The sequence below is a fragment of the Aliihoeflea sp. 40Bstr573 genome (assembly GCF_024105655.1).
Taxonomy (GTDB): domain Bacteria; phylum Pseudomonadota; class Alphaproteobacteria; order Rhizobiales; family Rhizobiaceae; genus Aliihoeflea.
Genome location: NZ_JAAAMH010000006.1, coordinates 1 through 56346, shown reverse-complemented (window position 1 = coordinate 56346; position 56346 = coordinate 1). Strand labels below are relative to the sequence as shown.

At 64.5% G+C, this 56346-nt stretch carries 53 protein-coding genes, 1 tRNA gene and 2 pseudogenes (1 of these 56 only partly in view); 37 read left to right on the top strand and 19 right to left on the bottom strand.

The window, feature by feature from the left end; all coding sequences use genetic code 11:
- The 17 genes from GTK01_RS09675 to GTK01_RS09595 all read left to right on the top strand — a co-directional run.
- Nucleotides 1-692 carry the 3' end of a bifunctional salicylyl-CoA 5-hydroxylase/oxidoreductase gene (locus tag GTK01_RS09675; protein WP_252925675.1) on the top strand. The gene continues 1597 nt to the left of window position 1, outside the view, so 692 of the gene's 2289 nt are visible here — the last part of the coding sequence; its start codon lies off the left edge, out of view; its stop codon occupies nucleotides 690-692.
- Entirely contained in the window at nucleotides 692-1441 is a 750-nt protein-coding gene (locus GTK01_RS09670) for an SDR family NAD(P)-dependent oxidoreductase (protein ID WP_252925674.1), read from the top strand. Before GTK01_RS09675 ends, GTK01_RS09670 begins: the two co-directional genes overlap by 1 nt.
- Nucleotides 1435-1911 carry a MarR family winged helix-turn-helix transcriptional regulator gene (locus GTK01_RS09665; protein ID WP_252925673.1) on the top strand — a complete coding sequence of 159 codons (477 nt, stop codon included), beginning with the start codon at nucleotides 1435-1437 and terminating at the stop codon, nucleotides 1909-1911. Before GTK01_RS09670 ends, GTK01_RS09665 begins: the two co-directional genes overlap by 7 nt.
- 5 nt (nucleotides 1912-1916) lie before the next feature.
- On the top strand, nucleotides 1917-2735 hold the full coding sequence (locus GTK01_RS09660; protein ID WP_371924314.1) for an enoyl-CoA hydratase family protein: 819 nt from the start codon (nucleotides 1917-1919) through the stop codon (nucleotides 2733-2735).
- Complete coding sequence (locus GTK01_RS09655) at nucleotides 2735-3880, top strand: acyl-CoA dehydrogenase family protein (RefSeq protein ID WP_252925672.1); 1146 nt, start codon at nucleotides 2735-2737, stop codon at nucleotides 3878-3880. Before GTK01_RS09660 ends, GTK01_RS09655 begins: the two co-directional genes overlap by 1 nt.
- A gap of 193 nt (nucleotides 3881-4073) precedes the next feature.
- A complete protein-coding gene (locus tag GTK01_RS09650; protein WP_252925671.1) occupies nucleotides 4074-5696 on the top strand; it encodes an AMP-binding protein in 1623 nt (540 codons plus the stop codon).
- Complete coding sequence (gene kynU / locus GTK01_RS09645) at nucleotides 5696-6892, top strand: kynureninase (protein WP_252925670.1); 1197 nt, start codon at nucleotides 5696-5698, stop codon at nucleotides 6890-6892. Before GTK01_RS09650 ends, kynU begins: the two co-directional genes overlap by 1 nt.
- The gene (gene kynA, locus GTK01_RS09640; protein WP_252925669.1) at nucleotides 6889-7725 is read left to right on the top strand and encodes a tryptophan 2,3-dioxygenase; all 837 of its coding nucleotides are present in this window, start codon (nucleotides 6889-6891) and stop codon (nucleotides 7723-7725) included. The genes kynU and kynA overlap by 4 nt, the downstream gene beginning before the upstream one ends.
- A gap of 79 nt (nucleotides 7726-7804) precedes the next feature.
- Entirely contained in the window at nucleotides 7805-8941 is a 1137-nt protein-coding gene (locus GTK01_RS09635; protein ID WP_252925668.1) for an ABC transporter substrate-binding protein, read from the top strand.
- A gap of 85 nt (nucleotides 8942-9026) precedes the next feature.
- On the top strand, nucleotides 9027-9944 hold the full coding sequence (locus tag GTK01_RS09630; protein ID WP_252925667.1) for a branched-chain amino acid ABC transporter permease: 918 nt from the start codon (nucleotides 9027-9029) through the stop codon (nucleotides 9942-9944).
- A 2-nt stretch (nucleotides 9945-9946) separates the two neighbouring features.
- Complete coding sequence (locus GTK01_RS09625; protein WP_252925666.1) at nucleotides 9947-10927, top strand: branched-chain amino acid ABC transporter permease; 981 nt, start codon at nucleotides 9947-9949, stop codon at nucleotides 10925-10927.
- The gene (locus GTK01_RS09620; RefSeq protein ID WP_252925665.1) at nucleotides 10920-11666 is read left to right on the top strand and encodes an ABC transporter ATP-binding protein; all 747 of its coding nucleotides are present in this window, start codon (nucleotides 10920-10922) and stop codon (nucleotides 11664-11666) included. Before GTK01_RS09625 ends, GTK01_RS09620 begins: the two co-directional genes overlap by 8 nt.
- A complete protein-coding gene (locus GTK01_RS09615) occupies nucleotides 11666-12352 on the top strand; it encodes an ABC transporter ATP-binding protein (RefSeq protein WP_252925664.1) in 687 nt (228 codons plus the stop codon). Before GTK01_RS09620 ends, GTK01_RS09615 begins: the two co-directional genes overlap by 1 nt.
- 91 nt (nucleotides 12353-12443) lie before the next feature.
- Entirely contained in the window at nucleotides 12444-12851 is a 408-nt protein-coding gene (locus GTK01_RS09610) for a RidA family protein (RefSeq protein WP_252925663.1), read from the top strand.
- Nucleotides 12852-12927: 76 nt separating this feature from the next.
- On the top strand, nucleotides 12928-15396 hold the full coding sequence (locus tag GTK01_RS09605; RefSeq protein ID WP_252925662.1) for a vitamin K epoxide reductase family protein: 2469 nt from the start codon (nucleotides 12928-12930) through the stop codon (nucleotides 15394-15396).
- Nucleotides 15397-15460: 64 nt separating this feature from the next.
- On the top strand, nucleotides 15461-16207 hold the full coding sequence (locus GTK01_RS09600) for a cytochrome c oxidase assembly protein (RefSeq protein WP_252925661.1): 747 nt from the start codon (nucleotides 15461-15463) through the stop codon (nucleotides 16205-16207).
- Nucleotides 16207-16707, top strand: a complete 501-nt coding sequence (locus GTK01_RS09595) for a CopD family protein (protein ID WP_252925660.1) — start codon at nucleotides 16207-16209, stop codon at nucleotides 16705-16707. Before GTK01_RS09600 ends, GTK01_RS09595 begins: the two co-directional genes overlap by 1 nt.
- On the opposite strand, the gene GTK01_RS09590 is transcribed toward GTK01_RS09595, so the two are convergent.
- Nucleotides 16685-17185 carry a DUF2231 domain-containing protein gene (locus tag GTK01_RS09590; protein ID WP_252925659.1) on the bottom strand — a complete coding sequence of 167 codons (501 nt, stop codon included), beginning with the start codon at nucleotides 17183-17185 and terminating at the stop codon, nucleotides 16685-16687. The two genes, GTK01_RS09595 and GTK01_RS09590, sit on opposite strands and share 23 nt — an antisense overlap.
- Nucleotides 17186-17218: 33 nt before the next feature.
- Here GTK01_RS09590 and coxB point away from each other — a divergent pair, with 33 nt between their 5' ends.
- From coxB to GTK01_RS09570, 4 genes are all read left to right on the top strand, one after another.
- On the top strand, nucleotides 17219-17938 hold the full coding sequence (gene coxB, locus GTK01_RS09585) for a cytochrome c oxidase subunit II (RefSeq protein WP_371924313.1): 720 nt from the start codon (nucleotides 17219-17221) through the stop codon (nucleotides 17936-17938).
- Nucleotides 17935-20457, top strand: a complete 2523-nt coding sequence (gene ctaD / locus GTK01_RS09580; RefSeq protein WP_252925658.1) for a cytochrome c oxidase subunit I — start codon at nucleotides 17935-17937, stop codon at nucleotides 20455-20457. Before coxB ends, ctaD begins: the two co-directional genes overlap by 4 nt.
- Nucleotides 20454-20822 (top strand): hypothetical protein, encoded by a 369-nt coding sequence (locus GTK01_RS09575; protein ID WP_252925657.1) that lies wholly within the window; start codon nucleotides 20454-20456, stop codon nucleotides 20820-20822. The genes ctaD and GTK01_RS09575 overlap by 4 nt, the downstream gene beginning before the upstream one ends.
- Before the next feature lie 102 nt (nucleotides 20823-20924).
- Nucleotides 20925-22604 (top strand): alpha-glucosidase, encoded by a 1680-nt coding sequence (locus tag GTK01_RS09570; RefSeq protein WP_252925656.1) that lies wholly within the window; start codon nucleotides 20925-20927, stop codon nucleotides 22602-22604.
- Nucleotides 22605-22618: 14 nt separating this feature from the next.
- Here GTK01_RS09570 and GTK01_RS09565 read toward each other — a convergent pair whose 3' ends face one another.
- Genes GTK01_RS09565 through GTK01_RS09550 form a run of 4 tightly spaced genes read right to left on the bottom strand, consistent with a single transcriptional unit; the run spans nucleotide 22619 to nucleotide 26086 of the window.
- The gene (locus GTK01_RS09565) at nucleotides 22619-23458 is read right to left on the bottom strand and encodes a metal ABC transporter permease (RefSeq protein ID WP_252925655.1); all 840 of its coding nucleotides are present in this window, start codon (nucleotides 23456-23458) and stop codon (nucleotides 22619-22621) included.
- On the bottom strand, nucleotides 23455-24315 hold the full coding sequence (locus GTK01_RS09560; RefSeq protein ID WP_252925654.1) for a metal ABC transporter permease: 861 nt from the start codon (nucleotides 24313-24315) through the stop codon (nucleotides 23455-23457). The genes GTK01_RS09565 and GTK01_RS09560 overlap by 4 nt, the downstream gene beginning before the upstream one ends.
- Nucleotides 24312-25199, bottom strand: coding sequence for a manganese/iron ABC transporter ATP-binding protein (locus GTK01_RS09555; RefSeq protein ID WP_252925653.1), 888 nt, complete (start codon nucleotides 25197-25199; stop codon nucleotides 24312-24314). The genes GTK01_RS09560 and GTK01_RS09555 overlap by 4 nt, the downstream gene beginning before the upstream one ends.
- Nucleotides 25196-26086, bottom strand: coding sequence for a metal ABC transporter substrate-binding protein (locus GTK01_RS09550; protein ID WP_252925652.1), 891 nt, complete (start codon nucleotides 26084-26086; stop codon nucleotides 25196-25198). Before GTK01_RS09550 ends, GTK01_RS09555 begins: the two co-directional genes overlap by 4 nt.
- A gap of 145 nt (nucleotides 26087-26231) precedes the next feature.
- Between GTK01_RS09550 and GTK01_RS09545 the strand changes: the two genes are divergently transcribed.
- Entirely contained in the window at nucleotides 26232-26678 is a 447-nt protein-coding gene (locus GTK01_RS09545) for a Fur family transcriptional regulator (protein ID WP_252925651.1), read from the top strand.
- Nucleotides 26679-26683: 5 nt separating this feature from the next.
- Here the strand turns inward: GTK01_RS09545 and GTK01_RS09540 are convergent, their stop codons facing one another.
- Genes GTK01_RS09540 through GTK01_RS09530 form a run of 3 tightly spaced genes read right to left on the bottom strand, consistent with a single transcriptional unit; the run spans nucleotide 26684 to nucleotide 28729 of the window.
- The gene (locus GTK01_RS09540) at nucleotides 26684-27076 is read right to left on the bottom strand and encodes a Fur family transcriptional regulator (protein ID WP_252925650.1); all 393 of its coding nucleotides are present in this window, start codon (nucleotides 27074-27076) and stop codon (nucleotides 26684-26686) included.
- Complete coding sequence (gene znuB / locus GTK01_RS09535; RefSeq protein ID WP_252925649.1) at nucleotides 27073-27879, bottom strand: zinc ABC transporter permease subunit ZnuB; 807 nt, start codon at nucleotides 27877-27879, stop codon at nucleotides 27073-27075. Before znuB ends, GTK01_RS09540 begins: the two co-directional genes overlap by 4 nt.
- Nucleotides 27872-28729, bottom strand: coding sequence for a metal ABC transporter ATP-binding protein (locus GTK01_RS09530; protein ID WP_252925648.1), 858 nt, complete (start codon nucleotides 28727-28729; stop codon nucleotides 27872-27874). The genes znuB and GTK01_RS09530 overlap by 8 nt, the downstream gene beginning before the upstream one ends.
- Before the next feature lie 99 nt (nucleotides 28730-28828).
- Here GTK01_RS09530 and GTK01_RS09525 point away from each other — a divergent pair, with 99 nt between their 5' ends.
- The 3 genes and pseudogenes from GTK01_RS09525 (at nucleotide 28829) to GTK01_RS09515 (ending at nucleotide 32203) form a co-directional block, all read left to right on the top strand.
- Nucleotides 28829-29905, top strand: coding sequence for a zinc ABC transporter substrate-binding protein (locus GTK01_RS09525; RefSeq protein WP_252925647.1), 1077 nt, complete (start codon nucleotides 28829-28831; stop codon nucleotides 29903-29905).
- An 82-nt stretch (nucleotides 29906-29987) separates the two neighbouring features.
- Nucleotides 29988-31200, top strand: a pseudogene (gene zigA / locus GTK01_RS09520) (zinc metallochaperone GTPase ZigA).
- A 46-nt stretch (nucleotides 31201-31246) separates the two neighbouring features.
- Entirely contained in the window at nucleotides 31247-32203 is a 957-nt protein-coding gene (locus tag GTK01_RS09515; RefSeq protein ID WP_252925646.1) for a hypothetical protein, read from the top strand.
- Between the two features lie 200 nt (nucleotides 32204-32403).
- Here GTK01_RS09515 and GTK01_RS09510 read toward each other — a convergent pair whose 3' ends face one another.
- The 5 genes from GTK01_RS09510 to aroA form a co-directional block, all read right to left on the bottom strand.
- Entirely contained in the window at nucleotides 32404-33435 is a 1032-nt protein-coding gene (locus GTK01_RS09510) for a histone deacetylase family protein (RefSeq protein WP_252925645.1), read from the bottom strand.
- Nucleotides 33436-33589: 154 nt separating this feature from the next.
- Nucleotides 33590-33787, bottom strand: coding sequence for a CsbD family protein (locus tag GTK01_RS09505; RefSeq protein WP_252925644.1), 198 nt, complete (start codon nucleotides 33785-33787; stop codon nucleotides 33590-33592).
- Between the two features lie 159 nt (nucleotides 33788-33946).
- Complete coding sequence (rpsA, locus tag GTK01_RS09500) at nucleotides 33947-35650, bottom strand: 30S ribosomal protein S1 (RefSeq protein ID WP_252925643.1); 1704 nt, start codon at nucleotides 35648-35650, stop codon at nucleotides 33947-33949.
- 194 nt (nucleotides 35651-35844) lie between these two features.
- A complete protein-coding gene (gene cmk, locus GTK01_RS09495; RefSeq protein ID WP_252925642.1) occupies nucleotides 35845-36486 on the bottom strand; it encodes a (d)CMP kinase in 642 nt (213 codons plus the stop codon).
- Nucleotides 36483-37823 carry a 3-phosphoshikimate 1-carboxyvinyltransferase gene (aroA, locus tag GTK01_RS09490; RefSeq protein ID WP_252925641.1) on the bottom strand — a complete coding sequence of 447 codons (1341 nt, stop codon included), beginning with the start codon at nucleotides 37821-37823 and terminating at the stop codon, nucleotides 36483-36485. The genes cmk and aroA overlap by 4 nt, the downstream gene beginning before the upstream one ends.
- A gap of 269 nt (nucleotides 37824-38092) precedes the next feature.
- Between aroA and GTK01_RS09485 the strand changes: the two genes are divergently transcribed.
- From GTK01_RS09485 to GTK01_RS09470, 4 genes are all read left to right on the top strand, one after another.
- Nucleotides 38093-38482: a TIGR02300 family protein gene (locus tag GTK01_RS09485; protein ID WP_252925640.1), complete on the top strand. Its 390-nt coding sequence runs from the start codon at nucleotides 38093-38095 to the stop codon at nucleotides 38480-38482.
- A gap of 103 nt (nucleotides 38483-38585) precedes the next feature.
- Nucleotides 38586-38661, top strand: a tRNA-Ala gene (locus GTK01_RS09480).
- A 202-nt stretch (nucleotides 38662-38863) separates the two neighbouring features.
- Entirely contained in the window at nucleotides 38864-40171 is a 1308-nt protein-coding gene (locus GTK01_RS21070; protein ID WP_252925639.1) for a phosphatase PAP2 family protein, read from the top strand.
- Nucleotide 40172: 1 nt separating this feature from the next.
- The gene (locus tag GTK01_RS09470; RefSeq protein WP_252925638.1) at nucleotides 40173-41762 is read left to right on the top strand and encodes a CRTAC1 family protein; all 1590 of its coding nucleotides are present in this window, start codon (nucleotides 40173-40175) and stop codon (nucleotides 41760-41762) included.
- Here GTK01_RS09470 and GTK01_RS09465 read toward each other — a convergent pair.
- The gene (locus GTK01_RS09465) at nucleotides 41749-42465 is read right to left on the bottom strand and encodes a ribonuclease activity regulator RraA (protein ID WP_252925637.1); all 717 of its coding nucleotides are present in this window, start codon (nucleotides 42463-42465) and stop codon (nucleotides 41749-41751) included. The two genes, GTK01_RS09470 and GTK01_RS09465, sit on opposite strands and share 14 nt — an antisense overlap.
- 10 nt (nucleotides 42466-42475) lie before the next feature.
- Nucleotides 42476-44209 carry an L-arabinonate dehydratase gene (araD, locus tag GTK01_RS09460; RefSeq protein ID WP_252925636.1) on the bottom strand — a complete coding sequence of 578 codons (1734 nt, stop codon included), beginning with the start codon at nucleotides 44207-44209 and terminating at the stop codon, nucleotides 42476-42478.
- A gap of 174 nt (nucleotides 44210-44383) precedes the next feature.
- Between araD and GTK01_RS09455 the strand changes: the two genes are divergently transcribed.
- The 3 genes from GTK01_RS09455 (at nucleotide 44384) to GTK01_RS09445 (ending at nucleotide 48514) form a co-directional block, all read left to right on the top strand.
- A complete protein-coding gene (locus GTK01_RS09455) occupies nucleotides 44384-45457 on the top strand; it encodes an Ldh family oxidoreductase (protein ID WP_252925635.1) in 1074 nt (357 codons plus the stop codon).
- A gap of 57 nt (nucleotides 45458-45514) precedes the next feature.
- Nucleotides 45515-46459, top strand: a complete 945-nt coding sequence (locus tag GTK01_RS09450) for a TAXI family TRAP transporter solute-binding subunit (protein WP_252925634.1) — start codon at nucleotides 45515-45517, stop codon at nucleotides 46457-46459.
- An 87-nt stretch (nucleotides 46460-46546) separates the two neighbouring features.
- Complete coding sequence (locus GTK01_RS09445; RefSeq protein WP_252925633.1) at nucleotides 46547-48514, top strand: TRAP transporter permease; 1968 nt, start codon at nucleotides 46547-46549, stop codon at nucleotides 48512-48514.
- Between the two features lie 27 nt (nucleotides 48515-48541).
- On the opposite strand, the gene GTK01_RS09440 is transcribed toward GTK01_RS09445, so the two are convergent.
- From GTK01_RS09440 to GTK01_RS09430, 3 genes are all read right to left on the bottom strand, one after another.
- Nucleotides 48542-49243, bottom strand: coding sequence for a FadR/GntR family transcriptional regulator (locus GTK01_RS09440; protein WP_252925632.1), 702 nt, complete (start codon nucleotides 49241-49243; stop codon nucleotides 48542-48544).
- 79 nt (nucleotides 49244-49322) lie between these two features.
- Nucleotides 49323-49958 carry a glutathione S-transferase family protein gene (locus GTK01_RS09435; RefSeq protein ID WP_252925631.1) on the bottom strand — a complete coding sequence of 212 codons (636 nt, stop codon included), beginning with the start codon at nucleotides 49956-49958 and terminating at the stop codon, nucleotides 49323-49325.
- Between the two features lie 31 nt (nucleotides 49959-49989).
- Nucleotides 49990-50745, bottom strand: a complete 756-nt coding sequence (locus GTK01_RS09430) for an HpcH/HpaI aldolase/citrate lyase family protein (RefSeq protein WP_252925812.1) — start codon at nucleotides 50743-50745, stop codon at nucleotides 49990-49992.
- A gap of 105 nt (nucleotides 50746-50850) precedes the next feature.
- Between GTK01_RS09430 and GTK01_RS09425 the strand changes: the two genes are divergently transcribed.
- The 5 genes and pseudogenes from GTK01_RS09425 to GTK01_RS09400 form a co-directional block, all read left to right on the top strand.
- Nucleotides 50851-51609, top strand: coding sequence for an SDR family oxidoreductase (locus GTK01_RS09425; RefSeq protein WP_252925630.1), 759 nt, complete (start codon nucleotides 50851-50853; stop codon nucleotides 51607-51609).
- 2 nt (nucleotides 51610-51611) lie between these two features.
- Complete coding sequence (locus GTK01_RS09420; RefSeq protein ID WP_252925629.1) at nucleotides 51612-53006, top strand: M20 family metallopeptidase; 1395 nt, start codon at nucleotides 51612-51614, stop codon at nucleotides 53004-53006.
- A 151-nt stretch (nucleotides 53007-53157) separates the two neighbouring features.
- Complete coding sequence (locus GTK01_RS09415; protein ID WP_252925628.1) at nucleotides 53158-53517, top strand: septal ring lytic transglycosylase RlpA family protein; 360 nt, start codon at nucleotides 53158-53160, stop codon at nucleotides 53515-53517.
- Nucleotides 53518-53922: 405 nt separating this feature from the next.
- Nucleotides 53923-54864, top strand: a complete 942-nt coding sequence (gene gshB / locus GTK01_RS09405) for a glutathione synthase (protein WP_252925627.1) — start codon at nucleotides 53923-53925, stop codon at nucleotides 54862-54864.
- A gap of 117 nt (nucleotides 54865-54981) precedes the next feature.
- Nucleotides 54982-55668 (top strand): annotated as a pseudogene (locus GTK01_RS09400) (magnesium chelatase domain-containing protein); the annotation flags it as partial.
- On the opposite strand, the gene GTK01_RS09395 reads toward GTK01_RS09400, so the two are convergent.
- Complete coding sequence (locus tag GTK01_RS09395) at nucleotides 55652-55891, bottom strand: hypothetical protein (protein ID WP_252925625.1); 240 nt, start codon at nucleotides 55889-55891, stop codon at nucleotides 55652-55654. The pseudogene GTK01_RS09400 and the gene GTK01_RS09395 sit on opposite strands and share 17 nt — an antisense overlap.
- Nucleotides 55892-56346: the final 455 nt, after the last annotated feature.

Below are 56346 nucleotides of genomic sequence, written 5' to 3'. Positions count from 1 at the left end.
AGGCGATGGACCGCGCCGACATGGACAAGGTGCGCGATGAGTTCGTCGCATCGGCGCAGATGGCGGAACGCTGCGGTTTCGACATGCTGGAGCTGCATTTCGCCCATGGCTATCTGCTTTCCTCCTTCATCTCGCCGCTCACCAACAGGCGCACCGACAACTATGGCGGCAGCCTGAAAAACCGGATGCGCTATCCGCTCGAGGTCTTCCACGCGGTTCGCGCCGTCTGGCCGGACGACAAGCCGATCTCGGTGCGCATTTCGGCCAATGACTGGGTCGGCGACGAGGGCGTGACGCCGGAAGAGGCAGTGAAGATCGCGAAGATTCTGCAGGAAGCCGGCGTGGACATCTGCGACGTGTCGGCGGGGCAGACGTCGAAGCGCGCGAAGCCCGTCTATGGCCGCATGTTCCAGACGCCGTTCTCCGACCGCATCCGCAACGAGACCGGCATGGCAACGATGGCGGTGGGCAATATCTTCGAGCCGGACCATGTGAACTCGATCCTGATGGCGGGCCGCGCCGACCTCGTCTGCCTTGCCCGGCCGCATCTGGCGGACCCGTACTGGACGCTGCACGCGGCTGCATCCCTGGGTGACCGGCACGTGAAATGGCCCGATCCCTACCTGCCGGGACGGGACCAGCTCTACCGTCTGGCGGAGCGCGCGCAGGAACAGATGACGGGGAAGGTGTGATGACGCACGCACTCGTCACAGGCGGGGGAACGGGTGTCGGCAAGGCGATTGCGCTTGCCTTGGCTGAGGCCGGGCATGAGGTGACGATCTGCGGCCGGCGCGCGGATGTGCTCGAAGAGGTGGCGGCACTGCATCCCGCTCTCCATGCCGAAACCGCCGACGTGACGGACGAAGCGTCGGTCGCCGCGCTCTACGAGAAGGCGCAGCGCGCGCGGGGAGCGTTCGGCATCGTCGTCGCCAATGCGGGCGCGGGCGAGAGCGCGCCGGCGCACAAGACGTCGCTCGGTCTGTGGCAGCGCACGGTCGACGTGAACCTGACGGGATCATTCCTGACCGTAAAGCCGGCGATCGAGCCGATGAAGCGCGCCAGGTCCGGCCGCATCGTCTTCATCGCGTCGATCGCAGGGCTGAAGGGGGCGCCATACGTCGCCGCCTATGTCGCGGCCAAGCATGGCGTCGTCGGGCTGACCCGGGCGCTGGCGGCGGAACTCGCCAAATCGGGCGTGACGGTGAATGCCGTCTGCCCCAGCTATGTCGAGACGCCCATGCTGGAGCGCACGCTCGCCAACATCATGGAAAAGACCGGCCGCTCCGAGGCCGAGGCGCGGGCGGAGCTTGCAGGCGACAATCCGCAGGGGCGGATCATCGAGGCCGAGGAGGTCGCGGCGGCCGTGCTCTATCTCGTCGGTGACGGCGCGCGCTCGGTCAACGGGCAGGCGCTGGCGATCTGCGGGGGCGAGACATGGTGAGCGCGCCGCTCGACACGATCGAACGCCCGAGCGCGGCGAAGGAGCGGCTGCGCCTGTGGATCCGGCTTTTGCGCGCCTCGCGGCTGATCGAGGGCGAGTTGCGCGAAAGGCTGAAGCGTGACTTCGATTCGACCCTGCCGCGCTTCGACGTGCTCGCAGCGCTCTATCGCCAGCCGGACGGTATGCTGATGAGCGACCTGTCGCGCTTCCTGCTCGTTTCCAACGGGAACGTGACCGGTATCATCGAACGGCTGGTCAAGGACGGCCTGGTTTCACGCGCAGCGCGCGAGGGCGACCGGCGCGCCTCGATCGTCAAACTGACGGCGACGGGCGAGCGGCGCTTCACCGAAATGGCCGCGGCGCATGAGACATGGATCGAGGAATTTCTGGGCGAGGTCTCGCTTGCCGATGCCGAAAGGCTGTCGGCCACGCTGAAGACGTTCCGGAGCAATTGGGAGGACGGGCATTGACGGGAATGGTTGGGACCAAGATGGCGGAGCTGAAGCCGCAGCATTTCCTGTGGCGGATGGAGGGGCGCGTCGCGGTCATCCAGCTCGACCGTCCAGAGCGTAAAAATCCACTTACGTTCGAGTCCTATGCCGAACTGCGCGACACGTTTCGCGACCTCGTCTATGCCGACGATGTCGATGTCGTCGTGTTCGTGCCCAATGGCGGCAATTTCTGCTCGGGCGGCGATGTCCACGACATCATCGGCCCGCTGGTCGAGATGGACATGAAGGGCCTTCTTGCGTTCACGCGCATGACCGGCGACTTCGTCAAGGCGATGCTGAACTGCGGCAAGCCGATCATCTCCGCTGTCGACGGCGTGGCGGTGGGCGCGGGCGCGATCATCACCATGGCGTCCGACATACGCCTTGCGACGCCGCAGGCGAAGACGGCGTTCCTGTTCACGCGCGTCGGCCTTGCCGGCTGCGACATGGGCGCATGCGCGATGCTGCCGCGGATCATCGGACAGGGCCGCGCGGCCGAACTGCTCTATACCGGCCGCTCGATGAGCGCCGAGGAAGGCGAGCGCTGGGGGTATTTCAACCGACTGATCCCCGCGGAAACGCTGGAGGCCGAGGCGCTGAAGCTGGCGCAGCAGATCGCATCCGGCCCCACTTTCGCGCATGGGATTACCAAGACGCAGCTCAACCAGGAATGGTCGATGGGGCTGGACCAGGCGATCGAGGCGGAAGCGCAGGCGCAGGCGATCTGCATGCAGACGCAGGACTTTTCGCGGGCCTATCATGCGTTCGTGGGCAAGCAGCGGCCCGTATTCGAGGGGAATTGATGGCTGACCGCTCCTTCCTCTCCTGGCCGTTCTTCGAAGGCCGCCACCGCGAACATGCGGAGCGGCTGGAGGCATGGTGCGCGCAGAATTTGCCGGTCGACCACGACGATGTCGACGCGGCATGCAAGTCGCTCGTCGCCAAGCTCGGCGAGGCCGGCTTCCTGAAGGCATCCGCCATCGATCCCGCCAACCCCGCGCCGCTCGACGTGCGAACGCTGTGCATCACCCGCGAAACGCTGGCGCGCCATGACGGGCTGGCCGACTTCGCCTTCGCCATGCAAGGGCTCGGCACCGGCGCAATCAGCCTGTTCGGCACGCCGGACCAGCAGAAATGGTTGGAGAAGACCCGCGCGGGCAAGGCGCTGTCGGCCTTTGCGCTGTCCGAACCGCGTTCGGGCTCCGACGTCGCCAATATGGAGATGACGGCCACGCGCGAGGGCGACCACTATGTGCTCAGCGGCGAAAAGACGTGGATTTCGAATGGCAGCATCGCCGACGTCTATGTCGTCTTCGCGCGGACCGGCGAGGCGCCGGGCGCCAGGGGAATCTCGGCTTTCGTGGTGCCAGCCGATACGCCGGGCTTGAACGTTGCGGATCGGCTGGAAGTGATCGCGCCTCATCCGCTGGCGCGGCTGGCGTTCAACCAGGTTCGCGTGCCCGCATCCGCTCTCATCGGCAAGCCGGGCGAAGGCTTCAAGATCGCGATGTCGGTGCTCGACGTGTTCCGCTCGACGGTCGGCGCCGCGGCGCTCGGCTTTGCGCGCCGCGCGCTCGACGAGACGGTTTCGCGGGCCGGGTCGCGCCAGCTCTTCGGGGCGCCGCTCTTCGACCTGCAGATGGTGCAGGGGCACATCGCCGACATGGCGCTCGATGTCGACGCGGCGGCGCTTTTGATCTACCGCGCCGCCTGGACCAAGGATTCAGGCGCGCCGCGCGTGACGCGCGAGGCCGCGATGGCCAAGCTCTTTGCGACCGACAAGGCGCAGGAGGTCATCGACAAGGCAGTGCAGATTCATGGTGGCGACGGTGTGAAAAAGGGACACATCGTCGAAAGCCTCTATCGGGAAATCCGGGCGTTGCGGATCTATGAGGGCGCGTCAGACGTCCAGAAGATCGTGATCGCGCGGCAGGTAATGGGAGCGTGACGATGTCCGCAAAATGTCTGGGCGAATTGACCCCCACCCTTTATCCCTCCCCGCAAGGGGGAGGGAGGGCATCGGCGTCGAGTTCCATCCTCCAAGCTGGGTGGTGCATTGGCAGGTCCGCCGGGACGCTGGCGACCTCCCTCCCCCTTGTGGGGAGGTATGAAGGGTGGGGGTATCTGGCTGGAGCATCCCGATGAGCCTCGGCCCGACCGCCCACTCCGACACGTTCGCCCGCGACAATCTCCCGCCTGCCGACCAGTGGCCGGATTTCCTGCTCGACGGGTTCGATTATCCGGATTTCATCAATGCCGGCGTCGAACTCACCGACCGGATCGTCGAAATGGGCATGGGGGACCGCACGGCGCTGATCGGCAATGGACGCCGTCGGACCTACAAGGAGCTTTCCGACTGGACGAACCGGCTGGCACGAGCGCTGGTGGAGAACTACGGCGTGAAGCCCGGAAACCGGGTTCTGATCCGCTCGGCCAACAACCCGGCGATGGTCGCATGCTGGCTCGCCGCCACCAAGGCGGGCGCAGTCGTCGTCAACACGATGCCGATGCTGCGGGCCGGGGAACTTTCCAAGATCGTCGATAAGGCGCAGATCACGGTTGCGCTCTGCGACACGCGGCTGATGGACGAGATGGTGGCCTGCGCCAAGGACAGCCGGTTCCTGACCAAAGTGATCGGTTTCGACGGCACGGCGAACCATGACGCCGAACTCGACCGCGGCGCGCTCGACAAGCCCGTCACCTTCGAGGCGGTGAAGACCGGCCGCGACGACGTGGCGCTGCTCGGCTTCACCTCCGGCACGACGGGCGTGCCGAAGGCGACGATGCATTTTCACCGCGACATTCTGATCATCGCCGACGCCTATGCCAAGGAAGTTCTGAACGTGACGCCCGACGACGTTTTCGTCGGTTCGCCGCCGCTCGCCTTCACCTTCGGGCTCGGCGGGCTGGCCGTCTTTCCGCTCCGCTTCGGCGCGGCCGCGACGCTGCTCGAAAGTGCGACGCCGCCGAACATGATCGAGATCATCGAGAAGTACAAAGCGACGATCTCGTTTACCGCGCCGACCGCCTATCGCGCCATGATGAAGGCGATGGACGAGGGCGCGGACCTCTCGTCGCTGCGCATTGCGGTTTCGGCCGGCGAAACGCTGCCGGGGCCGGTGTTCGAGGAATGGACGAAAAAGACCGGCAAGCCGATCCTCGATGGTATCGGCGCGACGGAAATGCTGCATATCTTCATCTCGAACCGGCTGGAGGACATGGCTCCGGCGACCACGGGGCGCCCGGTCGGCGGCTACGAGGCGAAGATCGTCGACAGCGATATGGACGAGTTGCCGCGCGGCGAGGTCGGGCGGCTGGCGGTGCGCGGGCCGACCGGCTGCCGGTATCTGGCCGACGATCGACAGGGCGAATATGTGAAGGGCGGCTGGAACCTGACGGGCGACAGTTTCGTGCAGGACGAGGCGGGCTTCTTCCACTTCGCCGCGCGGTCCGACGACATGATCGTCTCGGCCGGCTACAACATCGCCGGGCCGGAAGTGGAGGCCGCGCTGCTGGCGCACGACCAGGTTCTCGAATGCGCGGTGATCGGCGTTGCCGACGAAGCACGCGGGCAGATCGTCGAGGCGCATGTGGTGCTGATGGAGGGGGCTGTCGGCGATGCGCTGATGGTGAAGCTCCTGCAGGACCACGTGAAGTCTGCGATCGCGCCTTACAAATACCCGCGTTCGGTGAAGTTCGTGACGACGCTGCCGAAGACGCAGACCGGCAAGATCCAGCGGTTTCGGCTGAAGGAAGGGGCCTGATGACCGACCTCTTCGCCCGCACGCGTCAGATGTTCCACATCCCAGAAGGAGTGATCTATCTCGACGGCAATTCGCTCGGGCCGCTGCCAAAGGCGGCTTGCGCGCGCGTTGCACAAACGATCGAGGCCGAGTGGGGCGAAATGCTGATCAAGGGGTGGAACCTTGCCGGCTGGATGGACTGGCCGACGCGCATCGGCGACCGGATCGGCCGGCTGATCGGAGCGGCGCCGGGTTCCGTCGTGATGGGCGATACGCTGTCGATCAAGGTCTACCAGGCGCTCGCCTCGGCGCTGGAACTGAACCCGGATCGCCGGGTCGTTCTTTCCGACAACGGCAATTTTCCCACCGACCTCTACATGGCACAGGGACTTCTGGCCTCGCTCGGCAAGGGATATGAGCTGAAGGTCGTCGATCCGGAAGCTGTCGAGGCGAATATCGACGACACCGTCGCCGCAATCATGATCACCGAGGTCGGCTACCGCACCGGGCGGCTGCACGACATGAAGCGGCTGACGCAAAAGGCGCATGAGGCCGGCGCGATCGCGATCTGGGATCTGGCGCATTCGGCGGGCGCGATCCCGGTCGATCTGGCGGGGGCGCAAGCCGATTTCGCGGTCGGCTGCACCTACAAATATCTGAATGGCGGGCCGGGCGCGCCAGCCTTCATCTACGTTGCGCCGAAACATGCCGACATGGTGCGACCTGCGCTTTCAGGCTGGATCGGCCACGAGAGCCCGTTCGCCTTCGATCTCGACTACAGGCCGGCGAAGGGGGTGGAGCGGATGCGGGTCGGCACGCCGCCGATCGTCGCGCTGGCGGCACTCGACGCGGCGCTCGACGCCTGGGACGGCGTGACGATGGAGGCGGTGCGCGAGCGGTCGATCGCACTGTCCGAGCGGTTCATCAGCGAAGTGGAGGCGCGGTGCCCGGAACTGGACCTCGCCTCGCCGCGCGATCCGCAGGCCCGAGGCAGCCAGGTCTCGTTCCGCTTCCACGAAGGCTATGCGGGAATGCAGGCATTGATCTCCAAGGGTGTCATCGGCGATTTCCGCGCGCCGGACATCATGCGTTTCGGCTTCACGCCGCTTTACCTGTCCGAAGACGAGGTGGTGCGCGCGGCCGCGATTCTCGAGGAGATCATGCGGGACCGGCTGTGGGACACGCCCGAGCACAAGACGCGGAACAAGGTGACATGAGCGCCGCGCATGACGAGACGCCGGATGGCGCCGAGACCGATTTCGCCAGGCGCATGGCCTATGGCGACTATCTGCGGCTCGACACGATCCTTTCCGCGCAGGAGCCGCTTTCGAAATCGCCCGACGAGATGCTGTTCATCATCCAGCACCAGACGTCGGAGCTGTGGATGAAGCTTGCCATCCACGAGATGCGGGCGGCGATGGACGCGATTTCGCGGGACGATCTTCAGCCGGCTTTCAAGATGCTGACGCGGGTGGCGCGGATCTTCGAGCAATTGAACAGCGCGTGGGACGTGCTGCGCACGATGACGCCATCGGAATATACGCGGTTTCGCGACGATCTGGGACAGTCCTCGGGCTTCCAGTCCTGGCAGTATCGCGCGGTGGAGTATCTGGCCGGCAACCGCAACCTGGCGATGCTGAAGCCGCATGCCCACGCCGAAAAGCGTGTCGGGCCGCTGGAAGAGATTCTGGCGAAGCCCAGCCTCTACGACGAGGCAATCCGGCTGCTTGCGCGCAACGGCTTCGATGTCGGCCCCGAAGTCGAACGCACCGACTGGCGAGCCGCGCGCGCCGAGAGCGCCAAGGTGATGGAAGCCTGGAAGGCGGTCTATCGCGACCCGGAACGCTGGTGGCTGCTTTACGAACTTGCGGAAAAGCTTGTCGATTTCGAAGATTATTTTCGCCGCTGGCGGTTCAATCATGTCACGACTGTCGAGCGCATCATCGGGCTCAAGCGCGGAACAGGCGGCACCGCTGGGGTCAGCTACCTGCGCAAGATGCTCGAGGTCGAGCTCTTCCCGGAACTGTGGAAGGTTCGGACCGAGCTTTGAGAAATACGTTGGCCGAAACGGGTGCGAAAAGCCCACCCGCACGTGGGAACTGAAACAAGAAGCAATGGGAGTTTGCGAAATGAAGAAAATCGTTGCAGCGGGGCTGTTCGGGCTCAGCCTTTCGGCGTCGGGCCTCGCCTTGGCCGAGCCGGTCAAGATCGGCATGATCACCACGCTTTCGGGCGGCGGCGCGGGCCTTGGCATCGACACGCGGGACGGCTTCATGCTCGCCATCGAGCAGGCCGGAAACGACGAGATCGAGGTCGTGATTGAGGATGACGGCCAGAAACCGGAACTCGCCGTGCAGATCGCCGACAAGATGATCCAGTCCGACCAGGTCGACATCCTGACGGGCATCGTGTGGTCGAACCTTGCCATGGCCGTGGTGCCGTCGGCGACCGCGCAGGGCAAGTTCTACGTCTCGACCAATGCCGCGCCCGCGGCACTCGCCGGCGCGAACTGCCACCCGCATTATTTCAACGCTGCGTACCAGAACGACAATCTTCATGAGGCCGCCGGCGAATACGCGAACGGCCAGTACGAGAAGATGTTCATCATGGCGCCGAACTACCCGGCCGGCCAGGATTCGCTCACCGGCTTCAAGCGCTATTTCAAGGGCGAGGTGACCAACGAAGTCTATACTCAGCTCGGCCAGACCGACTACGCAGCCGAGATCGCGCAGATTCGCGATTCGGGCGCAGATTCCGTTTTCATGTTCCTGCCGGGCGGCATGGGCATCGCCTTCATGAAGCAGTATGCGCAGTCGGGCGTCGAGATTCCGGTCATCGGTCCCGGCTTCTCGTTCTCCCAGGACGTGCTGCCGGCAATCGGCGACGCGGCGCTCGGCGTCAAGAACTCGGGCCAGTGGGCGCCCGACTTCGACAACGAAGCCTCGAAGGCGTTCCTCGCCGCGTTCCAGGAAAAGTACGACCGCCTTCCCTCGATTTACGCCGTTCAGGCCTATGACGCGGCGCAGCTCATCGTTTCGGCAGCTTCGAAGGCCGACGTGAAAGATGCGGACGCCTTTGCTGCGGCGATGATGGAAGCCGACATCCAATCCCCGCGCGGCGACTTCTCGTTCAACACCAATCGCCACCCGATCCAGGACATCTACATGATGGAAGTGGTGAAGGACGGCGACGTCTTGACCAATGCCACGGTCGAGAAGGTGTTCGACGACCATGGCGACGCCTATGCGGAGCAGTGCACGCAGTAAGTCGAGACTGCCCTCTTCGCAAAAAAGCCTGCGGAGAGGGCATCACCTCCCATACCTCAATGTCCCAATCGCAAGCGGCACCATCTTGTCCAGCGCACTTTTCATCGAACAGTTGCTCAACGGGCTGCAGCTCGGCGTGATGCTGTTTCTCATGGCGGCCGGTCTGACGCTGATCTTCGGCGTCATGGGGCTGATCAACCTCGCCCATGGCTCGCTCTACATGGTCGGGGCTTTCGCATGCGCCTGGGTGGCCGCGCAGACCGGATCGTTCTGGATCGGCCTCGCCGCCAGCCTGGCGGCCGCGGCGGCGATGGGGGCGATCGTCGAGATTGCGATCATTCGCCGGCTCTACAGCCGCGACCATCTCGACCAGGTGCTGGCGACCTTCGCGCTGATCCTGATCTTCTCGGAAGGCACGCGCTGGGTGTTCGGCTCGGTGCCGCTCTATCTCAACGTGCCCGAACAGCTCGCCGGCTTCGTCACGCTGCCCGGCGGCTCACGCTACCAGCTCTACCGGCTCGCCATCATCGGTGTCGGGGTCGCGGTGGCCGTCGGGCTTTATCTTCTCATTTCCATGACGCGGCTTGGAATGCGCATTCGGGCAGGCGAGAGCGACCGCGAGATGATCGGCGCGCTGGGCGTCGACATCCGCACGCTCTACACGATCGTCTTCGCGCTCGGCGCGGCGCTTGCCGGCTTTGCCGGCGCGATGGTCGGTGCGCTGCAGTCCGTGCAGGTCGGCATGGGCGAGCCGGTTCTCATCCTCGCTTTCGTCGTCATCGTCATCGGCGGCATCGGTTCGATCAAGGGCGCGTTGGTGGGCGCTATCCTCGTCGGCCTGATCGACACGATGGGGCGCTTCCTGATGCCGCAGGTCTTCTCGGTGTTCATGGGCACGTCTCAGGCCGCAACCGCCGGCGCGGCCGTTGCCTCCATGCTGATCTACATCGTCATGGCCATCATCCTCGCGGTGCGCCCGCAAGGCCTGTTTGCGAAAGGATGAGCATGACGCGCGAAACCATCATCAACATCGCGCTGGCGCTCGTGCTGCTCGCGATCCCGTTCGTGGCGACGCAGATGGGCTCGCCGTTCTACGTGACGCTGGCCACGCGCATGGCGATCCTCGCACTGGCCGCCGTCGGGCTGAACCTGGCGCTGGGATTGGGCGGTCTGGTCTCCTTCGGCCATGCGGCGTTTTTCGGCGTCGGCGGCTATGCTGCGGGTATCCTCGCCAGCCACGCCTTTTCGATGCAGCCGCTCGATCTCGGTTTCGCCGAGTTCGCCGGCACCAACTCGATGCTGGTGATCTGGCTTGTGGCGATCGCGGCGGCCGGGCTCGTGGCGCTCTTCATCGGCGCGGTGAGCCTTCGCACGTCCGGCGTCTATTTCATCATGATCACGCTCGCCTTCGCGCAGATGACCTACTACTTCGCGATCTCCTGGCCGGCCTATGGCGGCGAGGACGGGCTGTCGATCTTCGTGCGCAACACCTTCCCCGGCATCAACACGATGGTGCCGATGAGCTTCTTTCTCCTGTGCTACGCGGTGCTGATCGCGGTGCTCGTCCTTTTCTGGCTGGTCGGCAATTCACGCTTCGGCGCGGCTTTGCAGGCCGCGCGGCAGAACGACGTGCGCGTCGCGTCGGTCGGCATCGCGCCGTTCCGCATCCGCCTCGCCGCCTTCGTCATCTCGGGCATGATCACGGGGCTCGCCGGCGCGCTCTATGCCGATCTCAACCGCTTCGTCAGCCCGTCCATGATGTCCTGGCACATGTCGGGCGAGTTCATCGTGCTCATCATCCTCGGCGGCGTCGGGCGGCTCTTCGGGCCTGTTGCGGGGGCGATGATGTTCGTCATGGTCGAGTATCTTCTCGGCGGCATGACCGACCGCTGGCAGTTCTTCCTCGGCCTTGCGCTGCTGGCCGTCGTTCTGTTCGCGCGTGGCGGGCTGATCGGCTCTCTCGCCGGAAAGGTGCGTCATGGCTGAGCCGATCCTGTCAATCCGCCACCTTTACAAGAGCTTCGGTGCGCTGAAGGCAACAGAGGACGTCTCGATCGATCTGCGGCCCGGGGAAATCCATGCGCTGATCGGCCCGAACGGGGCCGGCAAATCGACGCTGATCCACCAGATCGCCGGCACGCTGAAATCCGATTCCGGCGAGATCGTCTTTCTCGGCGACCGGCTGAACGACCTCTCCGTGGCCGAACGCGCGCGGCGCGGGCTCGGTCGCTCGTTCCAGGTGTCGTCGCTGGCGACGGAATTCTCCGCGCTGCGCAACGTCATGCTGGCGGTGCAGTCGGTGCAGGGATCGAGCTTCCGCTTCTTCAAGCCGGTGATGAGCGACCCGTCGCTGACCGGGCCGGCGCGGGAAGCCTTGGCACGGGTGGGGCTCCAGGACCGCGCGAGCGTGCCGGCGGCGGAGCTGTCGCATGGCGAGCGCCGGCAGCTCGAGATCGCAATCGCCCTGGCGCTCGGATCCAAAGCCTTTCTACTCGACGAGCCGATGGCGGGCATGGGACCGGAAGGGTCGAAGGCGCTGACGGAGTTTCTGTCCGACTTGCGAAATGAAGCGCCGATACTCTTGATCGAGCACGACATGGATGCGGTGTTTGCGCTGGCCGACCGGATTTCGGTGCTGGTCTATGGCCGTGTGATCGCGACCGGGACGGTGGACGAGATCCGCGCCAATCCGGAAGTGCGCCGGGCCTATCTGGGGGACGAGTGATGACGCTTCTCGAAGTCTCCGGAGTCGAAACCTTCTACGGTGCGAGCCAGGCACTGTTCGGCGTCGATCTCGACGTCGCGGAGGGCGAGGTCGTGGCGCTGATGGGCCGCAATGGCATGGGCAAGACGACGACGATCCGTTCCATCATGGGGCTGACGCCGGCGCGGTCGGGCTCGGTGCGGTTCAAGGGCAATGCGATCGAGAAGCGCTTGCCGCACCGCATCGCGCGGCTGGGACTTGGGCTGGTGCCGGAGGGACGACGCTGCTTTCCGAACCTGACGGTGGAAGAAAATCTCGTCGCCGCCGCGCGGAAGGGACGCTGGACGCTCAAATCCGTCAATGAACTCTTTCCGCGGCTCGCCGAGCGCCGCGACCAGATGGCCCGAACGCTCTCGGGCGGCGAGCAACAGATGCTTGCGATCGGCCGCGCGCTGATGACGGACCCCGATCTGCTGATCCTCGACGAGGCGACGGAAGGGCTGGCGCCCGTCATTCGTCAGGACATCTGGGCAGTGATCCGCAAACTGAAGGACGAAGGACAGTCCATCCTCGTCGTCGACAAGACGCTGGCCGAGCTTTTGCCGTCCGCCGACCGCTGCGTGGTGCTGGAAAAGGGCGCGACGGTGTGGCGCGGGCGTCCGGACGAACTGACGGCGGACATCCAGGACAGATATCTGGGTGTCTAGGCATCAAACCTGGACGTAAAAACCGGTTGTCGGAAGAATCCGATGTCCGGAAAAATAAAAGCCGGCTTCAGACCGGCGAGAGGAAACGACCATGAGCGCATACGTGCACGAGATTTTGCATCCGGCAAACTGGAAGAAGGCTTCCGGCTATGCGAACGGTATCGCCGCCTCCGGGCGCACGGTGTGGGTCGGCGGCCAGATCGGCTGGAACGGCGACCAGCTATTCGAAGCGAAGGACCTCGTCGGCCAGACGCGGCAGGCGCTGCAGAACATCGTCGACGTTCTCCGCGAGGCCGGCGCGGGACCGGAGCATCTGGTGCGGATGACCTGGTACATCACCGACAAGCGGGCCTATCTCGACAATCTGAAGGAAATCGGCGCCGCCTATCGCGATGTGATCGGGCGAAACTTTCCGGCGATGGCGATGGTGCAGGTGGTCGCCTTGATCGAGGACGAGGCGAAGGTCGAGATCGAGGCCACTGCGGTGGTGCCGGATTGATATTTCAGTAAATTCGCAGGGAACATGAAGCGCGGGCTGGCGTTCACGAACTGAACGGCCTGGGGAATGCGCATTCATGGCAGACGAGACAAAGCCGGTCGTCCTGATCACCGGCGCGGCGGGGAATCTTGGCGGGGCGCTGACCCGGGAACTGGCAGGCTCGTACCAGGTGGTCGGGCTCGACGTCGAAGGCAAGAAAGCCGACTGCCCGCTGTTTGCGGTCGACCTGACCTCTGAAGACTCGACCCGCAGTGCAATCGAGAAGGTGACCGCTGAGTTTGGCGACCGGATCGCCGCGGTGGTCCATCTGGCCGCCTATTTCGACTTTTCCGGCGAAGAACATGCGCTCTACCAGAAGGTGAATGTCGACGGGACGCGGCATTTGATGCGCGCGCTGCGAGACGTTTCCGTCGAGCGTTTCATCTATTCAGGCACGATGCTGGTGCACGAGGCCGGCGAGCCGGGCGAGACGATCGACGAGGAAACGCCGATCGCTCCCAAATGGGCCTATCCGAAATCCAAGGCGAAGGCGGAAGAGGTGATCCGGCAGGAGCGCGGCTCGATGCCGGTCCTGCTTCTGCATCTGGCAGGGCTCTATGACGAGGAAAGCTCGGTCCCCACGCTCGCCCACCAGATCGCGCGCATCTACGAGCGCGACATGAAGGCGCATCTTTACTCGGGCGACGTGAAGGCGGGGCAGTCCTTCATCCATCGCGACGACATGATGGCGCTGTTCAAGCTGGCCGTGGAGAAGCGAAACGAGTTGCCCGACGAGTGCGTAATCCTCGCTGGCGAAGCCGATGCCGTGCCCTATGCGGATTTGCAGACGCTGATCGGGCGGCTGATCCATGGCGAGGAGGAGTGGGAGACCTTTTCGGTGCCGAAGCCGATCGCCAAGATCGGCGCCTTCGCCGAGGTCAAGGCGGAGCCGGTCATTCCCGACGATATCGACAAGGGCGAAAAGCCGTTCATCCGCCCGTTCATGATCGACATGGCCGAAGACCATTACGCGCTCGACATTTCGCGCGCGGACAAATTTCTCGGCTGGCAACCGCGCCATTCGATCCGCACGTCGCTGTCGACCATCGTCGCCAAGTTGAAGAACGATCCGGCGGGGTGGTACGAGAAGAACGGGCTGACGCCGCCGGACTGGCTGAAGACGGCCGACGAGCGCGGCGAGAACCCCGAGGACATCCGTTCGCGCCATGAGGAAATGGTGCGCGACGAACATGCGCGCTTCATCTGGGCGCATTTCGCCAATGCGGCCCTCGGCACCTGGATGATCTTCTCGCCCGCAACGATGGGCTATGCCGACAGCTGGCTCGGCTGGAGCGACATGGCCTCGGGGATCGTGCTTTTCGCGCTGGGCCTCCTTTCGCTTTCATGGCGGTTTGCTCTGGTGCGCTACGCGGCAGCGGCGGTGGGGCTCTGGATCCTGTTCGCGCCGCTCGTGTTCTGGACGCCGTCCGCGGCTGGCTATCTCAACGGAACGCTGGTCGGCACGCTCGTCATGGCGATGGCGCTGTGCGTCAGGCCCGAGCCGGGGGTGAGCCCGATTGCGCAGATGACCGGACCGGACGTTCCGCCGGGATGGAGCTACAATCCGTCGAGCTGGCTGCAACGCCTGCCGATCATCATTCTCGCCTTCGTCGGGCTCTATTTCTCGCGCTACCTCGCCGCCTACCAGCTCGGCCATATCGAGGCGGCATGGGACCCGTTCTTCGGCGGCACGCGCGAGGGGCTCAACGGAACGGAGGACATCGTCACCTCCACCGTCTCCGAAGCCTTTCCGATTCCCGACGCCGGGATGGGCGCGGCGGTCTACCTGATCGAGATCGTGATCGGCCTCGTCGGCTCCCAAAGGCGCTGGCGGACGATGCCATGGGTGACGGTCGCCTTCGGCATGTTGATCGTTCCGCTCGGCATCGTCTCGATCGGATTCATCATCATCCAGCCGATCGTCATCGGGACGTTCTGCACGTTGTGCCTACTGGGCGCGGCGGCGATGCTGCTGCAGATTCCCTATTCGCTCGACGAACTGGTCGCGACATCGGAGTTTCTGTACCGCAAATGGAAGAATGGCGAACCGGTCATCCGCATCTTCTTCACCGGCGACACGGACGAAGGCGAAGCGAAGTACTTGAAGCGCCGCCCCTTCGAACTGGCATCGACGGAGATCGTCGGTTCCCTCTTCGGCGGCGGCATGGGGCTGCCGTGGAATCTCGCACTCACCATGCTGGTGGCGCTGTGGCTGATGTTCACGCCGCTGACGCTCGGCTCCGACGGCGGCATGGCGAATGTGAATCACGTGGTCGGCTCTCTGGCGCTGACCTTTGCGGTGATCGCACTGGCAGAAACAGGCCGTCCGGCACGTTACGTCAATGTCGCGCTGGGGGCGCTTCTGATCTGCTCGCTTCTCTTCGTCGAGGCGAGCGGGCCGGAGATCGCCTCGGCGCTCGCAGCCGGCGTGGCACTCATCGTGCTGGCGCTGCCGCGAGGGAAAATTAGGCGGCGCTGGGGCCTTTACCAGAAGCTGATCGTGTGAGAGCGGCTGTCGCGGCCGCCCAAATTCGGTAAAGTGAAGCGACGGACCGACCGGGGAGACGAGATTGCAAACGACGCAGACAGCCTATTGCGGGCCGGCGCCGCTGCCGGCCGATCTCTGGTCGAGCTGGAATTTCGACCCGCTGCTGATCGCCATCTTCGCGGTAGTCGGCGCGGGCGCGCTCGCCATGTCGAGCGTCGGCATGCGCGAGGCTGCACGCTCGCCTTTTGGCGTTGCGGCGGTGGTCCTATTCGTCGCGTTCGTCTCGCCCATCTGCGCGCTGTCCTCGGCGTTGTTTTCTGCCAGGATCGTGCATCATCTGCTGCTCGTCGCGGCTGCCGCGCCGCTTCTGGCGCTGGCGATGCCGACCCGCTTTTCCAAGCTTCCGCTATCCGCCGCGTTCCTTGCCCATACGCTCTTGATGTGGGTCTGGCACGCGCCGATACCTTATGACTGGGCGCTGGCTTCGGTGCCGGTCTACTGGCTGATGGAGCTGTCGCTGTTCCTGTCGGCCTTCGCGATGTGGCAGGGCATCTTCGCGGCGCGGGCGGGACCGGCCCTGTCCGCCCTCCTCGGCTCGATCGTGCAAATGGGCATGCTGGGTGCGCTCTTGACCTTCGCCGCGCGGCCGCTCTACGAGGCGCATGCGACGACCACCCTGCCCTATGGGCTGACACCGCTCGGTGACCAGCAACTCGCAGGCCTGCTGATGTGGGTGCCGGCGGCGCTGCCGTATCTGGCGGTGGCGCTCGTGACCGCCTGGCGCCAGTTCGGCCAGGCGGACCCGTTCACTTCGCCGCGGGTCCGCTGATGGTCTGGCTGAAATTCGTCCATCTCGCGGCGATCTCGATCTGGTGCGGGGGGCTGATCTGCCTGCCGGGGCTCTATGCGCAGCGTCATGCGGTCGAGAGCGACGACGCACTCTACCGCTTGCAGGGACTGGTGCGCTTTGCGTATGTGTCGCTGATCTCGCCGGCCGCCTTCGTGGCGATCGGATCGGGCGTCGGGCTGATCTTCCTGCAATCGACCTTCGTCGAGTGGTTTTCGCTGAAGCTGGCCTTCGTCGGCGTGCTGGTGTTCATTCACATCCTGACCGGGCTCGTCATCATCCGCCTGTTCGAGAAGGGCGAGATGTACCCGGCATGGCGGTTCGTCGCGGTCACCATCGTGACGACGCTGGTCGTCTTCGCGATCCTTGCCGTGGTGCTGGCCAAGCCGCCGCTCGATTTCGACTGGGTGCCGGCCGACGTGATGCGACCGGGCGCGCTGCGCGACATCGTCGGCAACTTCATTCCTTGGCTGTCACGATGAGGCCGACACCGTGATCGAATACCAGTTTTCCGCCATGCCAGCCGGCAAGTCCCGTAAAGATGGAGGCCAGCACCGAAAGCAGGATGCCGTGCGGCAGGACGATGCTGTCGTCCATGACGCGCAGGCCCCAATTGGTGCCGGCGATGGCGATAAGCGTCATTGCGGCGACGGCATGGGTCCAGCTTGCCACGCGCATGCGGATGCCCGCGACCAGCAAAAGCTCGAGCGTACCGGCAATGCCCGCGGCAAGGCCGGTGAAGAAGGCAAATCCCGCCGCCCAGATGCCGACGCGGACCCAGAACGGATCGCCCGTCCACCAGTAGAATACGTCGCAGCCGAGGACGCCGAAGACGAGCGCGATGGGAAAGTGGACGCTCATCGCATGGATCGGATGGCCGGCGATGGCGACCGTGGAGGAGATTTCCTCCTCGATCACTTCCTCGATGACGGGATTGCCCCTGTCGCGCGTCTCGTTCATGCCCAGTCCTCGGTTTCATCCCCAACGGAGACGATCCTGCCCCGTTCCACCCGAGACGATTCTAGCGCGCGCCGGACCCGTGTCGAGTGGCTGTTTGCGCCCGCGCTTCTTCTCGCGGGCTGCTCCGGTCCGCTCTCGACGCTCGACCCGGCCGGGCCGGCGGCCAGCGCGGTGGCGACACTCTGGTGGATCATGTTCTGGGGCGCGGCCCTCCTTTTCGCAATGGTCGGCGCGCTCTACGCGCTCGCCTGGTGGCGGCCGGCCATGATGGCGCGGCTCTCGGTCGGCCAATGGCTCGTCGGCGGCGGGCTCGTGATGCCGATCGTCGTCCTCACCGGCCTCGTCACCGCCGCTTTCGTGCTTGGAGAACGCCTGATCGCGCGCCCGCTCGAAGACCCGCCGCTCAGGGTCTATGCCCAGGCGCATCAATGGGACTGGCGCTTTGGCTATGACGACAGCGGGTCAACGACGCGCGAACTGCACATTCCCGCCGGGCAGCCGGTCGACGTCGTCGTGACGACGGCGGACGTCATCCACTCTTTCTGGGTGCCGCGCCTTGCCGGCAAGATCGACGCCGTACCCGGCCACGAGAACGTCGTGCGGATCGAGGCCGATCGGCCCGGGAGCTATCGCGGCGTCTGCGCCGAGTTCTGCGGAAATGGTCACACGACCATGCGCTTCACCGTCGTCGCCCATGCGCCGGAAGACTATGACAATGCGCGCGAGACCGCGTTCGCGGAGGCCAGCCGATGAGCGAGACGCGCAACACCGACGCCGTGCGCCTGCATCGCGAACTCGACGAGATCTGGCACACGCCACGCGGGCTGCAGCGGCTCGCCGCCGTCAACCACACCATTTTGGGGCGCCGCTTCATCATCGCCGCCTTCGTGTTCTTTTCGATCGGCGGCATTCTGTCGATGCTGATCCGGGCGCAGCTGGCAACGCCGAACACGGCCTTCGTCGGGCCGGAGGTCTACAACCAGATCTTCACCATGCACGGCACGGTGATGATGTTCCTGTTCGCCATCCCGATGTTCGAGGGGTTTGCGATCTATCTCCTGCCCAAGCTGCTCGGCGCGCGCGACCTCGCCTTTCCGCGGCTGACCGCGCTCGGCTTCTACTGCTACATTTTCGGCGGGTCGATCCTGATCGTTGCCATGCTTGCGGGCGTGGCGCCCGACTCGGGCTGGTTCATGTATACGCCGCTCTCGTCGTCGGCCTATACGCCGGGCATCAATGCCGATGTCTGGCTTCTCGGTATCACCTTCGTCGAGATTTCAGCCATCTCGGCGGCGATCGAGATCACCGTCACGATCCTGAAGATGCGCGCGCCGGGCATGTCGCTCGACCGGATGCCGATCTTTGCCTGGTACCTGCTGGTGACCGCCGGGATGATGCTGATCGGCTTTCCGCCGCTGATCCTCGGCTCAATCCTGCTCGAACTCGAACGCGCCTTCGACCTGCCCTTCTTCGACCCGACGCGCGGCGGCGATTCGCTCCTGTGGCAGCATCTCTTCTGGCTGTTCGGGCATCCGGAGGTCTACATCATCTTCCTGCCGGCGGCGGGGGCAGTGTCGACTATCATCCCCGTTTTCGCACAGCGCGAACTGATGGGCTATCGGGCCGTGATCGTCGCCATCATCGCCGTGGCTTTCCTGTCCTTCGGGCTGTGGGTCCACCACATGTTCACGGTGGGCATCCCGCATCTGGCGCTGGCCTTCTTCTCGGCGGCCAGCGCGCTGGTCGCCATTCCGACAGCGGTTCAGATTTTCGCATGGCTGGCGACGCTGGCGCACGGCAGGCCGCGCTTCGACGTGCCGATGCTCTACATTTTCGGCTTCCTGTTCGTGTTCGTCCTTGGCGGGTTGACCGGCGTGATGCTCGCCATGGTGCCGTTCAACTGGCAGGTTCACGACAGCTATTTCGTCGTTGCGCACCTGCACTACGTTCTCGTCGGCGGGTTCGTCTTTCCGATGCTGGCGGCCGCCTATTACTGGCTGCCGCACGTCACCGGCCGGCTGACGATGCACAAGATTTCCGTGCCGGCATTCTGGCTGATCTTCGTCGGCTTCAACATGACATTCTTCATGATGCACCTGACGGGGCTGCGCGGCATGCCGCGGCGCGTCCACACCTATCCGTCCGGCGTCGGCTGGGACTGGCTGAACCTCGTCTCCTCGATCGGCGGCTTCATCCTGACGATGGGTTTTGCCTTGATCCTCATCGACGTGATCCTGCAGTTCCGCTTCGGCAAGCCTTACCGACGAAATCCCTGGGGGGCGCGGACGCTGGAATGGGCGCAACCGAACCCGCCGCCATCCTACAATTTCGCCTCGCTGCCGCTGGTCGACCGACGAGGCGACATGCTCGACCCGCATGAAATCGGCAATGAGCTTGCTGCCGGCAACGGCTATCTCGGCTTTACCCGCAACGGATGGCAGGAGACGCTGGGCGTCGATATGACGACCGGGCGGCCGGACCAGACGATCGTGCTGCCGAACCGAACCTTCCTGCCGCTCTATACGGCGATCGCCATCGGCACCTTCGTCTTGTGCCTCCTGTTCAAGTTCTACTGGCTGTCGCTGCTGCCGCTCGCGATCACGCTGGTTCTTTGCCTTGCCTGGACGAAGGTGACGGGGCTGCGTCACGACCACGGCGAACTCGACATCGGCAACGGCATGCACGCCCCGCCGCATTACGAGGCGGACGGCCCGCCCTCCTGGTGGGGGATGGTGTTCCTGCTCGCCTGCAACGGCACGCTCTATGCCTCGCTGATCTTCGCGGTCTTCTTCCTCTGGCTCGTCGCGCCCGGCTGGCCGCCGGCCGAGCTGGTCAAGACCGGACTGGTGCTGCCGCTGATGACAGCCATCGCGGTCATCGGCGCCGCGCTCCTGTCGCGCATGGCGGTGGCGGCGAATGCACGAGGCGGCGGGGCGCTGCCGCTTCTGCTTGCGTCGGCCGGGGCGCATGTCGTCACTGTCGGGCTGCTGGTCTATCTTATCGCAACCGCCCTGCCCGAACCGACCAGCCATGCCTATGCGGCGACGGCCTTCGTGACGCTCGCCTACACGGCGCTGCATTGCGCGCTCGGCATCGTCTTCGCACTCTTCGGCGCGTGGCGGGCCATGACAGGCTTCGTCTCCGCGCGACGCAGCCTCGACCTGCGCATCGGCAAGCTGTGGCACGACTATACGGCGCTGACCGGCGTCGTCGGCATCGCGCTCATTCTCGTCATGCCATTGGTCGTCGCGATACAGGGAGCCGGGCAATGATCGTTTCCGACAATGTACCTGCCAGCCGGATGATGTGGCTGCTCGCCGGATTCATCGTCTGGTCGGTGGCCTTCGTCGCGCTTTACTCGGTGCTCTCGATCGGCTGTGCCTTCGGGTGGGACGATATGGCGCTTGCCGGTGCGCTTTCCGTGCAGCGGACGGTGCTGGTGGGATTGCTTCTCGTTTCGCTTGCCGCCGGTTGGTGGGTGGTGCGCGTTGCCGCCAAACGGCGGCGCGCGGCGGGTGGAACGGGTCTACACCTGCGCCCCTTCATGGAGACCGCCGCGTGGATGGCGGCATGGGCGGCGCTCGGCTCGACGCTGTTTTCGCTCGGGCCGGTCCTGTTCCTGACGGCATGCAACTGAAAGCCATTTGAGGCCTTGCTATCAAAACTACACATTTGTTAGCTCTGCTATGCACACGCGCCCAATCGGGCAGTCGTCCTGTCCCAACCAACGGAACCCGAGATGGATGATGTGAGAGCGAGCCTCGCTCACCCTTCGCCCGCGCAGGCCTTGGAGTTCGACACCGACTGGTGGCGCGGCGCGGTGATCTACCAGATCTATCCAAGATCCTTCCAGGATTCGAACGGCGACGGAATCGGCGACCTTGCCGGTATCGTGCGCCGCCTGCCCTATGTCGCCTCGCTCGGCATCGACGCGATCTGGATCTCGCCCTTCTTCAAGTCGCCAATGCGCGATTTCGGCTACGACATCTCAGACTATCGGGACGTCGACCCCATGTTCGGCACGCTGGAGGATTTCGACGCGCTGATATCCGAGGCGCACCGGCTCGGCATGAAGGTGATGATCGACCTCGTCATGTCGCACACGGCGCTCGAACATCCCTGGTTTCTGGAAAGCCGGGTCAACAAGACCAATCCCAAAGCGGACTGGTTCGTCTGGGCCGACCCGAAGCCGGACGGAACGCCGCCCAACAACTGGCTGTCGATGTTCGGCGGTTCGGCGTGGCAATTCGATTCGGCGCGGCGGCAGTACTACCTCCACAATTTCCTCGCCGAGCAGCCGGACCTGAACTTCCACAATCCTGAAGTTCAGGAGGAACTGCTCGACATCGTGCGATTCTGGCTGGCGCGCGGTGTCGACGGCTTTCGGCTCGACGTCATCAACTTCTATTTCCACTCCAAGGGGCTGGAGGACAATCCGCCGCTCCAAGAGGACCACCGCAACGATTCCATCGCGCCTTCGGTCAATCCCTACAACTACCAGGACCATCTCTACGACAAGAGCCAGCCGGAGAATCTGGAGTTCCTGAGACGCTTGCGCGCGCTGCTCGACGAATATCCGGGTACGACGGCGGTGGGCGAAGTGGGCGATGCCCAGCGCGGGCTCGACATCGTCGCGGCCTATACGGCCGGCAACGAGCGCGTGCACATGTGCTACGCGTTCGACTTCCTGCAGCCGATGAAGATATCCGCGCCGAACGTACGGCGCGTCCTGGAAGAATTCGAGACGGTGGCGCGCACCGGCTGGTCGTGCTGGGCGTTTTCCAACCACGACGTGACACGGCACGCCTCGCGCTGGGGAGAAGGCGAAGCCGATCCGGTCGCCTATAGCAAGATCGTCTCGGCGCTCCTGCTTTCACTGCGCGGCTCGGTCTGCCTCTACCAGGGCGAGGAACTGGGCCTGCCGGAATCCGAACTCGCCTTCGAGGACCTGCGCGATCCCTATGGCATCCGCTTCTGGCCGGAATATCGCGGCCGCGACGGATGCCGCACCCCGATGGTCTGGGAAGAAGGCGACCATGCGTCCGGTTTCTCCGAGGCCGTGCCATGGCTCCCCGTCTCGCCGACGCACGGTCCGCTTTCGGTCAGCGCGCAGGTCGGGCGGCCGGATTCGATGCTGGAGCACTATCGCCGCCTCCTCGCCTTTCGGCGCCAGCACAAGGCGCTGGTGAAAGGGTCGATCACCTTCCTCGTGGCCGAGGGGGATGCGCTGGTGTTCGAGCGGCGGGACGCGGAGGAGCGGATGCTATGCGCGTTTAATCTCGGGTCGGGCTGGGTGTCGCTGGCGGTCGAGGATCTGAAGCTTTCCGTGCTCGACGAGCATGGGTTGGCTGGAACTTACGAGACGGGCGAGATCAGACTTGGGCCTTATGGGGCATTTTTTGCGTTGATCGAGTCTTAGGAAGGGGCCCGCCCTCAACCCATAGACGAGTTCCGCCGCCCGGCATCGCGGACCTGCGACCATGCGAACGCGATGACGAAGACCGTCGACATGACGAGCACGATCGTCGGAGCAGGCGCGGAATCGATGAAGAAGGACAGGTAGATTCCGGTCGCGGCGGAAATGACCGCGATGACGGCGCTGGCGACAACCATCGATCGAAAGGTGCGCGTGAGGAGAAACGCGGTTGCGCCAGGGGCGATAAGAAATGCGATGGCGAGGATGATGCCGACCGCCTGCAGACCGCCGACAATGGTCAGCGAGAGCATCGTCAGGAGACCGTAGTGCAACAGGCGGACCTTGAGGCCGACCGTTCGCGCATGGCCCGGATCGAAGGAGAACAGCATCAAGTCGCGGCCGTAGACCACCAGCGCGACGACCGTCGCCGCCGCGATGGCGCCGGTTTCGCCGATGTCGCGCCATGTGGTGCCCAGCACGTCGCCGAAGAGGATGTGGGTCAGGTGAATGCTGGTCTCCACCGCAACGAACATGACGAGGCCGAGGCCGAACATGCCGGAAAAGACGACACCCATGGCGGTGTCTTCCTTGATGCGCGAATTATCCTTCAGAAAGCCGGTCGCGATGGCGCAGAACAGGCCTGCAGCAAAGGCGCCGAGCGCCAGAGGCAGGCCGGCAACATAGGCGATGACGATGCCCGGCAGCACCGCATGGCTGATCGCGTCGCCCATCAGCGACCAGCCCTTGAGCACCAGATATGGCGAAAGCAGTCCCATGGGAAGCGCGACGAGTACCGCGATCACGATCGCCTGGACCATGAACGGGAACTGGAACGGCATCAGGAGCGTGTCGATCATCGCACCGCCTCGCGTTCGAGACGCGCGGCGCGGCGACCGGCGACGAGGCCGTGTTTGGGCGCAAACAGGAAGGCGGCGACGAAGACCAGCATCTGCAGGACGACGATGACGCCGCCCGTCGCGCCGTCTAGATAGAAGCTCGCATAGGCGCCGATGAAGCTCGTCAGCGAACCGATGGCGACGGCGATGACGATCAGGCGCGGGAAACGGTCGGTCAGCAGATAGGCGGTCGCACCCGGTGTCACCACCATGGCGATGACGAGGAACGCGCCGACCGTCTGCAGCGCGGCGACCGTGGACGCGGCCAGCAGCGTGAAGAAGACGGTCTTGAGCACGTTCGGGCGAAGCCCGATCGAGCGGGCGTGGTTCTCGTCGAAGAAGACGACCATCAGGTCGCGCCATTTGGCGAGGAGGATTGCGAGCGAGATGCCGGAAATGAGGACAAGCTGGAGCGTGTCGGCCGGCGTGATGGCGAGAATGTTGCCGAGCACGATGGTCTGGATGTTCACCGATGCCGGCGAAAGCGAGATCATGAACAGGCCAAGACCGAAGAAGGAGGTGAAGATCAGGCCGATCACCGCGTCCTGCCTGAGTTTCGTCTGGGCGGAGAGAAACAGCATGGCCCCGGCCGCAAGCCCGCCCGACAGGAACGCGCCAGCGGCAAAGGGCAGGCCGAGCATATAGGCGCCGGCGACGCCGGGCACGATGGCGTGGGAGAGCGCATCGCCGATGAGCGACCACCCCTTGAGCATGAGATAGGCGGACAGAAAGGCGCAGGTGCCGCCAACCAGCGCGCTCACCCACATCGCGTTGAAGATGTAGGAATAGGTGAATGGCTCGAAGATGGCCTCGATCATTCTTCGTGCCCGCGACTCTTCTTCGCCTCGTCTCCGTAAAGCACGAAGGGGCGCTCGTCGTCGGTGAGGACGGTCACGCTGCGGGCGTCAGCGTCGTCGTGGAGGTCCGAGCCGCCGAGGGTGAAATGGCGAAGGACGCCGCCGAAGGCCTTTTGCAGGTTCTCGTGGGTGAAGACCTCTTCGGTCGGCCCGGCGGCCAGCACCGTCTTGTTCAGCAGCACCGCGCGGTCGCAAAATTCGGGGACCGAGCCGAGATTGTGGGTCGAGACCAGCATGATGCGGCCTTCGGCGCGCAGTTCCTGCAGCAGCCCGATGATCGCCTCCTCGGTGGTGACGTCGACGCCGGTGAAGGGTTCGTCGAGCAGGATCACCTGGCCTTCCTGCGCCAGGGCGCGGGCAAGGAAGACGCGCTTCTTCTGGCCGCCGGAGAGTTCGCCGATCTGGCGCTTGCGATAGGACGTCATGCCGACGCGCTCGAGCGCGGTGTCGACCATGCTTCGATCTTGCGCGGACGCGATGCGCAGGAAGCCCATATGGCCGTAGCGGCCCATCATCACGACGTCCTCGACGAGGACGGGGAAGTTCCAGTCGACCTCCTCGGCCTGCGGGACATAGGCGACGATATTGCGCTTCAGCGCGCGGCCGGCGGGTTCGCCCATGATGGTGACGCTGCCGGACCCTGACGGGACGAAGCCCATGATCGCCTTGAAGAGCGTTGACTTGCCGGAGCCGTTGACGCCCACCAGGGCAGTGATGGTGCCGCGCGGGATAGAGAAAGATGCATCGCGCAAAGCCGTCTGGCCATTGCGGTAGGTCACGGTCACGCCCGAAACGGTCAGTCCGTCCGGCGCGGCGGCGACAGGTTTTCGGCCTTCGACGTTCATTCCGACAGGCCTTCGACGATGGTTTGCGTGGTCACGCGCAGGAGGTCCAGATAGGTGGGCACCGGGCCACCTTCCTCGGACAGCGAATCGACGTAGAGGACGCCGCCATAGGCCGCGCCGGTTTCGCGCGCGACCTGCTCGGCCGGGGCGGACGAGACCGTGCTTTCGGAGAATATGGCGGGGATGGAGTTCTCGCGCATCGCGTCGATAACGCGGCGAATCTGCTGCGGCGTGCCTTGGGCGTCAGCATTGATCGGCCAGAGGTAGAGCTCCTTCAGGCCAAGATCGCGGGCAAGATAGGAGAACGCGCCTTCGCTGGTGACGAGCCAGCGACGCTCCGCGGGTATTTCAGCCAAGGCGTCGCGCATGGGAGCGACCATGGCCTCGATCTTGGCCTTGTAGGCTTCGGCATTTGCCGCGTAGGTCTCGGCATTGTCCGGATCGTGCTCGGAAAGGGCGGCGGCGATGTTGTCGATATAGACCAGCGCGGAGTCGTGCGACATCCAGGCATGCGGGTTGGGCTGGCCCTCATAGGGCCCCTCGCCGATACCCATCGGCTCGATTCCGTCCGTCACCACCGCGCTAGGCACGTCGGACAGATTGGCGAAGAAACGCTCGAACCAGAGCTCGAGATTGAGGCCGTTCCAGAGGATCAGGTCGGCGTCCTGCGCACGGACGAGGTCACGGGGCGTCGGCTGATACTCGTGGATTTCTGCACCGGGGCGCGTGATCGATTCCACCACGGCAGCATCGCCGGCCACGTTGCGCGCCATGTCAGCGATGACCGTGAAGGTGGTCACGACCTTGAACTGGGCGTCCTGCGCGTAAACCGGGGATGCGGCGGCGATGAGGCCGGCGGCAAGGACAAGGCGGTGCAGGAATTTCATGAAGGGCTCCGGACGGTGTCATCGGGTAATACGTAGCGTCAGGCGAGGCAAACGTCAATGCAATTGCAAATCGTTTGCAACTAAATATGTCAGTTGCGAAAGGCGATCTTTGCATCGCATTCCCAACTGTAGCATAATCGGCGCCATGAACGAGACGCTACCCATCCGACCCGACTATGAAGGCGAACTGCGCAAGGCAGGCGTCCGGATCACGCGGCCGCGCAAGGTGATCCTGTCGATCCTCGCGGACGCAGGCGACCACCCCGACGCACTGGAAATCTTCAAGCGCGCGGTGGAGATCGATTCGGGGATATCGCTGTCGACCGTCTACCGGACGATGAAACTGCTGGAAGGGGTCGGCGCGATCCACCGCCACGCCTTCGAAGGGGGACCGTCACGCTTCGAGCCGGCGGGGGTGGAGCACCACGACCATCTGATCGACCTCGACACGGGCGACGTGATCGAGTTCCACTCGCAGCGGATCGAGGAATTGCAGCAGGAGATCGCGCGCGAGCTCGGCTACGACATCGTGCATCACCGGCTGGAGCTTTACGGTCGCAAGCGGCGCGCGAAGGCTTCGCGCGGCGGATAGGTTACCTATGCAAGGCAGGTCGCGCAGGTGCCGCGGATTTCGATCGCGGTCTTGGACGGCTTGAAGCCGTGCTCGCGCGACCAGTCGCCAAGGCGGGACTGGACCGTGGCGTCGGAGAATTCCTCGACCTGACCGCATTTCTCGCAGATCGCAAAAGCGATGCTGCCGTGGCCATGGCAATGCGGATGGGCGCAGGCGACGAAGGCGTTGATGGATTCTAGCCTGTGGACGAGACCGTAGTCGAGGAGCTTGTCGAGCGCGCGATAGACCTGGAGCGGCGCGCGGAAGCCGCGATCGCGCAGCCGGTCAAGGATCGTATAGGCCGAAAGCGGTCCATCGGCCGCCGACAGAGCGCCGAGCACCATTTCCTGGTTCTTGGTCAGATCGCGTGCGGTCATTGCAGGGCTCCCGCCGGACGCCGGGTGAAGGAGAAGAGGCTTAACAGGAAAAGGACAAGCGCGGCCACAACGATCGACGGGCCGGAGGGGGTGTCGAAGTGGAGCGAGCCGTAAAGCCCGCCGAGGACCGCGACCACGCCGATGAGCGAGGCGAGCACAGCCATCTGCTCGGGCGTCGTCGAGAAGCGCCGCGCGGTGGCTGCGGGGATGATCAAAAGCGAGGTGATCAGCAGGATGCCGACGATCTTCATCGCGATGGCGATGACGAGCGCCATCAGAAGCATGAAGACGAAGCGCGAGCGCTCCGGCGCCATGCCTTCGGCCTCGGCCAGTTCCTCGTTGACGGTAGCGGCCAGGAGCGGCTTCCACAGCCAGGCCATCAGGCCCAGAATGATCGCGCCGCCGCCATAGACGAGCGCGATGTCGGTGCGCGAGACGGCGAGGATGTCTCCGAACAGGAAGCCCATCAGGTCGACACGGACCCAGCTCATGAAGGCGACCATGACAAGGCCGAGCGCGAGGGTGGAATGCGACAGGATGCCGAGAAGAGCGTCGGTCGACAATGCACCGCGCCTCTGGAGCAGCAGGAGCGCGACGGAGACCAGCGAGGCGACGAGAAAGACGCCCGCCATCAGATTGATCTGGAACAGGAAGGCAAGCGCGACGCCGAGCAGCGCCGAATGGGCCATCGTATCGCCGAAATAGGCCATGCGCCGCCATACGATGAAGCAGCCGAGCGGGCCGACCGTTAGCGCCAGGCCGATGCCGGCGACAAGGGCGCGGGAGAAAAAGCCGTCAAGCATTGGTGTGTCCGTGCGAATGGTCATGGCCGTGATCATGCGCGCGGTCGTGGTGGCCGTCGGCAGGGTGGCAATTGTCGGTGACCGATCCGTCCTGGTGGAGAACGCGGCCGTCGGCCAGATGGGTGTGATCGTGGCGATGGCGGTAGATCGCCAGCGTCTCCGCCGCGCGGGCGCCGAAGAGCTTCAAATATTCCGGGCTCGCGACGACGTTCTGCGGGGTCCCACGGCAGCAGACATGACCATTGAGGCAGATGACCGTGTCGGTGTCGGCCATGACGACGTGCAGGTCGTGCGAGATCAGGAGGATGCCGCAGCCCGTGCGGTCGCGGATGCGGCGGATGAGTTCGTAAAGCGCGACCTCGCCGGAGAAATCGACGCCCTGCACGGGTTCGTCGAGCACGAGAAGATCGGGCTTGCGAACCATCGCACGGGCGAGAAGCGCGCGTTGAAACTCGCCGCCTGAAAGTGCCTGCACCTCGGCCTTGGCAAGATGGGCGACGCCGGTCGCCTCCAATGCCTCGGCGATCTCGGAGGCGGATGGCGTTCCGGTGAGCTTCATCAGACGCTCGACGGTCAGGGGCAGCGTCCAGTCGATGGAGAGCTTTTGGGGCACGTAGCCGATCTGGAGGCCGGACCGGCGCAGCACGGTGCCTTCCTGTGGCTTCAGGATGCCGATCGCGGTCTTGGCCGTCGTGCTCTTGCCAGAACCGTTGGGGCCGATCAGCGTGACGATCTCGCGCGGGCGGATTTCCATGTCGACGCCGCGCACCAGCCAGCGGCCGGTGCGCTGGACGCCGACGCCCGAAAGCCGCACGAGCGGTTCGCCTGCCCTGTCGATGGTCTTCAGCATGAGTCTGGCAATTCTGTTCGAAACGGGTTGCCAGGATCATATAACGGACGTTATAGCGTTACGCAACGAATGTAATATCATTACACGCAGGAGAGATCGATGAGGAAATTCGGCAGCGCGCTGTTGGCGGGGACAGTTCTTGCGGTTGGAGCAACGAGCCCGGCAGCGGCTCTCGAGGGCGTCGTAGCCTCGATCAAACCGATCCATTCGCTGGTCGCCGCGGTGATGGGCGATGTCGGTAAATCGTCGCTGCTCGTCTCCGGCGCGGGCTCGCCGCACACCTATTCGATGCGGCCTTCCGAGGCGCAGATACTGGAAAGCGCATCGGTGGTGTTCTGGGTCGGGCACGACCTCGAAATGTTCCTCGCCGGGCCGCTCGACACGCTGGCAGGCGGAGCGAAGGTCGTAGAACTGGGCGATTCCGAGGGGCTGACGAAGCTTGCCTATCGTGAGGGTGGACCGTTTGAAGGCCATGCGCACGCGGCCGAGGCAGAAGACCATGCGCATGAGTCCGAAGAAGGGCACGACCATGCGCACGAGCATGAGGAGGCGGACGGCCACGGGCATGAGGATGATGCCGAGGAAGCCACCGAAGCAGCCCATGATCACGACCACGCTCATGAAAGCGAGGACGGACATGACGATCACGCGCACGGCGGCCACGACATGCATTTCTGGCTTGATCCGGAAAATGCGCGCGCCATGGTTGGAGCGATCGAGACTGCGCTGAGCGAAGCCGACCCCGACAATGCGCAGGCCTATGCGGCCAATGCGGCTGCAACCGTCGAAAAGATCGACGCACTTGCCGCGGAGACGCAGGCTGCCGTCGACGGCCTAGAGAATCGCGGCTTCGTCGTCTTCCACGACGCCTACCAGTATTACGAGAAGCGCTTCGGCATCGAGGCGGCGGGGTCGATCACCGTCAGCCCGGACGTGATGCCCGGCGCACAGCGCCTCTCCGAAATCCAGGCACGCGTGCAGGAACTCGGCGCGGCCTGCGTCTTCTCTGAACCGCAGTTCGAGTCACGGCTCGTCACGGTGATCACCGAGGGAACGGACGCCAAGGGCGGGGTGCTCGACCCGCTCGGCGCTGATCTCGAGGACGGACCGGAACTCTATTTCGAGCTGATCCGCAACCTCACGACTTCGCTTACGACCTGCTTGTCCGACGGCTAGGCAAACCTTCTCACAAAGGGGCGGTGCCTGCGCCGCCCCTTTGTTTGCACATCCAATGTAATAGTATAACGCGGAGATATCGATGCGTGCCGATTCACGCCTGCCCGTCACCGTGCTTTCCGGCTTTCTGGGTGCTGGCAAGACGACGCTCCTGAACCACGTCCTCAACAATCGCGAGGGCCGGCGCGTCGCGGTCATCGTCAACGACATGAGCGAGGTGAACATCGATGCCGCGCTGGTGCGGGAAGGCGGGGCAAAACTTTCGCGTACGGACGAGAAGCTGGTCGAGATGACCAATGGCTGCATCTGCTGCACGCTGCGCGACGATCTTCTGGCAGAAGTGCGCCGCCTTGCCGCCGAAGGTCGGTTCGACCACCTGCTGATCGAATCGACCGGAAATATCAAAACCGCTTCCGGTCGCCGCCACCTTCGAGTTCCGCGACGAGGCGGGCCAGAGCCTTTCCGACATCGCACGGCTCGACACGATGGTAACGGTGGTCGATGCAACCAATCTCCTGAAGGACTATTCCTCCTCCGATTTCCTGCGCGATCGAGGCGAGACTGCGGGCGAAGGCGACGATCGGGCGCTGGTCGACCTCCTCGTCGAGCAGATCGAATTCGCCGACACGATCGTGCTCAACAAGATCGGCAGCGCCGAAACGGGCAAACTGGACATGGCGCGCAGCATCATCCGGGCACTCAACCCGGACGCGCATGTGATCGAGACGGATTTCGGCCGCGTCGACCTGGGCGACATTCTCGGCACCGGCCGGTTCGATTTCGCCAAGGCCGAGACGCATCCGCTGTGGTTCAAGGAACTGAACGGCTTTGCCGACCACGTGCCGGAGACTGAGAAATATGGCGTGCGCTCCTTCGTCTATCGCGCCAGACGCCCGTTCCAGCCGGCGAAGCTGAAGGAATTCGTCAACCGCGCATGGCCGGGCGTGATCCGTGCAAAGGGCTTTTTCTGGCCGGCGACGCGGCCGGACTTCGTTGGCGAGATTAGCCAGGCCGGCGCGCTCGTGCGGACGCAAAAGCGCGGCTGGTGGTGGGCCGCGGTGCCGAAGGCGCGTTGGCCGAACGACCCCGAATGGCACGCGGCGATGGCGGACTATCTCGATCCGGTCTGGGGCGATCGGCGACAGGAGATCGTCTTCATCGGCACGCATCCAATGAACGAGGTGCGCATCAAGGCCGAACTCGATGCGTGCCTCGTCGACGCGCCGATCTTCATGCCGGATCTGTGGAAGGGATTGCCCGATCCGTTCCCGAGCTGGTCCCCACCGGCCGCGTGAAGGCCCGCAATTCAATATCCCCGCACGTATCGACTGGAGCATTTTCATGAGAAAAACCTATTCCAATTGCGCGGCAAGGACGGCGGCTATCGCCACAATCCTTGCTGCAATGTCGGCGGCGAGCGCCGCCGACATCGCCGACAGCCAACCTGCGCCGATCGCATATCCATATATCGAGGGCTCCGGCGAACTTGCGATCGGCAGTGACTTCGTCGTCTCGTCCGACGATCCCGCAGGCGAGGTGAACGACCTCTTCTTCGAGGGCGAGCTCGGACTGAAGGTGTTCCTGACACCGCTTGCGGCGATCAATGCCGGGATCACCGCCGAATCCGTTTTGGACCCTATGCCCTTCGATGATCGGGCGTTCGGCGACATCGGGCTTTATGTCGATACGCTCAATCTGGAGCTTTCGAACGGTGCGACCACGTTTCTGGCAGGCAAGTTCGGGCCTGGCTTCGGGAGAGCCTGGGATATCACGCCGGGCGTCTATGGAACGGAGCTCGTCGAAGACTACGAACTTTCGGAGCAAGTCGGCTTCGCCCTGTCGCACGCCTTCGCCACTGCCTATGATACTCACACGCTTGGCGCCAACATCTTCACCGCCGATACGTCGGTGCTGTCGGAATCGGCTTTCACGAACCGCGGGCGCCTGTCCCGCTTTGACGGCGGTGCCGGGAACACAGGACGGCTGGACAATTTCTCCGTAACGCTGGACGGTGCGGAATTGCCTGGGCTCGACGGCATTTCCTATCATCTGGGCTATCGCCACCTGAGCGCAGGGTTTGGCGACGACTACGACGAGAACGGCTTCGTGGCGGGTCTTACCCGCGAATCCGAATTGGCGAACGGCTCGACATTGGCCATTTCCGGCGAGGCGGCCTATCTCGCTAATGCGTTCGGATCGCCAGACGACGCACTTTACCTAACGGCTGGCATGTTCGCTGGAGAACGGCCCGTGGCATGGCGAGCTCGCCGGCACGATCCGCCGCCTCGATCTGCGTGATGGAGGCGACCAATCCGATCTGCTCGCTCAGGTCTCGGCCGGATATGCCTTCGACAACGGCTTCGACGTCAGTGTAGGCTACGCCTATGTGCATGCCGAAGACCTCGATGCATGTGGTCGGACTGCGACTGACGAAGGCATTCGAGTTCACGACGCGATAAAGCATGGCTGGAGGGAGACGGGATGCCGTCTCCCTCGCTTCAGGCTCCTTCGAACCCCTGCAGCACGCCGACCGCATTGACGGCGATTTCGGCGACGGCGTAGCCGCCTTCCATGACGAAGAGCGTCGGCAGACCGAGCGCTGCGATGCGGCGACCGATCTTCGGGTAGTCGCCGGTCGTCAGCTTGAACTTCGAAATGGGGTCCTTCTCGTATGTGTCCACGCCAAGCGAAACGATGACGATTTCGGGCGCGTAGGCGGTGAGACGGCGGCAACCTTCTTCCAGCGCTTCGGCCCATTGGTCGTAAGTCGTGCCGAAGGACATCGGGAAGTTGTGATTGAAGCCTTCGCCGGCGCCCGCTCCCGTCTCATCGGCATGGCCGAGGAAGAACGGGTATTCGACCATGGGATCGGCGTGGAGGTTGATGACCTGCACGTCGGGGCGCGCATAGAAGATTTCCTGCGTGCCGTTGCCGTGGTGATAGTCGACGTCGAGGATCGAAACGCGTCTGGCTCCCTGGTCGAGGAACCATTGCGCGGCGACCGCGGCGTTGTTGATGAAGCAGTAGCCGCCCATGAAACTTGAACCGGCGTGGTGGCCGGGCGGCCGACAAAGGGCGAAGGCGGCGCGTTCGCCGACCTGGACCAGCCCGGCTGCCGTCAGCGCCGCGTCATGCGAAGACTTGATCGCGTCCCACGTTCCCTTGACGAAGGTCGCGCCGCCGTCGAAGGAATAGAAGCCGAGGCGGGCGTCGATCGTCTTCGGCTCGACATCGCCGCGCAGCCCGCGCGTCGGCCAGGTGAAGGGCATGGCGGTTCCGCTGCGCCCTGTCTTCTCCCATTCAGGATAGACCTGCGGCAGGAAATCGATGAAGCCCGGCCTGTGGACCTTCTTCGCCGTTTCCAGATCGTGCGCGGCGGGTTCCAGGACAGGACCGAGGCCGACCTCCTCGATTCGCGCCCTGATGAATTCGGCCCGGGACGGCATCTCGAAGGCTGGGACGATGTCGCCATCGATGAGTTCGAGATTGCCGGAATGGCCAGCGTGGCGGGGAGAGAATATCGTCTTCATCGAGGACTCGCATTGTTCGGTCGGGGCGGAACGTAGCGGCAGCGGCTTTCGCCTGCCAGTGGCGAGCGCCAAAGAAAAAGGCCCCGCTCGAAAGCGGGGCCTTCTGCCGGACCGGGACCGCTCGCGGTGAAGCGAGCGGCCAGTCGTCATCGGATCAGTGACGGGCCGACCAATCGTCGATCTCGCGCTCGGCCTCCTCCTCGCTCTTGCCGTAGTGAGCCTGAATCTTGCCGGCGAGCTCCTTGCGGTTGCCCTTGATCACGTCGAGATCGTCATTTGTGAGCTTGCCCCATTGCTGCTGAGCCTTGCCCTTGAACTGTTCCCAGTTGCCTTCGATCTGATTCCAATTCATCGCGTTTCCTTCCACGTTCTGCACCTTGGTGACGGGTTGTTGCCGTCCTGTAAAATGGAACGTGGAGGGCCGTAAGAAGTTCCGCTGAGGCGAAATGCAAAAGCCCCGCCGGAGCGATCCGGCGGGGCTTTCCTGTCCGTTCAACGAAGCCGCGAAGGCTTAGTTGTCGGTGTTCTGCTTCTTCAGCGCGGCGCCGAGAATATCGCCAAGCGAAGCACCCGAATCGGTCGAACCGTACTGGGCAACCGCTTCCTTCTCCTCGGCGATTTCGAGCGCCTTGATGGAGACGGACAGACGGCGGGTCTTCTTGTCGAACTGCGTGACGCGGGCGTCGACCTTCTGGCCGACCGAGAAGCGCTCGGGGCGCTGCTCGTCGCGGTCGCGCGACAGGTCCGAGCGCTTCACGAAGCTCTCGATGTCGTGGTCGACGAGGTTGACCTCGATGCCGCCGTCCTTGATGGCGGTGACTTCACAGGTGACGATCGCGCCCTTGCGCAGTTCGCCGGAAGCGGCGGCATCGCCGATCGCATCCTTGCCGAGCTGCTTGATGCCGAGCGAGATACGCTCCTTCTCGATGTCGACGTCGAGAACCTGCGCCTGAACCATGTCGCCGCGGTTGTACTCCTCGATGACCTGCTCGCCCGGACGCGTCCAGTCGAGGTCGGAGAGGTGAACCATGCCGTCGACATCGCCCTCGAGACCAATGAACAGGCCGAATTCGGTCTTGTTCTTGACCTCGCCCTCGACGATCGAGCCGGACGGATAGGTGCGGGCGAACACTTCCCAAGGATTCTCGAGCGTCTGCTTGAGACCGAGCGAAATGCGGCGCTTCTGCGGGTCCACTTCGAGCACGACCACGTCGACTTCCTGAGTCGTCGACAGGATCTTGCCGGGGTGGACGTTCTTCTTGGTCCAGGACATCTCGGAGACGTGGATGAGGCCTTCGATGCCCGGCTCCAGCTCGACGAACGCACCGTAGTCGGTGATGTTCGTGACCTTGCCGGTGACGCGCTTGCCGATCGGGTAACGCGTGCCGATGCCTTCCCACGGATCCGCCTCGAGCTGCTTCATGCCGAGCGAGATGCGGTGGGTTTCCTGGTTGATGCGGATGATCTGGACCTTGACGGTCTGGCCGATCGACAGGATTTCCGTCGGATGGTTGACGCGGCGCCAGGCCATGTCCGTGACGTGCAACAGGCCGTCGATGCCACCCAGATCCACGAACGCGCCGTAGTCGGTGATGTTCTTGACCACGCCCTCGACGACCTGACCCTCTTCGAGGTTCTGGACGATCTCGGAACGCTGCTCTGCACGGCTCTCTTCGAGGACGGTGCGACGCGAAACGACGATGTTGCCGCGGCGCTTGTCCATCTTCAGGATTTCGAAGGGCTGCGGGTTGTGCATTAGCGGGGTGACGTCGCGGATCGGGCGAATGTCGACCTGCGAACGCGGCAGGAAGGCCACGGCACCGTCGAGATCGACCGTGAAGCCGCCCTTGACCTGATTGAAGATGATGCCTTCGACGCGCTCGCCGGCCTCGAACTTGGCTTCAAGCTTGACCCAGCTTTCCTCGCGGCGTGCCTTGTCGCGCGACAGCATGGCTTCGCCCAGCGCGTTCTCGATGCGCTCGACATAGACTTCGACTTCGTCGCCGACGTTCAGCTGGCCGTCCTTGGCCTTGGCGCCGAACTCCTTCAGCGGCACACGGCCTTCGACCTTCAGGCCGACGTCGATGATGGCCATGTCTTTTTCGATGGCCGTAACAATACCCTTGACGACCGAGCCTTCTGCGGAATGGTTCTCGGAGAACGACTCCTCGAGCAGGCTGGCGAAATCGTCACGGGTGGGGTTTGCGTTTGACATTTAAGCTCCTGGAAGCTCGGGCATGGCCTCGAGCGGCGCCGGGGTTGGTGTTGATCTGGGCCCGTGTCGCATCGATCCCTGAGGATCGAAAAGTCGGCGCTGGATGCGACGGGGCCGATTTCGTTTCGAAAAGCTGAATGCCCGCGATCGCAACCGTTTTTGGGGCGCGAGGCAGGCCGTCCGCTCTTCAGGACTTAGGTCCGGGTGGCGAGCCGATCGTCGATCAGGGATTTCGCCGCCTGGAAGGCCGCTTCTATATCCATTTCCGTCGTGTCGAGCAAGTGCGCGTCGTCGGCCGGCTTCAGCGGCGAGTCCGTGCGCCCCATGTCGCGCGCGTCGCGGCGGGCGATATCGGCCAGAACGTCATCGTAGGAGACCTCCGGCGCATCCTGGTGGCGACGCAGCGCGCGCGCCTCTGGCGATGCGGTCACGTAAAGCTTCACGTCGGCCTCGGGGCAGACGACCGTGCCGATGTCGCGCCCGTCAAGGACGGCGCCGGGGGGCGTCGAGGCGAAGGTGCGCTGCTTTTCGACGAGCACGCGGCGCACCGCCGGCATGACCGCAACACGAGAGGCGGCCTCGCCGACGCCGTATTCGGACAGGCGGTCGCGGTCGAGCGCGCCGAGGTCGAGCGCCTCTGCAACCTGCTCGGCAAGGCGCTCATCGTCGAGCGACAGATCCTCGATGAGAAGCGCGTGGGCGACCGCACGGTAGGTCAGCCCGGTATCGAGATGCGGCAGGCCGTAATGATCGGCGAGGCGGCGCGCGAGCGTGCCCTTGCCCGAGGCGGCAGGGCCGTCGATGGCGATGACCAGCATGTCACCGGCCCCGATCATTCGATTTCCGCGCCCAGCGACGCCATCAGGTCCATGAATTCGGGGAAGCTCGTCGCGATCATCGCACGGTCGTCGACGGTCACGGGCTTTTCGGCCGCGAGCCCCATGACGAGGAAGGCCATGGCGATGCGGTGGTCGAGATGGGTGCTGACGATGCCGCCGCCGAGGCCCTTGCCGCCCGGTCGCCCCGTGACGCGCAGGAATTCGTGGCCCTCCACGCAGGTCACGCCATTGACCTTCAGCCCGTCGGCAGTCGCGGTCAGCCGGTCGCTTTCCTTGACGCGCAGTTCCTCCACGCCCTCCATCACCGTCTCGCCTTCGGCAAAGGACGCAGCCACGGCGAGAACGGGGTATTCGTCGATCATGAAGGGGGCGCGCGACGGCGGGACGGTTACGCCCTTCAACTCGGAATGACGTACGCGCAGGTCCGCGACGTCCTCGCCGCCGGCATCGCGGCGGTTAAGGAGCTCGATCGAGGCGCCCATTTCGAGCAGCGTTTCGATCAGCCCGGTGCGCGTCGGGTTGATCAGGACGTTCTCGATGGTGATGTCGGAACCCGGCACGATCAGCGCCGCCACCAGCGGGAAGGCTGCGGAGGACGGATCGCCCGGCACCGCGATCGTGCGACCGGTGAGCTTGCCCTCGCCGACGAGGCGGATGTGGCGGACGCCCGTCGCATCGGTCTCGACCTCGAGTTCGGCGCCGAAACCCTTCAGCATCTTCTCGGTGTGGTCACGGGTCATGATCGGCTCGACGACCGTGGTGATGCCCGGCGTATTGAGGCCGGCGAGAAGCACGGCGGATTTGACCTGCGCAGACGCCATCGGGACGCGATAGGTGATCGGCGCTGCGCGCCGGGGCCCGCGAAGCGTCAGCGGCATGCGGTCGCCCTCGGCCGAGGATAGGATTTGCGTGCCGAACTCGCGAAGCGGATCGAGCACACGCTTCATGGGGCGCTTGGACAGGCTGTCATCGCCGATGAAGGTGGTTTCCATGTCATAGGTGCCGACGAGGCCCATGGTGAGCCGCGAGCCGGTGCCGGCATTGCCGAAATCGAGCGGGGTCTCGGCTTCGAGAAGCGCGCCGTTGCCCGTTCCCTGGACGATCCATTCGCCGCCGGTCCTCACGATCACGGCACCCATGGCCTTCATCGCCTCGCCGGTGCGCAGCACGTCCTCGCCTTCCAGAAGGCCGGTGATGCGTGTCTCGCCGGCCGCCAGGCCGCCGAACATCAAGGAGCGGTGAGATATGGACTTGTCGCCGGGCACGCGCACCGTTCCGGCAAGCGGATGGCCTGCGCGGGCGGTCGCTGGGCTGGGCTGGCTTGATGCGGACATTCGTAGCTCATCGGAACAGGCGCGCGGGCGCGGGACATACGGGATGGCGGCTTCCTAACACGCGTTTTCGTGCTGGTCATCCCTGCCCGCCATTCGTGCTCGCCCTGGGCGCGCGGCTAAGGCGATCACCCGTTGACATAGGCTTTGACAGTCGGTCATTCAGTGTTTATGGGGACCGCACTTTTCATCCGAACGCGACCGCCTTGCCTGTCCCGTCGACCGGGACCATGCGGGCGGCGTCGAAGCCCGAAGACACGATGAGGCTCACCGTGGCTAAACCCGAACTTGGCACCAAGCGCATCTGCCCCGAGACGGGCCGTAAGTTCTACGACCTGAACAAGGACCCGGTCGTCTCGCCCTATACCGGACAGTCCTATCCCCGATCCTATTTCGAGAGCGGCTCGCCGATCGAGGAAGAGGAAGAGGTCGAAGAGAAGGAAGTCGAAGAGGTCGAGGAGGGCGACGCCGACACGGTTTCGCTCGAGGAAGCCGACGAGGAAACCAAGGCCGGCTCGGGCGGTCCCGACGTCGACGACAGTGACGACGATGTCGATCTGGACGACGATGACGACGACACGTTCCTGGCCGACGACGAAGACGAGGACGATGACGGCCTCGACGACATAATCGGCGTCGGCGACGACGACGAAGACCACTGACGTCAGGTCGCCTGCCCGAAGCACTGTTTCCCGCGCTTTTGGGCTTGCAATCGATCCGAGGCGGCGCTAGAAGCCGCCTCGCACCGGCAGATACCGCCGGTTCGGGGCCATAGCTCAGCTGGGAGAGCGCCTGCATGGCATGCAGGAGGTCAGCGGTTCGATCCCGCTTGGCTCCACCAATTTCCTATCGCACGACAAGTTTACTGCGCTTACGCCTCCGATGGTGCGAGCGAAAGCTCGGGCCGCAGTCGTGGCCCTGGTCGATGCGAACCCTTTGCAGCTTCGTTCTCGTCACCGATGGCCATCGCAGACCGCTTGCGGGCGATCAGGCCTCCAGCTTACTGTTCACGACATGCCCCAGCATCGCCGAGCGAGGCCCGCGTGAACAGTATTCGATCCCTTCTGGCCGTTCTCTTTCTGCTCGCGTCATCGGCGCCAGGCGCGGCTGCGCAGGAGCGGCCAGGCCCCGATCAGGTCCTGCACAACTGGTATCGCATGGTGCTGGAACTCGTGCGCCATACGCCGACCTATTCGCCGCCGGTCGCCAGCCGCGCCTTCGCCTATCTCGGCGTGACCGCCTATGAGGCCTCGGCGGGCGGCATGGGCCTCGCCTCGCTGGCCGGCCAACTGAACGGTCTTGCGCCCGCGCCTGCCCGCGACGCCGACGCGATCTACGACGAGGCGGTCGTCATGCAGGCGGCGATGGCCTTCGGCGTGCGCAATTTCTTCGGCAACACCGGACCGACCGGCCAGCGTGCGATGAAGGCGATGGAGGCGCAGCTTTCGCAGATCACCACGGCCGGCCGGCCCGAAGACGTCGCCGCGCGCAGCATGGCGTTCGGCGAGGCGGTGGGTGCGCACATTCTCCACTGGTCGAAGGAAGACGGCGGCGCGGTCGTCGAGAATATGGGTTTTCCGTTCAACCACACGCCGAGTGACGGGCCTGGCGCATGGGCGCCGACGAGCCTCGTTGCGCAGCAGCAGGCGCCGCTCTTGCCCGAATGGGGCGACAACCGGACGTTCGCCATGCCGACCGGCGCGTCGTGCCCCCTGCCCCCACCGCCGGCCTACAGCGAGGAAGCCGGCTCCGATTTCCATACCGAGGCGATGGAAGTCTACGAGACGTCGAAGGATTTGACGCCCGAACAGACAGCGATCGCGCGGTTCTGGTCGGACGACCCGATGCTCTCGCCGACGCCGCCCGGCCACTGGATTTCCATCGCAATGGAGATCCTGCAGGAGCGCGGTGCCGACAGTGCTGAACGCGTGGACCTCCTCGCACGCCTCGGCATTGCAATGGCCGATGCCTTTATCGGCTGCTGGCATGCGAAATACGAGTTCGACCTCATCCGGCCCGTCACTTATATCCGCCGTCTGATCGAGCCCGAATGGCAACCGATCCTGATCACGCCACCCTTCCCGGAATATCCGAGCGGACACTCGACGCAGTCGGGCGCGGCCGCGGCGGTGCTGACGGCGCATTTTGGCGAAGGGTTCGCTTTCGACGACGCAACGCATGTCGACGAAGGGCTTGGCGTACGATCTTATCCGGACTTTGAGGCCGCGGCGGAGGAAGCGGCCATGTCGCGGCTTTATGGCGGCATCCACTTTCGCGCCGCGATCAAGCGCGGGCTCGAGCAAGGCTATTGCATAGGCGCCCATGCGACCGCGCTGAAGACGGTGAACTAGAATGCGTCGCGCAATCATTGCCGTGGCAGCCGTGACGCTGATCGCTCCGGGCGCATATGCGCAGGCGATCCCGACATTTGTCGAAGAGACTGACATTTCCGGCGTCGACAGCGTGTTCGAAGGCGAGTGGGAATACATGGTCGGCGGCGGTGTCGCCGTCCTTGACTGCAGCGGCGACGGCCTTGCCGACATGCTGCTGGCCGGAGGCTCGGCGCCGGCAAAATTCTATCGGAATGTCGGCGCGGTGGGCGGCGAACTGCGTTTCGAGGCGGTGGAAAGCGGAGCGGAGTTCGACAAGATCGTCGGCGCCTATCCCCTCGACATCGACGGCGACGGCATTACCGATATCGTCCTGCTGCGCGTCGGCGAAAACATCGTCCTGCGCGGGCTTGGCGAATGCCGCTTCGAGCGGGCAAATGACGATTGGGGCTTCGATGGCGGCGATGCCTGGTCGACCGCCTTCGCCGCGACCTGGGAAAAGGGCGCGGCCTTTCCAACGCTCGCCATCGGGAACTATGTCGACCGCAACGAGCAGATGTTTCCCTGGGGGTCGTGCACCGCAAACTGGCTGCACCGTCCGGCAGGACAAGAGCGCCGCTTCGCGCAGCCTGTGCCGCTGACGCCCAGCCATTGCGCACTTTCCATGCTGTTCACCGACTGGAACCGCTCGGGTACGCCAAGCCTGCGGGTCTCGAACGACCGCGAATATTACAAGGGCGGGCAGGAACAACTCTGGCATGTTCGGCCGGGCGAGGCGCCGGCGCTCTACACGGCCGAGGAAGGCTGGCAGCGGCTGCGTATCTGGGGCATGGGGATCGCCTCGTACGATCTCGGCTTTGACGGCTATCCGGACTATTTCCTGACCAGCATGGCCGACAACAAGCTGCAACGGCTCGTCGCGCCGGAAGCGGGCGATTTGCTGCCGCGATATGACGACATTGCCTTTGCCAAGGGCGTGACGGCACACCGGCCCTATGTCGGTGGTGAAATCCAGCCGAGCACGGCTTGGCACGCGCAGTTCGAGGACGTCAACAATGACGGGCTGGTCGACCTTTTCGTTGCCAAGGGCAATGTATGGGAGATGCCGGACTTCGCACGGAAGGACCCGAACAACCTCCTGATCCAGAAGCCCGACGGCACATTCGTCGAGACAGGCGATATTGCGGGCGTCGCAAGCTTGCTGACCGGGCGCGGCGCGGCGATCGCCGATTTCAATCTCGACGGGCTGCTCGATCTCGTCGTCGTCAACAGGCACGACAAGGCGCAGGTCTGGCGAAATGCGAGCAAGGATGCCGGAGGCTGGGTGCAGGTGAAGCTTGCTCAGGACGGGCCGAACCGCGACGCAGTCGGCGCGTGGATCGAGGTCAAGCGCGGCGACGTCACGATGCGCCGGGAAGCGCCGTCCGGCGGCGGCCATGTCAGCGGCCAGTCCGGCTGGTGGCACTTTGGCCTTGGCGATCTGGATGAGACCGAAATCCGCGTCATCTGGCCGGACGGCACGGAAGGCGACTGGGCACGCGTGGCGGCGGACGGGTTCTACGTGCTGGCGCGCGATGACCAGCCGCGCGCGTGGGAGCCTAGCGGCCGTTGACTTTCCGCCAGGCCGCGAAGTCGGTCAGCGTATTTTCGTCGGTCGCCGGATAGAGGCCGAGGATCGAGCGGCCCTTTTTCACCTCTTCCGTGACGAAATCCTCGAAGGCGGTCATCTCGACCGCCTCGGCCGCAAGTTCGTCGGCGAGATGAGCGGGAATCACGACCACTCCGTCGCCGTCGCCGACGACAATGTCGCCGGGAAAGACCGGGGTGTCGCCGCAGCCGATCGGCACGTCGATGTCGATCGCCTGGTGCAGCGTCAGGTTCGTCGGAGCGGAGGGACGGTTGTGATAGGCGGGGATGTCCAGGCCGGCGATCTCGGGCGAATCGCGAAACCCGCCATCGGTGACGATGCCGGCCACGCCCCGCACCATGAGGCGCGTGACCAAGATGCCACCGGCGGACGCGGCGCGCGGGTCCTTGCGGCTGTCGATGACCATCACGGCGCCGGGCGGGCAGTCTTCGATCGCCTTGCGCTGGGGATGGGCGCGATCGCGAAAGACCTCAAGCCGGTTCAGATCCTCGCGCGCGGGCATGTAGCGCAAGGTGAAGGCCTCGCCGACCATTGTCGGCTTGGAGGGATCGAGCGGGCGCACGTCCTGTATGAACTGGTTGCGCAGGCCCCGCTTGTAGAGCGCGGTGCACAGCGTCGCCGTCGAGACGGTCCTGAGTTTGTCGCGGGTTTCAGCCGACAGGGCCATGCACTGCTCCTCAGTAGATCGCGGGCTCGTCCACCGGACGGCCGAATTCGGTTTCAAGGAAGTCGAAATCGCAGCCTTCGTGGGCCTGGCGGATGTGGCGGGAGAACATCCAGCCATAGCCTCGCTCATAACGCGGCTCGGGCGCGGTCCATGCGGCCTTGCGCGCCGACAGTTCCGCGTCGCTGACTTCCAGCCGGATCGAACGGGCAGGAATGTCGAGGCTGATCAGGTCGCCGGTTCTGACCAGCGAGAGGGGGCCGCCGACGAAGGATTCAGGGGAGACGTGCAGGATGCAGGCGCCATAGCTCGTGCCGCTCATCCGCGCGTCGGAAATGCGCACCATGTCGCGCACGCCTTGTCGCACCAGCTTTTTCGGGATCGGCAACATGCCCCATTCGGGCATGCCGGGACCGCCGAGCGGTCCCGCATTCCGCAAGATCAGGACATGGTCGGCGGTGACGTCGAGATCGTCGCGATCGATCACCGCCTTCATCGAGGGGTAGTCGTCGAAGACGAGCGCGGGACCGGTGTGGCGCTGGAAGCGCGGCTCGCAGGCGCTGGGCTTGATGACGCAGCCTTCCGGCGCGAGATTGCCCTTCAGCACGGCGAGCGCGCCTTCGCTGTAAATCGGATTGGCGAGCGGGCGGATGACATCCGCGTCGTGAACCTCCGCTCCGGAGATATTCTCGCCGAGCGTGCGGCCGGTGACGGTGATGCAATCGGCGTCGAGGTGATCGCCGAGCGTGGCCATCATCGCCGGCATGCCGCCGGCATAGAAGAAGTCCTCCATCAGATATGTTTCGCCGCTCGGACGGATATTGGCGATGACCGGAACCGTTCGGCTGGCGCGGTCGAAATCGTCGAGGCCGATATCGGCGCCGGCACGGCGCGCCATCGCGATCAGATGGATGATGGCGTTGGTGGAACAGCCCATTGCCATGGCGACCGCAATGCCGTTCTGGAAGGCCTCCCGCGTCTGGATGCCGGAGGGCTTCAAATCTTCCCAGACCATCTCGACGGCGCGGCGGCCGGAAGCGGACGCCATGCGGATATGGTTGGAATCGGCAGCGGGGATGGAGGACGCGCCGGGCAGCGTCATGCCGATCGCCTCGACGATGCCGGTCATGGTCGATGCGGTACCCATGGTCATGCAGGTGCCGTAGGAGCGTGCGATACCGCCTTCCAGCCCCTGCCAGTCGGCATCGGTGATGTTGCCGGCACGGCGCTCGTCCCAGTATTTCCAGGCGTCGGAGCCCGAGCCGAGGACGCGGCCCTTCCAGTTGCCGCGCAGCATCGGGCCGGCAGGCACGAAGATTGCGGGGATGTTCGCACTCGTCGCGCCCAGAAGCAGCGCGGGCGTGGTCTTGTCGCAACCTCCCATCAGCACGACCCCATCGAGCGGGTGCGAACGGATCAGTTCCTCGACATCCATGGCGAGCAGGTTGCGGTAAAGCATCGTCGTCGGCTTGACGTTGCTCTCCGACAGGGACAGCGCCGGAAGCTCGACCGGGAAGCCGCCGGCCTGCAGCACGCCGCGCTTGACGTCGTCTGCGCGCTGGCGGAAGTGGGCATGGCAGGGGTTCAGGTCCGACCAGGTGTTGATGATGCCGATGACCGGCCGGCCGGCCATCTCTTCGTTCGCATAGCCCATCTGCATCATGCGCGAACGATGGCCGAAACTGCGCAGGTCGTCCGGAGCGAACCAGCGCGCGCTGCGCAGCTCAGCCGGCTTCTTCTTGTTCATCAATACCCGCCTCCCGGAATGAATATCGCGGCCTCTCCCAACCGCGCCGCATGATTGCGGCATTGTGCAGGGCTGTAAAGTGTATTGACAACTGGGCGGCCTTCATGGTGCGCTCCCGATCCGAGCGACAACCCCGCCGGCACCGACCCGGGGGACGCATCTGGGAGGAACAGCGTGACGCAAACGGGGCTCAGAATCCCCCCGGCGATCTGGCGCGGCCAGGCGGCGGACATCCTGTCGGCCTGGGGGCTGCCCCCCGATCACGCCGCCACGACGGCCGATGTGCTCACCGAGGCCGACCTGATGGGGATCGAATCGCACGGCCTGGCGATGCTGTCCCTTTATGAGCGACAGATTCAAGAAGGCGGCGCCAATCCGCAACCGGAGATTCGCATCGTTCACGACCACGCGGCCGTCGCGCTGATCGACGCCGATGGCGGGTTCGGCCAGACGCCGTCGATGCTGGCTACGCAGATGGCCGGCGAACGGGCGGAGACGTTCGGTATCGCGGCCGTCGCGATCCGCAATTCCAACCACTACGGCGCGGCGGGCATCTATGCGCGACGCCTGGCAGAACGGGGGCTCATCGGGTGGTCGACCTCGTCGGTCTGGCGCTCCGCGATCGTGCCGACCGGCGGAGTTGAGCCACGGCTCGGCACCAATCCGATCGCCTTTGCGGCGCCCTGTGCCGGACAGCGCCCGTTCCTGCTCGACATGGCGACGTCCACGGCGGCAATCGGCAAGTTGAAGCTCGCGGAACGCGCCGAAAAATCCATTCCAGCCGGATGGGCGCTCGACCGGCAGGGCCGGCCGCAGCTCGACCCAGCAGCGGCGCTTCTCGACACGCTGCTTGTGCCGCTCGGAGGCCACAAGGGCTACGGGCTGGCGACGATGGTCGAGATTCTTTCCAGTACGCTGTCGGGCGCGGCGATGACGCCGCTGCGCGGCACGCCCGCCGGGCGGCACGATGTCGGCCATTTCGTCATGGCGATCGACCCAGCGCTCTTGCGTGGCTCGCGCAAGGCCTTCGAAGACGACATGGCGCAAATGATGGACGCCTTGCGCGCAACGCCGTGCTTTGACGAGTCCGTGCCGGTGATGGTGGCGGGCGACCCCGAATATCGCCGCGAGGACGAGCGCAAGGCGCAGGGCATTCCGCTGCCCGCCAAGCTCGGGCGACAGCTCCGCGACGTCTGCGAGCGCGCCGGCGTGCCGTTTGTCTTCGAGGAGGAGGCGGTGCCCGGCTGAAGATTCCGGGCGCATCAATCGAGAATTCGACAGGTCCAACAGGGAGGAAGACCGACGATGAAAACTCAAATGCTCACAGCACTGACCGTGATCGCCGTTGCGGCGATTGCCGTACCGGCGCAGGCCCAGCAATTGCGGTTGATGACAGGGCCGCAGGGCGGCGCCTGGTATCCGCTCGGCGGAGCCATGCAAGCCATGGCGAGCGATGCCGGCATCGCGCAAATTCAGGTCCTGCCCGGTGGCGGCATCGCCAATGTGCAGGGCGTCCAGAACGGCGACGCAGACATCGGCTTCGGCAATTCGATCTCGACCGTCGACGCGATCGAGGGTCGCGAGCCGTTCGAGGCGGAAGCCGACAATGTGTGCAACGTCGCGACGCTCTACCCGCAATATTTCCAGATGGTCGCTTCGAAGGCGAGCGGCATCGAGACCGTCGAGGATTTCGCCGGTAAACGGCTCAACACGCAACCCGTCGGCAACACGGCAGAGCAGGTCGTGCGGGCCGTGCTCGAGACGGCCGGTTTGTCCTATGACGACCTGTCCGCCGTCGACTTCGTTTCCTACTCCGATGGCGTCGCGCTGGTGCAGGACAACAACTCCGACATCCTGGCGCTGGGAACCACCATTCCGTCCTCGGCGGTGATGGATCTGGCAAACAGCGCGGACCTGACCGTCGTGCCGCTCGATGACGCCTTCATCGAAAAGATGCGGACCGAGATCAACCCCGGCTACACCGGCCTGACCATACCCGGCGGCACGTATCCGGGACAGGACGAAGACGTGACGGCGGTCGGCTACGCGACCCACATCGTCGCGCGCTGCGACCTCGAGGCCGAGATCGTCGAGGGATTGCTCACGCAGATGTGGGAAAACCGCGAGGACCTAGCCGCGATCGCCGCTGTGATGAGTGACCTGTCGCTCGAACAGATGGCGCAGGACATCGGCGTGCCCATGCATGAGGGCGCAACGGCCTTCTACGAAGTGAACGGCGTCGCGCAGTAGGGCAGTTTCGGGCGGGCATGGCCGAGCCATGCCCGCCCGCTTGCGTTTAGCCTTGGCCGCAAGGCAGATGACACCGAGGAGGGTGGCATGTCCCGCTACGAAGTTCTGATGAAGAAGCTCGTGACGTTCGTAGCCGTGACGATGAGCCTTTTTCATCTCTACATCGCCTGGGCAGGGCCGCCCAACGCGTTCACCTTGCGCGCGACCCATTTCGGCTTCGCGCTCGTCCTTGCCTATCTGACGCTTCCGCTGTTCAGCCGGCGGGGGGCAAAGGCACCCGGACCTTTCGACTGGCTGTTCGTGGCCGGCGCGGTCGTCGCCTGCGCCTATCCGATCTTCTACCAGCAGTATTTCAACACCCGCATGGCCTATGTCGGCCCGGTCTCGACCAGCGACCAGGCGATGGCGATCCTGATGATCCTCGTCGTTCTGGAAGCGGCGCGGCGCGCGATGGGTCCCATCCTGGCAGTGACGGCGCTCCTTTTCCTCGGCTACCAGATCTTCTTCACCAACACGCGCTTTCTGCGGCTGCTCGAATACCAATACATGACGACCGACGCGCTGTTCGGAATCCCCGCGCAGGTGTCGGCGACCTATGTCGTTCTGTTCGTCATCTTCGGCGCGCTCGCCGAGCGGATGGGCATCGGCAAGCTGTTCACCGATTTCGCGCTGGCGCTGACCGGCCACACGGCGGGCGGCCCGGCAAAAGTGGCGGTGGTGACGTCCGGCCTGTTCGGCTCGGTCTCGGGGTCGGCGGTGGCCAATGTGATGACCACCGGCACCTTCACCATTCCGCTGATGAAGCGGATCGGCTATCCGAAGGCGTTTTCGGGCGCCGTCGAGGCGGTGGCATCGACCGGCGGGCAGATCATGCCGCCGATCATGGGAGCCGCCGCCTTCGTGATGGCCGAATTCATGGGCGTCAGCTATCTGACGATCGCCTCCTACGCCCTTTTGCCGGCCTTCCTCTACTACCTCGCCGTTTTCCTCGCCGTCCATTTCGAGGCGAAAAAGCAGGGGCTCAAGGGCCTGCCCAGGGCCGATCTTCCGCGCGTGTGGGAAGTGCTGAGCGAACGCGGCCACCTTTTCCTGCCGCTGGTGCTCATCATCGGCGCGCTCATGATGGGACGCTCGGCGCAGTTCTCGGCCCTGGTGGGCATTCTCTCCGTCGTGCCGGTCGTCCTGATGCGCAAGACGACGCGCGCCGAGTTCTCGATCGCCAAGCTGATCGACGGGCTCGAGGCCGGCGCCATCAACGCCGTCATCGTGGCGCTCGCCTGCGCGGCGGCAGGCATCGTCATCGGCGTCATCGCGCAGACCGGGCTCGGACTGACCTTCACCGGCATCGTCCGCGCCGCGGCGCAGAACATGCTGCTGCCGGCCCTGCTCCTGACCATGGTGGCGGGTATCATCCTGGGCATGGGCATGCCGACGACGCCGGCCTACATCGTCCAGGTCGCGCTTCTGGTGCCCGCCCTGGTGCGTCTTGGTGTGCCGGTCGAGGCGGCGCACATGTTCGTCTTCTACTTCGCCATCCTGTCGGCGATCACGCCGCCTGTCGCCATCGCGGTCTATGCGGCAGCGGGATTAAGTCGCGGCGGCATCTGGGAGACGAGCTGGGAGGCGGTGAAGTTGGGCCTCACCGGCTACATCATCCCGTTCATGTTCGTCTTCGGGCCGGCGTTGCTGATGATCGGCGAATGGCAGGACATCGTGCTCGCCGCGATCTCGGCCACGATCGGCGTGACCCTTCTTGCCGGCGCCCTCACCGGATACTTCATCAAGCCGGCGAGTTGGATCACCCGCCTCCTGTTCTTTGCAGCCGCCCTGTCGCTCATCAAGACCGGGTTCGTGACGGATGCGATCGGGCTGGCCCTTGCGGGCGTGGGTACGTTGGTCAACATCAAATGGCCGGCGCCCGAACTGCCGCCGCGCACGCAAAATGCGAGCGCCGGCCCGGTCGAGGCACCGGATCATGCGCCGGTCGAGCCGACCGACATGCTGGAGGTGGAGGCGCACGCAGCGGAGCGGCCGGTCGAAGGAGGGCGCGCCTGAGCGGGCGCGTACCGGGCTCATTTCGCCTCAGGGATGGCGCTGATAGTCGGTCGTTCGGCTGCGCGCCTGGATGAGATGGTAGTGCATCAGGACGCCTGCCCCGGCCCGATCTCGCAAGGAGATGGCGTCGTAGATCTGGCGATGTTCGGCCAGGACCCGCTCGCGCCGTGCCTGTGACCCGGCGCGGCTCAGGCTGACAGCGACGTCAATGCCACCGAGCATCAACTCGCGCATCGATTCCAGAAGCGCAGGGAAAATCTCGTTGCCCGTCGCTTCGGCAACGGCGCGGTGGAAGGCGAAATCCGCGTCGCTGTCGTTGTCGCTGGCCTCAAGCGCGGCAAGCGCGGCGGCGATCGATTCCAGATGCGCTTCGGTCGCGCGCTCGGCGGCCAGCGCCGCGATCTGCGGTTCGAGCGCCATGCGCGCCTCAAATCCGCGTAACAGCCGTGCCACGTCGGAAACGGCGGCGAAATCGGTGAGCCGGGCCGGCGGGCGATGCTTGACAAACGAGCCGGAGCCGCGCCGCGCATAGACGAGCCCGTCGGCCTGAAGCCGCATCAGCGCCTCGCGCACGACCGGGCGCGAAACCTTGAACGCACGGCAGATCTCCGATTCCGACGGCAGGCGGTCGCCCTCCTTCAGGCGACCGAGCATGATCTGTTCGAGAAGCTGGCCGTAAAGATTGTCGGCAAGCTTCTCGCGGCGGGCGGGAGTGATTTCAATCTTCATGGATCGCAACGGCCTTGGGGACAACAGATCCTTATCTGGCATTTGTCTATGCGCTCGCCATCGTCAAGTGGGCACGTCCTTATCCCGGCATCGGAATGTCCTGCGTGAACTTCGGCACGTGATAGCCTTTTTGCACCGCCTCGCGGCGGGCAAGTTCGATATACCAGCGCTTCACATTGGCGAAGTCGTTGAGGTCGACGTCCTGCCATTCGTAGCGTGATACCCACGGCCAGATCGCCATGTCGGCGATCGAATAATCAGGACCGGCGACATGCGCCTCGCGACCAAGCTGCCCGTCGAGCACGCCGTAAAGGCGCCGCACCTCCTTGGCGAAACGCTCCTCGGCGAAGGGCGCCTTGCCGCGATTGAACTTGAGATACTGATGGGCCTGGCCGAGCATCGGCCCAAGGCCGCCCATCTGCCACATCAGCCATTCCAATACCTTCATCCGGGCCTTCGGCTCTGTCGGCAGGAAGCGACCGGTCTTTTCAGCGAGATAGATCAGGATCGCGCCGGATTCGAACACCGACTGCCCTGTTTCCCGGTCGACGATCGCGGGGATCTTGTTGTTGGGGGAGATTTTCAGGAAGTCGGGCGCGAACTGTTCGTCCTTGCCGATATCGACAGAGTGGACCTCGTAGGGCAGCGCCATTTCCTCGAGCGCGATCGAAACCTTGCGTCCGTTCGGCGTCGTCCAGGTGTAGAGATCGATCATCAAATGTCTCCGGATTCGAATGGATTGCGGATCAGGCGAAGCGGGCGCGCAGCGCGTCGCTGCCGCGGGCAAGAAGACCGAGGTCGCTGCCGACGGCAACGAAGAGACAGCCTTCGTCCAGCCAGCGCTTCGCGTCGGCCTCGACAGGCGCGAGGATGCCGGCCACCTTGCCCGCCGCGCGGATGCGACGGATCGCGCCGGAGATCGTCTCCTTTACAGTCTCGTGGCCGGAATTGCCAAGATGGCCGAGATCGGCGGCAAGATCAGACGGGCCGATGAAGATGCCGTCGACGCCGTCCACCGCGGCAATCTCCTCGATGTTGTCGACCGCGGCGCGCGTCTCGATCTGAACGAGTAGGCAAATCTCGTCATTGGCACGGACGAAATAATCCCCAACGCGGCCAAAGCCGTTGGCGCGATTGCTGACGGAGACACCGCGTATGCCGTGCGGAGGATAGCGCATGGCGGCGACGGCGGCTTTTGCCTCCGCTGCATCCTGCACGAAGGGAACGAGCAGGGTCTGCGCGCCGATATCGAGGAAGCGCTTGATGGCGACGGGATCGTTCCAGGCCGGGCGCACGACCGGGCTCGACGGCGCGTGCGCGACCGCCTGCAACTGCGCGTGGACGGCGGGAAGTTCGTTCGGCGCGTGTTCGGTGTCGATCAAGAGCCAATCGAAGCCGGCCTCCGCCAAGGGCTCGATCGCCACGTTGCTGGTCAGGCTGCACCAGAGCCCGATCTGCGGCCGGCCGGCCTTCAGCGCCGCCTTGAACCGGTTTTCCTGCATTGCCACCACATGCGCCTCCACTTCGCTTTCGGCATAGTTATCAGGAAAGTTGACAGATTGCACGATGCACGACCAAATCGCCAGCAACGAAGATCGGGAGGGATCATGAGCGCGACGGACAAGACCGCCATCGTCACCGGAGCGGGAACGGGCATCGGCAAGGCGATCGCCGCAGGACTGGTCGCGGCGGGGTTTCGCGTCGCACTTGCCGGCCGCCGGGCGGACGTGCTGGAAGCTGCAGCGCGCGAGATGAGCGACGATCCGGAGCAAGCGCTCGCTATGCCAACGGATATCGGCGACCCCGCCGCCGTGGCGCGTCTCTTCGATACCGTCGAGGCTCGCTTTGGCCGACTCGACCTGCTCGTCAACAATGCCGGCACCAACACGCCGGCCGTGCCGATCGAGGAATTGAGCTTTGCCCAATGGAATGCGGTCCTGGGCGCGAACCTCACCGGGGCGTTCCTGTGCACGCAGGCCGCATTTCGCATCATGAAACGTCAGAACCCGCGCGGCGGACGCATCCTCAATAACGGATCGCTGTCCGCGACGACGCCGCGGCCGCACTCGGCGCCATATACGGCGACCAAGCACGCCATCACCGGCCTGACCAAGGCGACGGCGCTCGACGGGCGCGAGTTCGGCATCGCATGCGGGCAGTTCGACGTCGGAAATGCCGCAACCGACATGACGCAGCGCATGACCGCAGGCGTGCTGCAGGCCGATGGACGCCGGATGACGGAGCCGCGCATGGATGTGCGGCACGTCGCGGACGCGGTGGTCCACATGGCCAGCCTGCCGCCGGAGGCAAACATCCTGTTTCTCAATGTGATGGCCACGAACATGCCGTTCGTCGGACGAGGGTAGGCATGAGCCGCGAAGACGCCATTTCCCGCGCGCGGTCGCATTTCGACTCCGGGGATTTTCGCGACGTGCTCGCACGGCGCGTCGCCATCCGAACGGAAAGCCAGGAGCCGGCATCGCGCAGCGAACTCGACCGCTATGTCGCCGAGGAAATTCGGCCCGAGCTCGAAGCGCTCGGCTTTTCCTGCCGGATCGCCCGGCATGAGCGCGCGCAGGGGCCGTTCCTGATCGCCGAGCGGATCGAGGACGAGGCGCTGCCAACCGTGCTCGGCTACGGCCATGGCGACGTCACGCGCGGACAGGCGGAGCGCTGGCAGGACGGGCTTTCGCCCTGGACGCTGACCGAACGCGACGGCCGCTGGTACGGGCGCGGAATTGCAGACAACAAGGGCCAGCACACGGTCAACATCGCCGCTCTGCGCGCCGTTCTGGAAGCGCGCGGCAAGCTCGGCTTCAACGCGAAATACCTGATCGAGATGGGCGAGGAAATCGGCTCGCCAGGCTTGCGCGAGCTTTGCACGGCGGAAAAGCAGGTGGTCAGGGCCGATCTGCTGATCGCGTCGGACGGGCCGCGCCTCTCGGTGGATCGACCGACGATTTTCCTCGGCTCGCGCGGCGGCATCTCCTTCGACCTCAGGATCAACGCACGGTCAGGCGCGCATCATTCGGGCAACTGGGGCGGGCTTCTGTCCAACCCCGCCGTCCAGCTCGCCCATGCCATCGCAGCTCTGATCGGGGCGAAGGGGCGCATTCTCGTACCGGAACTGAAACCGGCCGAGGTGCCCGCCAGCGTGCGCGAAGCGCTAGCCGACTGTCCGGTCGTCGACGTTGAGGACGGACCGCAGATCGATCCCGAATGGGGCGAGCCGGGCCTTTCCGCTGCCGAGAAGGTGTTCGGCTGGTGCACGCTCGAAGTCCTTGCCTTCGAGGCGGGCGACCCGCGTGCACCGGTGAATGCTATTCCCGGCCGTGCCTTCGCGCGGCTGCAATTGCGCTTCGTCGTCGGCATCGATGCTGAAGGGGTCGTGCCGGCAGTCAAACGGCATCTCGATAAGGCCGGCTTCGGCCATGTCGAGGTGTCGGCGGCGGACGAGGAGATGTTCCGCGCAACGCGGCTCGACCCTGCCGATCCCTGGGTCCGATTTGCGGCCCGCTCGATCGGGCGGACGACCGGACAACGCCCTGCGATCCTGCCAAATCTCGGGGGATCGCTGCCCAATGACGCCTTTGCCGACATCCTCGGCCTTCGCACGATCTGGGTGCCGCATTCCTATGCCGGATGCTCGCAGCATGCTCCGGACGAACACCTGCCGCCGCGTTTGCTGCGCGAGGGCCTGGAGATGATGGCGGGGCTTTATTGGGACATCGGCTCCGGTGAGACGCCTGCGCTGACGGGCTGACACCGCAACCGGAACATGCAGCGCGGCAGCAGGCCGGGGCCAATGTTTCGCCAGGACTCCAAATGTGTTCGCGCAAGGGTTGTGCGACCGCACCCGTGCCCCATTCGCCTCCTACCCGCCATAATATCTTCAACGGGTATGGACCAAGTACATGACGGCTCGTCTCCTCCGCTTCTGCGGCATCGCGCTGGCAGGCACGATTGCTCTCGGCCTGTCGGCCGGCATCGCCACCGCCCAGTGCGGCAGCGCTTCCTGGTATGCGCTGACCTCCAAGACGGCCTCGGGCGAGCGGATGAACCCGGATGGAATGACGGCGGCGCATCGCAGCCTGCCCTTCGGCACCAAGATCAAGGTGATCAACCAGCGCAACGGCAAGGAAGTCGTCGTGCGCGTCAACGATCGTGGGCCGTTCACAAAAGGACGCGTGCTCGACCTGTCGCGCGGCGCTGCAAACAAGCTCGGCTTCATCAATGCCGGGCACACCAAGATTTGCCTTGAAGATGTCGGCTGAGTCGCGTCGGAAGCGCTTGAGCGCGGCCCGCCTGAGGCCGCCGCGCGAGCGGATCAGATCGGCTGTCGCGAGCGCGGGTTTGGCGCGGCCGTAGAGAGAGCCCTGCCCCATGCGGCAGCCATGGTCAGCCAGGCGTCTGGCCTGCGCCCGCGCCTCGATTCCCTCCGACTCCGCGTCCATGCCAAGGCCGGCGCACATCGCCAGGATCGCCTTGGCGGTGTGTTCTGAAGCGATGGGTCATGATCGCGGCAACGCTGCGCGCGGAAACTGCCATGGAAAGGCTTCCGGAAAGTATGGCCGTCTGGCGATACCAGGCGGGATGCTCGAACGACCGATTGGCAAGGCGGCGCGAAGCGACTAGATCAAGGGCCAGCCCGCACCAAGCGTCCCCGACCGGAGCCTTTCATGAGCCTGAAGATCGCATTCCAGATGGACCACGTCTCGACCGTTTCTATCGCGGGCGACACCACATTCGCGCTGGCACTGGAAGCGCAGCGGCGGGGGCACGAACTCTTCCATTACACGCCCGAGCGTCTTTCCATGCGCAATGGCGATGTGACCGCACGTGTCGAGACGATGCGCGTGGACGACGTCAAGGGCGCGCATTTCACGCTCGGCGAGTTGCAGCGCGTGAACCTTGCCGAAATGGACGTGGTGCTTTTGCGCCAAGATCCGCCGTTTGACATGAACTACATCACGACGACGCATCTTCTCGAGCGCATCCATCCGAAGACGCTGGTCGTCAACGACCCCGCCTGGGTGCGAAACTCGCCGGAGAAGATCTTCGTCACCGAGTTCGCGGACCTGATGCCCGAAACGCTGATCACCAAGGACCCGCAGGAAGTCGCCGATTTCCGTCGCGAGGCCGGCGACATCATCATCAAGCCGCTCTACGGCAATGGCGGCGCGGGCATCTTCCACCTGCACGAGGCCGATCGGAATCTCGCCTCGCTTCTGGAAATGTTCGGCCAGATGTTCCGCGAGCCCTATATCGTTCAGCGCTACCTCAAGGATGTGCGCAAGGGCGACAAGCGCATCATCCTCATCGACGGCGAGCCGGTGGGCGCGATCAACCGCGTGCCGGCCGAGCACGATTCCCGCTCCAACATGCATGTGGGCGGCCGGGCCGAGAAGACCGAACTGACTTCGCGTGAACGCGACATCTGCGCCCGGATCGGGCCCTCGTTGAAGGAGCGCGGCTTCATCCTCGTCGGCATCGACGTGATCGGCGACTACATGACCGAGATCAACGTCACGTCGCCGACCGGCGTGCGCGAGGTCAAGAAGTTCGGCGGGGCTGACATCGCAGCGCTGTTCTGGCATGCGGTGGAAGCCAGGCGGAACTAATGTTCCGCCTCCACAACCAGGGACAACCCGGCTGCAACTTATGCTCCATTTTGTTCGTGTCTTGTTCTTGATTTGATCTGGAAACCATGCTTGTCTTTCCGCAAGGAGAGAAAAGACATGGTTTCACGGGTTCGAACGATCGCGTTTCAAGGCATCGAAACGGTGCCGGTCGACGTCCAGGTGATGGTCGCGCCCGGCAAGATCGGCATGAACATCGTAGGACTTGGTGACAAGGCTGTCGCCGAAAGCCGCGAGCGGGTCCAGGCCGCGCTCCACGCGTCGGGCCTTTCGATGCCGGCAAAGAAGGTCACGATCAATCTGGCACCGGCGGACCTGCCGAAGGAAGGCAGCCATTACGACCTGCCGATCGCGCTGGGACTGATAGCGGCGCTGGGGGCGATCCCGTCCGACGCGCTGGAGGGCTATGTCGTGCTGGGCGAGCTTGCGCTCGATGGCACGATCGCGGCCGTCGCCGGCGTGCTTCCGGCGGCAATCGGGGCCCATGCGCAAGGGCGCGGACTCATCTGCCCCTCCGCCTGCGGTTCGGAGGCAGCATGGGCGGGGGCCGAGATCGACATCCTGGCGCCGCGCAGCCTGATCGCCATGGCAAACCATTTCCGCGGCACGCAGGTGCTCGGCCGGCCCGAGGCGATGATCGATCCGCAGCCTTGCAACCAGCCCGATCTCGCCGACATCAAGGGCCAGGAAAGCGCCAAGCGCGCGCTCGAGGTCGCAGCGGCCGGCGGGCACAATCTGCTCATGTTGAGAACAAAAGACCCCGCACCAATCAGGCAGCGACTGCCGCTTGCGGCGTAACTCCGTCGACCCCGTCCACCACGTCCAACTCCGAGGCGTCCTCAGCCCATTGAGCGCTCTTCGGCTCGGGGGTCGGCGTCACCTCCCGTGCCAGCTTGCCGTCAAGATCGCGATAGATCGTGTAGCGGTTCCCTCGAAAGTCCATGTGGAGCCACTTCAGGTAGGTGCCGAAGGTTTCCAGCTCGAAGCGGTTCGTCTTGATCAGCAGCATTTCGTCAGTCCGTGTAGCGGGAGACAGCCCCCCGGTTGCCTTGACCCGATGCGGGTCGACCTATCCATGTTCCGATTTGTCGACCCGATGCAAGCGGAATATGTTGCAATTACAATGGATTAGCTCCACTTGCGGAGCCGCTCCATATTGGGATCAGTTCCCGTGCAGGACTGTTAACGGCTGGACCGCGACCCGCTCGGCATGGCGACGGTCAAAGGCGACCTCCCAAGCAGCCTCAACGGTGTACCGCTCGTCGGCCTCGTAGGTCACCAGCTGGGCCCCGTTGGTGGACATAGCCTCGCACCCAGCGGGCGACGGGTACCATAGCTGTGATTTTTCGTGGAATGAGGACCCTGTTTAAGGGGTGATTTTCGTCCAAACGGGACCCCTTAACGTGGGGTCATCAAAGTGCCTCCGGTTTCATCGGAGGCATTTGTGTTTTGGATGTTGATTGT

Excerpts from the sequence above, each read along its gene's own strand:
- GTK01_RS09525 (WP_252925647.1), top strand. The coding sequence starts at position 28,829 with ATGAGGAAATTCGGCAGCGCGCTGTTGGCGGGGACAGTTCTTGCGGTT.
- GTK01_RS09435 (WP_252925631.1), bottom strand. The coding sequence starts at position 49,958 with ATGATCGATCTCTACACCTGGACGACGCCGAACGGACGCAAGGTTTCG.
- GTK01_RS09595 (WP_252925660.1), top strand. The coding sequence starts at position 16,207 with ATGGTCTGGCTGAAATTCGTCCATCTCGCGGCGATCTCGATCTGGTGC.
- GTK01_RS09510 (WP_252925645.1), bottom strand. The coding sequence starts at position 33,435 with ATGAAGACGATATTCTCTCCCCGCCACGCTGGCCATTCCGGCAATCTC.
- aroA (WP_252925641.1), bottom strand. The coding sequence starts at position 37,823 with ATGTCCGCATCAAGCCAGCCCAGCCCAGCGACCGCCCGCGCAGGCCAT.
- GTK01_RS09570 (WP_252925656.1), top strand. The coding sequence starts at position 20,925 with ATGGATGATGTGAGAGCGAGCCTCGCTCACCCTTCGCCCGCGCAGGCC.
- GTK01_RS09395 (WP_252925625.1), bottom strand. The coding sequence starts at position 55,891 with ATGCTGCTGATCAAGACGAACCGCTTCGAGCTGGAAACCTTCGGCACC.
- araD (WP_252925636.1), bottom strand. The coding sequence starts at position 44,209 with ATGAACAAGAAGAAGCCGGCTGAGCTGCGCAGCGCGCGCTGGTTCGCT.
- GTK01_RS09660 (WP_371924314.1), top strand. The coding sequence starts at position 1,917 with ATGGTTGGGACCAAGATGGCGGAGCTGAAGCCGCAGCATTTCCTGTGG.
- GTK01_RS09665 (WP_252925673.1), top strand. The coding sequence starts at position 1,435 with ATGGTGAGCGCGCCGCTCGACACGATCGAACGCCCGAGCGCGGCGAAG.
- GTK01_RS09670 (WP_252925674.1), top strand. The coding sequence starts at position 692 with ATGACGCACGCACTCGTCACAGGCGGGGGAACGGGTGTCGGCAAGGCG.
- rpsA (WP_252925643.1), bottom strand. The coding sequence starts at position 35,650 with ATGTCAAACGCAAACCCCACCCGTGACGATTTCGCCAGCCTGCTCGAG.
- GTK01_RS09430 (WP_252925812.1), bottom strand. The coding sequence starts at position 50,745 with ATGCAGGAAAACCGGTTCAAGGCGGCGCTGAAGGCCGGCCGGCCGCAG.
- GTK01_RS09560 (WP_252925654.1), bottom strand. The coding sequence starts at position 24,315 with ATGATCGAGGCCATCTTCGAGCCATTCACCTATTCCTACATCTTCAAC.
- GTK01_RS09470 (WP_252925638.1), top strand. The coding sequence starts at position 40,173 with ATGCGTCGCGCAATCATTGCCGTGGCAGCCGTGACGCTGATCGCTCCG.
- GTK01_RS09590 (WP_252925659.1), bottom strand. The coding sequence starts at position 17,185 with ATGAACGAGACGCGCGACAGGGGCAATCCCGTCATCGAGGAAGTGATC.
- GTK01_RS09515 (WP_252925646.1), top strand. The coding sequence starts at position 31,247 with ATGAGAAAAACCTATTCCAATTGCGCGGCAAGGACGGCGGCTATCGCC.
- GTK01_RS09445 (WP_252925633.1), top strand. The coding sequence starts at position 46,547 with ATGTCCCGCTACGAAGTTCTGATGAAGAAGCTCGTGACGTTCGTAGCC.
- gshB (WP_252925627.1), top strand. The coding sequence starts at position 53,923 with ATGAGCCTGAAGATCGCATTCCAGATGGACCACGTCTCGACCGTTTCT.
- GTK01_RS09505 (WP_252925644.1), bottom strand. The coding sequence starts at position 33,787 with ATGAATTGGAATCAGATCGAAGGCAACTGGGAACAGTTCAAGGGCAAG.
- GTK01_RS09605 (WP_252925662.1), top strand. The coding sequence starts at position 12,928 with ATGGCAGACGAGACAAAGCCGGTCGTCCTGATCACCGGCGCGGCGGGG.
- GTK01_RS09545 (WP_252925651.1), top strand. The coding sequence starts at position 26,232 with ATGAACGAGACGCTACCCATCCGACCCGACTATGAAGGCGAACTGCGC.
- GTK01_RS09425 (WP_252925630.1), top strand. The coding sequence starts at position 50,851 with ATGAGCGCGACGGACAAGACCGCCATCGTCACCGGAGCGGGAACGGGC.
- GTK01_RS09650 (WP_252925671.1), top strand. The coding sequence starts at position 4,074 with ATGAGCCTCGGCCCGACCGCCCACTCCGACACGTTCGCCCGCGACAAT.
- GTK01_RS09555 (WP_252925653.1), bottom strand. The coding sequence starts at position 25,199 with ATGAACGTCGAAGGCCGAAAACCTGTCGCCGCCGCGCCGGACGGACTG.
- kynA (WP_252925669.1), top strand. The coding sequence starts at position 6,889 with ATGAGCGCCGCGCATGACGAGACGCCGGATGGCGCCGAGACCGATTTC.
- GTK01_RS09565 (WP_252925655.1), bottom strand. The coding sequence starts at position 23,458 with ATGATCGACACGCTCCTGATGCCGTTCCAGTTCCCGTTCATGGTCCAG.
- GTK01_RS09620 (WP_252925665.1), top strand. The coding sequence starts at position 10,920 with ATGGCTGAGCCGATCCTGTCAATCCGCCACCTTTACAAGAGCTTCGGT.
- GTK01_RS09415 (WP_252925628.1), top strand. The coding sequence starts at position 53,158 with ATGACGGCTCGTCTCCTCCGCTTCTGCGGCATCGCGCTGGCAGGCACG.
- GTK01_RS09625 (WP_252925666.1), top strand. The coding sequence starts at position 9,947 with ATGACGCGCGAAACCATCATCAACATCGCGCTGGCGCTCGTGCTGCTC.
- GTK01_RS09550 (WP_252925652.1), bottom strand. The coding sequence starts at position 26,086 with ATGAAATTCCTGCACCGCCTTGTCCTTGCCGCCGGCCTCATCGCCGCC.
- GTK01_RS09530 (WP_252925648.1), bottom strand. The coding sequence starts at position 28,729 with ATGCTGAAGACCATCGACAGGGCAGGCGAACCGCTCGTGCGGCTTTCG.
- ctaD (WP_252925658.1), top strand. The coding sequence starts at position 17,935 with ATGAGCGAGACGCGCAACACCGACGCCGTGCGCCTGCATCGCGAACTC.
- GTK01_RS09465 (WP_252925637.1), bottom strand. The coding sequence starts at position 42,465 with ATGGCCCTGTCGGCTGAAACCCGCGACAAACTCAGGACCGTCTCGACG.
- kynU (WP_252925670.1), top strand. The coding sequence starts at position 5,696 with ATGACCGACCTCTTCGCCCGCACGCGTCAGATGTTCCACATCCCAGAA.
- GTK01_RS09655 (WP_252925672.1), top strand. The coding sequence starts at position 2,735 with ATGGCTGACCGCTCCTTCCTCTCCTGGCCGTTCTTCGAAGGCCGCCAC.
- GTK01_RS09615 (WP_252925664.1), top strand. The coding sequence starts at position 11,666 with ATGACGCTTCTCGAAGTCTCCGGAGTCGAAACCTTCTACGGTGCGAGC.
- GTK01_RS09575 (WP_252925657.1), top strand. The coding sequence starts at position 20,454 with ATGATCGTTTCCGACAATGTACCTGCCAGCCGGATGATGTGGCTGCTC.
- GTK01_RS09635 (WP_252925668.1), top strand. The coding sequence starts at position 7,805 with ATGAAGAAAATCGTTGCAGCGGGGCTGTTCGGGCTCAGCCTTTCGGCG.
- GTK01_RS09450 (WP_252925634.1), top strand. The coding sequence starts at position 45,515 with ATGAAAACTCAAATGCTCACAGCACTGACCGTGATCGCCGTTGCGGCG.
- GTK01_RS09420 (WP_252925629.1), top strand. The coding sequence starts at position 51,612 with ATGAGCCGCGAAGACGCCATTTCCCGCGCGCGGTCGCATTTCGACTCC.
- GTK01_RS09540 (WP_252925650.1), bottom strand. The coding sequence starts at position 27,076 with ATGACCGCACGCGATCTGACCAAGAACCAGGAAATGGTGCTCGGCGCT.
- znuB (WP_252925649.1), bottom strand. The coding sequence starts at position 27,879 with ATGCTTGACGGCTTTTTCTCCCGCGCCCTTGTCGCCGGCATCGGCCTG.
- GTK01_RS09610 (WP_252925663.1), top strand. The coding sequence starts at position 12,444 with ATGAGCGCATACGTGCACGAGATTTTGCATCCGGCAAACTGGAAGAAG.
- GTK01_RS09440 (WP_252925632.1), bottom strand. The coding sequence starts at position 49,243 with ATGAAGATTGAAATCACTCCCGCCCGCCGCGAGAAGCTTGCCGACAAT.
- cmk (WP_252925642.1), bottom strand. The coding sequence starts at position 36,486 with ATGATCGGGGCCGGTGACATGCTGGTCATCGCCATCGACGGCCCTGCC.